Below are 56,740 nucleotides of genomic sequence, written 5' to 3' on the forward strand. Positions count from 1 at the left end.
CCAGGGAACACGAGAGCCATGAGTGAGCGGGAGATCGATCAGGCACTGGTCGAACGAGCGCAAGGCGGAGATCAACACGCCTTCGACCAGTTGGTAAGCAAATACCAGCGCAAGCTGGGCCGTTTGCTGTCCCGCTTTATCCGCGATTCGGCGGAAGTGGAAGATGTTTCACAAGAGGCTTTCATCAAGGCTTATCGCGCCTTGCCGTCCTTTCGAGGCGATAGCGCCTTTTATACTTGGCTATACCGAATCGGAATTAACACTGCCAAGAATTATCTTGTTTCACAAGGCAGGCGTGCGCCGACCACGACGGAATTCGATAACGACGAAGCCGAAACCTTCGAGGATGCCTCCCAGTTGCGGGATATCAACACGCCGGAAAGCCTGCTTCTCAGCAAGCAGATCGGTCAAACGGTCAATTCGGCAATGGAGGCTCTTCCCGAGGAGTTGCGCACGGCGATCGTGTTGCGCGAAATCGAAGGCATGTCCTACGAAGAGATCTCCAAAATCATGGATTGCCCGATTGGTACGGTACGTTCCCGAATTTTTCGGGCGCGTGAAGCGGTGGCTGCAAAACTGCGCCCCTTGCTGGATATTGCTCCGGATCGGCGTTGGTAATCATGAGCGCGGATAAAAGCACAGTCCGCGGCGTGGTTCGCGCTGTCGAAGGCTTGGAGGCGGTGGTTGAGATTGAGCACGGCGGTTGTGGTCGTTGCCATGAAGAGGGAGGTTGTGGCGGGCAGCAACTTACCCAGATGTTTTGCAGCGGCCCTAAAACCTATAGTGTTGATAACCGTCTTGGCGCTCTTCTGGGGGAGCAAGTAACGATTGCCATAGCAGATGGCAGTGTTCGCCGGACGGCAAATTTGGCTTATGGCGTACCGTTGACCGCAGCGATTGCCGGTGCAGCCTTGGGAACTCCCTTGGGGGGGGATGCTGGCGCAATATTAGGGGCTGGCGCAGGGCTGGTTTTGTCTTTTTTCTTCATTCGTTTTCGTGCGCAGGGTGAGGCTGGAAATTACGCCGAACGCCCTCATATCATTTCCCGTTCCTAGCTTAATCAGGAGGCGTATTGCTCATGAGACGCTTTGTTGTGCTATTTGTTTTCAGCTTTTTCTGCGCATTTTCCTTTGCGCAAACTGTGCGCGGACTACCAGATTTTTCCGAGCTGGCTGAAAAACAGGGACCTGCTGTCGTCAATATCAGCACTACGCAGGTGGTGCGTGGTAACAGCCAGGTAATGCCGTTTCCGTTTGACGAGAATGATCCGGCATTTGAATTCTTCAAGCGCTTTATCCCGCGCCACCCTGGGGGGGTAATCCCTCGTGAGTTTGAAAACAAGTCCCTTGGTTCTGGCTTCATCGTTAGTGCTGATGGTTATATTCTAACCAATGCGCATGTGGTCGATGGTGCCGATGAGGTAACGGTCCGGCTAACTGACAAGCGGGAATTCAAGGCAAAAACTATTGGAGCCGACAAGCGTACCGATGTCGCGCTGCTAAAAATTGAGGCAGTCGGCCTGCCGGTGGTCAAGCTTGCCGATACGGCGCAATTGAAAGTCGGTGAGTGGGTGGTTGCCATTGGTTCCCCTTTTGGCTTTGATAACTCGGTGACCGCCGGCATTGTTTCGGCCAAAGGGCGTTCGTTGCCACAGGAAAGTTACGTTCCCTTTATTCAGACGGATGTTGCAATTAATCCTGGTAATTCGGGCGGGCCGCTCTTCAATATGCGCGGTGAAGTCGTTGGTATCAATTCCCAGATTTACAGCCGTAGCGGTGGTTATATGGGGGTGTCGTTTGCCATCCCGATTGATGTGGCCATGGAGGTTCAGCAGCAGTTGAGGGCGACAGGTAAGGTCAGTCGGGGCCGTCTGGGTGTGGTCATTCAGGAGGTCAACAGGGAACTGGCCGACTCTCTGGGGCTGAGCAAGCCAATGGGGGCCGTGGTCAATGCGGTCGAAAAAGGTGGGCCGGCAGAAAAGGCTGGTCTGGAGGCTGGTGATGTCATCTTGAAGTTTGATGGCAAGGCGATTGTCAATTCGGCCGATCTGCCGCGCTTGGTTGGTGCTACCCGGCCCGGAACGCGTTCGCTGGTACAGGTTTGGCGCAAGGGGAGTACCCGGGAAATAGCTGTTGTGGTTGGTGAAGTTTCGGACGAAAAGCAGGTTGTCAGTCGGCCCGCTCGTGGTGCCAAACCGCCAGAGCAGATTGCCAACCGTCTTGGCTTGGTGCTCAGTGAACTCACTGCCGAGCAAAAGCGGGAGCTCAAGATGGGCTCCGGGTTGCTCATCGAGGAGGTGCGTGGCTTGAGTGCGCGCGCCGACCTGCGTCCCGGTGATGTGGTTATTGCGGTAATCAGCAAGGGTGCAACCACCGAACTTCGTTCTGTCGAGCAGTTCAACAAGTTACTGGCCCAGTTCGATAAAGGAAGTAGCGTTACCCTGTTAGTACGGCGGGGTGAAATGCAGACTTTTGTCACAATCAAGGGTTTGAATGGAAATTGAACTGACGCTGATCAGCCGGGGTTATTGCCATCTCTGCCACGACATGGAGAAAGCGCTGCTTCCCTTGGTGTTGGAATATGGTGCTGCCTTGAGTGTTCTGGATGTCGATGCGGACCCTGTGCTTGAGGCCAAGTACGATGAGCTGGTCCCGGTTTTGCTCCACGGTGAAACGGAACTCTGCCATTACTTCCTGGACGAGCCTAAAACCCGTGAATATTTGGTCAAAATCCGCTAAAATTCAGGGTCTTCTGAACAGGGAAGGGCGCCGGATAAGCGCCCTTTTTTACTAGCATCAATGGATCACATCCGTAATTTCTCGATCATCGCCCACATCGACCACGGCAAATCAACGCTGGCCGATCGTATCATCCACCTCTGTGGCGGCCTTTCCGACCGTGAAATGGAGGCGCAGGTGCTTGACTCGATGGATATCGAGCGCGAGCGCGGCATCACCATCAAGGCTCAAACAGCTGCATTGCAATACAAGGCTCGTGACGGGAAGGTTTACAACCTGAACCTGATCGATACGCCGGGGCACGTCGACTTCTCCTACGAAGTTTCTCGTTCCTTGTCGGCATGCGAAGGCGCGCTGCTTGTTGTCGATGCTTCGCAAGGGGTTGAGGCACAAACGGTAGCAAATTGCTACACGGCTATCGAACTTGATGTCGAGGTCGTGCCCGTGCTTAATAAGATCGATTTGCCGTCAGCCGACCCCGATAGTGCGCGTCAGGAAATTGAAGATGTAATTGGCATTGATGCCACGGATGCGGTGCTGGCTTCGGCCAAGACCGGTCTGGGCGTTGCCGATATTCTGGAAGCGGTGATTGCCAAGGTGCCACCACCCAAGGGTGATCCCGATGCGCCTTTGAAGGCGCTGATCATCGACTCATGGTTCGATAATTACGTCGGCGTAGTTATGCTGGTGCGTGTCGTTGATGGTGTCATGCGCCCGAAGGACAAGCTGTTTTTCATGGCGACCGGCGCCCAGCAGCTTTGCGAACAAGTCGGTGTTTTCTCGCCAAAGTCCGTCCAGCGCGAAGCGCTGCGTGCTGGTGAGGTCGGTTTCGTCATTTCCGGCATCAAGGAACTGAAAGCTGCCAAGGTTGGCGACACCATCACCACGGTGGATCGCAAGGCGGCGAGTGCGTTGCCTGGTTTCAAGGAAATCAAACCGCAGGTTTTCGCCGGATTGTATCCGGTCGAGTCCAACCAGTACGACTCTCTGCGTGAAGCGCTGGAGAAGCTCAAGCTGAATGACGCTTCGTTGCAATATGAACCGGAAGTTTCCCAGGCGCTCGGTTTTGGCTTTCGTTGCGGCTTCCTTGGGCTGTTGCACATGGAGATCGTGCAGGAGCGACTGGAGCGCGAGTTCGATCAGGATCTGATCACCACCGCGCCGACGGTGGTGTATGAAGTCGTTCAGCGCGACGGCAGCGTCATCCAGGTTGAAAATCCAGCGAAGTTGCCCGAGCTCAGCAAGGTCGAAGAAGTTCGTGAGCCAATCATTACGGCGACGATTTTTGTCCCGCAGGATTACCTCGGCAACGTCATCACTCTCTGTAACCAGAAGCGTGGCAATCAGGTCGATATGCATTATCACGGCCGCCAGGTAAAGCTGGTTTATGAAATGCCGATGGCTGAAGTGGTGATGGACTTTTTTGACAAGCTGAAATCATGCTCGAAGGGCTACGCTTCGCTCGACTACGATTTCAAGGAGTACCGGACCGCCGATGTGGTCAAGCTCGATATCCTGATCAATAGCGAAAAGGTCGATGCGTTGTCGTTGATCGTGCATCGTTCGAATTCCCAGTATCGCGGGCGCGAGCTTGCTTCCAAGATGCGCGAACTGATTCCGCGCCAGATGTACGACGTCGCCATTCAGGCTGCCATTGGCTCGCACATCATCGCCCGCGAAAACGTCAAGGCCATGCGCAAGGATGTGTTGGCCAAGTGTTACGGCGGTGACATCAGTCGCAAAAAGAAGCTTCTGGAAAAACAGAAAGCCGGCAAAAAACGGATGAAGCAGGTTGGTAGCGTCGAAATTCCGCAGGAAGCCTTCCTGGCCGTGCTGCGCGTCGATAACTGAGAGTAGCGATGAATTTTGCCCTGATTCTTTTTGTGCTTCTGCTCGTGACCGGCGCACTCTATGCGGTCGATGTGCTGAAGTTCCGGAAATTGCGCAGTAAAAATGGACCTGAGCCGCTTTGGGTGGAGTGGGGCGCCAGCTTTTTCCCGGTAATCCTGATCGTCTTTGTGCTGCGCTCCTTCCTTTTCGAGCCTTTCAAGATCCCGTCAGGGTCGATGATTCCAACCTTGCTGGTTGGCGACTTCATTCTGGTCAATAAATTTACCTACGGCATTCGCTTGCCGGTGATCAACAAGAAAATCATCAGCATCAACAATCCGGAACGTGGTGACGTCATGGTCTTTCGCTACCCGGAAGATCCTTCTCTCGATTACATCAAGCGGGTGGTTGGTCTACCAGGCGACACGATTGCCTATCAAAACAAGCGGCTGACAATCAACGGCAAGCCGGTGGAGATGTCGAAGATCGCCGATTATCTGCATCCGGAGCGCCTTTATTATTCCGAGCAATATTCGGCCAAAATGGGCAAGGTGGAGCATCGTCTGCTCAATGATACCGATGCTCCGGCTTTCATTCCCGATGTCGCTCGTTTTCCGTATCGTGAAAACTGCACCTACAATGCTGCTGGCGTAACCTGCAAGGTGCCTGACGGTCACTATTTCATGATGGGTGATAATCGCGACAACAGCCGTGACAGTCGGGCCTGGGGTTTCGTCCCGGAGCAGAATATCGTCGGCAAGGCATTTTTCATCTGGCTGAATTTCAGCGATTTGAGCCGGGTTGGTTCATTCAAGTAATGGGGATGATGATGAAGCATCAACGTGGCGTTGCCTTGTCCGGGCTGTTGTTCTGGAGCATTGTGCTGGTTCTGGTGGCGGTCCTTGGCATGAAGGTCGCACCGACAGTCATCGAGTATTACAAGATCAAAAAAGACTGCAAAGGAGCTGTCGCACAAGTCGGCAAGGATGCGACGGTGGCCGATGTGAAAAGGGCGTTTGATCGTTTTGCCGAAATTGACATGCTCGATTTCAAGGCTGATCAACTGGACATCTCGAAGGAAGGCGGGCAAATCGTTGTTTCCTTCGCCTACGAGAAGCGCATTCCGCTTTTTGCCAACGTCAGCCTGCTGATCGACTATCAGGGTTCAACCCTTGAGCGTTAAGGAATGAGTGCAGAGGTGCTGGCCAAAAAACTTGGCCATGACTTTTCGGACAAAAATCTTCTCCGAACGGCGCTGACGCATCGTAGTTACGGGACGCCCAATAACGAACGCTTGGAATTCCTGGGCGACGGCGTGCTGAATTTCGCCATTGCCGCCGCCTTGTTCAAGCGTTTTCCGGAGTTGCCGGAAGGCGATCTTTCGCGACTGCGGGCCAATCTGGTGCGACAGGATGCCTTGCATCAACTTGCACTGTCGCTCAATATCGGTAATCTTCTTCGCCTTGGCGAAGGCGAGATGAAAAGTGGCGGCAGTCAGCGACCATCGATCCTGGCTGATGCCTTGGAAGCCCTGTTCGGCGCGGTTCATCTCGATGCCGGCTTTGAGGCGGCGCAGCGGGTCATTGTTGATCTTTATGCGCCGCTGTTCGATCAGTTGAAACCCGGGCAGGCCCAGAAAGATGCCAAGACGCGGCTACAGGAATGGCTGCAGGGGCGCAAGAAGCCCTTGCCGCGTTACCAGATGTTAAGCACCAGCGGTGCGGCCCACGAACAACGCTTCGAAGTCTCCTGCGAGATCGACAATCCGCCTTTGCGTACTACCGGTCATGGTGCCAGTCGGCGCATCGCCGAACAGGTTGCCGCCGACAATGCCCTGAAAGCTCTCAACGCATGAAAAAAATTCGCTCCGGTTATATCGCCATTGTCGGTCGTCCCAATGTCGGTAAATCAACGCTGCTCAACCGCCTGATCGGCGAGAAGATCAGTATCGTGTCGCGCAAGGCGCAGACCACGCGGCACCGGATTACCGGCATTTTGACCAAGGATGATGCCCAGTTCGTCTTTGTCGACACGCCGGGCTTCCAGACCAAGTTCTCCAATGCCCTGAACCGCGCGATGAACCGTGGCGTCACCACCACCTTGAATGATGTCGATGTCGTGCTTTTCGTCATTGAAGCAGGGCGTTTCGATGCCAAGGATCGGGCGGTGATGAAGTTGCTGCCACCGGACCGGCCGGCCATTCTGGTGGTCAATAAAACCGACCAGTTGAAAGATCGTTCCGCCTTGCTTCCCTTTCTGGCCAGCGTGGCCGCCGAGCACGACTTTACGGCGGTGGTTCCGGTTAGTGCGGCCAAAGGCAAGCAGACCGACGAATTGTTGGGCGAAGCGCGCAAGCATCTGCCGAACGAAGGCCTGATGTTCCCGGAAGATGAGTTGACCGACAAGAGCGAACGATTTCTTGCCTCCGAATACATCCGCGAAAAGCTTTTCCGGCTATTGGGCGATGAACTGCCCTATGCCACCACCGTAGAAATCGAAAAATTCGAAGTTGAAGGCGATCTACGGCGTATTTTTGCCGCCATCGTCGTCGACCGCGAGGGTCACAAGGCGATTGTCATCGGCAAGGGCGGCGAATTGCTGAAACGTATCGCCAGCGAGGCGCGCCAGGATATGGAGCGGCTCTTCGACGGCAAGGTTTATCTTGAGGTCTGGGTCAAGGTCAAATCAGGCTGGACCGATGATGAGCGGTTGCTGAAGAGCCTCGGTTACGAATGATCCAGCGGAGCAAAGTCGACCGCCAGCCGGCCTACGTCTTGCACACCTACCCGTTCAGGGAAACCAGTCTTATTGTTGAAGTATTCTCCCGTGATTTCGGGAGAGTGTCCTTGCTGGCCAGAGGCGCACGTCGGCCACGTTCAGCCATTCGGGGTTTGCTGATGGCGTTCCAGCCCATTGAGGTGGCGTGGGCCGGCAAGGGCGAGGTGCTGAATCTGATGAAGGCCGAGTGGCAGGGCGGGCAGCCATTGTTGGCCGGCGAAGCCCTCTTTTGCGGTTACTACCTCAATGAGTTGTTGATGCACCTGCTGCCCCGTGAGGATGCCCACGAGCATCTTTTCACCTGTTACGGCCAGATGCTTGCCAGGCTGGCCAGCGATCCGGCCGGTAAAGTTCGTGAAGCCGATCTCCGTGCGTTCGAAAAAGCCCTGCTGCAAGAGCTTGGTTATGGCCTGACCTTGAGTCATGACAGCGCAGGCGAAGCGATTCAGCCTGATGCCTGGTATAGCTATGGCATGGAGCAGGGGCCACAACGCCTCGCTCATGCCGAAGCCGCGGCGCAGGTCGTCTGCGGCAAGACCTTGCTTGATCTTGAGGCAGAAGACTTTTCCGACCCGCGTTCGCGTATTGAAGCCAAGGCCTTGATGCGCGCCCTGATGGCCCATTACCTGGGTGGCACTGAACTTGAAACACGTAAAATATTCAAGGAGTTGCAGGAATTATGATTGAACTAGGCGTAAATATCGACCACGTTGCCACCTTGCGTCAGGCGCGCATGACCTACGAGCCGGACCCGGTCTGGGCCGCGGTCGAGGCGCACCTGGGGGGGGGCGATGGGATTACCGTCCATTTGCGCGAGGATCGCCGGCATATTCAGGATGCCGACGTCCGTCGCCTGCGCGAACTCACCCAGGTCAAGCTCAACCTGGAAATGGCGGCAACCGACGAAATGGTCGCCATTGCCTGTGGCCTGCAGCCGGAGATGGCCATGCTGGTTCCGGAAGGTCGCCATGAAGTGACGACCGAAGGTGGTCTGGATGTTTTGGCTCAGGAAGCGCGGCTGAAGGATGTCATTTCGCGATTGGCCGATGCCGGTATCGTGACCAGCGTATTTATCGATGCCGAACTGCCGCAGATCGAAGCCGCCGCGCGCATCGGAGCCAAAGTCTGCGAAATTCACACCGGCCCCTATGCCCATGCCTTCCACGCCCAAGGGCGTGATGCCGAGGCGCCGGCCGTCTTGGCCGAACTCGAAAAAATCCGTCGCGCCGGGCAGGCCATTCGTCACCTTGGCATGCGCTTCAATGCCGGTCACGCCCTCAATTACTACAATGTTCAGCCGGTTGCCCGATTGGCCGGCGTCCGCGAACTGCATATCGGCCATTCGATTGTCAGCCGTTCGGTGTTTGTCGGCTTGCGCGAGGCTGTGCGCGAGATGAAGCAACTGATGCGGGAAGGGGCCGGGCGCGGCGAATAATGATCTACGGTATTGGCACCGACATCGTTGCCATCAAGCGCCTGCAGGGAATGTGGGAGCGCCATGGTGAAAAGGCCCTGGGCCGGCTGCTGGCGCCCGGTGAGTTGGCTGATTTTGCCGGCGCCACCGACAAGGGGCGCTTTCTTGCCAAGCGTTTTGCCGCCAAGGAAGCCTTCAGCAAGGCGCTCGGCACCGGCGTTCGGCCGCCCGCGGTGTTGACGGCGATTGCGGTCGGACACGACGAATTGGGCAAGCCGGTATTCGAGTGCTGCGGTGAACTGGCTGAAATGCTTGAAAAGCAAAAGCTGAAGGCCCATCTCTCAATCAGCGATGAAGCGGATTACGCCATCGCCTATGTCATTCTGGAGCAAGCATGACGCAACTGCCGCTCGGCCCGTTGATGATCGACATCGCGGGGACTGCACTGACCGAACTCGATCGCCAGCGCCTGCTTCACCCGCTGGTTGGCGGCATCATCCTGTTCAGCCGGAATTTCGAAAGTCCCAGTCAGCTGGCCGCGTTGAATGCTGAAATCCATGCCTTGCGGCAGCCGCCGCTGCTGATCGCTGTCGACCATGAGGGGGGCAGGGTGCAGCGTTTTCGCGAAGGTTTTACCCGCCTGCCGGCCATGGCCACGCTGGGGCGCCTGTGGGATCAAAATCCCGATGCCGCCCAGCGGGCCGCCCACCAGGTCGGTTATGTGCTGGCTGCCGAGTTGCTGGCGCGCGGCGTCGATTACTCTTTCACGCCGGTGCTCGACCTCGATTACGGTCCGTCCCGGGTCATTGGCGATCGCGCCTTTCACCGCCAAGCTGCCGTGGTGACAGCCTTGGCTGCGGCGCTGGGCGATGGTTTGCGCCAAGCCGGCATGGGTTCCTGTGGCAAGCATTTTCCCGGGCACGGTTACGTCATCCCCGATTCGCATGTCGAGTTGCCGGTTGATGATCGAGCGCTTGATGCCATGCAGGAGGACATCATGCCTTACCGTAACCTGGCGCTCGGCGGGGTGATGGCGGCGCATGTGATCTACGAGTGCGTTGACTGCAATACGGCTGTATTTTCAAATAAATGGATAAGTTATTTGAGAAATGACATGAAGTTTGATGGTGCTGTATTTACTGATGATTTGTCGATGGCCGGGGCGGGTGTTGTCGGCGATATGTTGAACCGGGTCGATACCGCTTATCGGGCCGGCTGTGACATGTTGCTGGTCTGCAACTCGCCGGACGCCGTAGGTGCCGTTCTGGAAAACTGGCAGCCGAAGGTCGATCCGGCCAGAGGCAAGCGGATCGAGGCGCTCATCCCGACCGATGTGGCCCCCGATTGGGCAAGCCTGCAATCCGATCCGGCGTATCAGGCCGCCTTGCAAACCATCGCCCAACTCGCTCCCTGAAATGCAATCGGGCAGCCGAAGCTGCCCGATTTGTCGCACTGCGAAAACCGCTGATTACTTGACGCGGTTCTTGTATTCGTCGGTGCGGGTGTCGATTTCGATCTTGTCGCCGATGCTGACAAAGGCCGGAACCGGCAGTTCGAAACCGGTCGCCAGTTTGGCCGGCTTCATAACCTTGCCGGAGGTGTCGCCCTTGACGGCCGGCTCGGTGTAAACCACTTCGCGGACGACGCTGTTCGGCAGTTCGACGGAAATTGCCTTGCCGTTGTAGAACACAACTTCGCAAGCCAGACCGTCTTCCAGATACTTCAGCGCATCGACCATGTTTTCGGCTTCAACTTCGTACTGCTCGTAGTCGGCATCCATGAACACATACATCGGGTCGGCGAAGTAGGAGTAGGTCACTTCTTTCTTGTCGAGCATGACGACTTCGAACTTGTCGTCGGCCTTGTAAACCGCTTCGGAGGCTGCTGCGGTCAACAGGTTTTTGAGCTTCATTTTCACGACAGCAGCGTTGCGGCCGGACTTGTTGTACTCAGTCTTCTGGACAACGAGAGGGTCGGCGCCGACCATGATGACGTTGCCGGAGCGGAGTTCCATTGCGGTTTTCATACTGATATTCCCGAAAGCTGAAAAAAGAAAAACGTTAAATTATACCTTGGACGCACAGAACTTGACGAGTGCTGTCGCCAAGTCATCGCTTTGTGCCAGATATTTTGCCCAGTTGGCGTTATGGGCGGCTATTTGCTGCCGAGCCGCCAGGAATCCCGCCCAGGCTTGCCCTACGCCTTCGCCGGTATTCCAGGCGTGGAACATGGCATGCAGCACCGCTCTGGCATCAGGGGCAAGGTCTGCACAATAGCGCTCCAAAAACGCATCCAGTTTGACGATATGGGCATTCTCGGCCTGCTGGTAGATTTGCCAGACAAAGGGGCGTGCAGCCCATTGCGCCCGAACAAAGGAATCTTCGCCGCGGACGAAGTTGATATCGCAGCGCCAGAGCAGGCGGTCGTAATCCTGCTGTGACAGGAAATCAATCGGTTCGAGGCGGAGATTGCCGTGTTGCCATGGCCCAGTTCCTCCCAAATGATCGCTAACCGCCGCCAATGGTTTGCCGGGCGGCACATAACAGCGCACCGCTTGCTGGCTATTGGCCAGACTCTCCAGCCATTCGCCGAGTGGGGCGCTGTCGTAGCAAAACAAACTGATTTCAAGCGCGCCGCACATTTCTTTCTGCGCTATTTCCTGGTTGCGCCTGGCCAGCAAGCCAGCCTCGCGGAGTAGTCCGCCAGTGGCCGGAGAAAACCCCGGGAAGAAAAAGTATTTGACGAGGGGAAGGGAAGGGTGGGGCGAGGCGAGGCCATGGCAGCTTTCCGCCCAAGGCTCGGCGGTCAGATATTCGAGATTTATCCAGCAGGGCCGGATCTCGGATTCCGCCATGGCCTGGACGTAGGCCGCAGGTAACTCACAGGCAAATGCCTCGACAATTACGTCCGCCACGCCGTCGACCGCAGCACTTTCGTTCCAGAGGACTATTTTGACACCTTCGCGGCACTGGCGGAGGGCACGGAGATCGAGTGCGGGGCAAAGGGGCTGCAACGAGGGCAGTTCGTCTACCCAAAGGCGTACCCGCAGGTGGTGTTCTGAAGCCAGTTGCCGAGCCAGTCGCCAGCAAACGCCGATGTCACCGTAGTTGTCGATAACCCGGCAGAAGATGTCCCAATGAGGCTGCATGACTGCCATGCTACCATCGCGGCCATGCAGAATTTCGAAGACCCCAAAGACTGTACGGCCTGCCCCCGCCTGGCAGAACACCTTGCCAACATTCGCCGGCGCGCCCCGGATTGGCATGCCTTGCCGGTTCCCGCGCTGGGCTCGCTCGATGCCCGCTTGATCGTGGTTGGTCTCGGCCCGGGCGAAAAAGGAGCCAATCGTACCGGTCGCCCGTTCACCGGTGACGTGGCCGGCGAACTGCTCTATCCGGCCTTGCATCGTTTTGGCTTTGCCAGCGTTCCCGAAGCGCTGGGCCCGGACAAGTGGGCGAATCCAGCCATGCGGTTAACCGACTGCCGCATCACCAACGCCGTACGTTGCCTGCCGCCGGCCAACAAGCCGACAACGGCGGAAATCCGGCAATGCAATGGCCACCTGAAGCGCGAATTGGCGGCCATGCCCAATCTGCAGGTCATCGTCGCCCTCGGGGCCATCGCCCATCAGGCCTTGCTGTGGAGCTACGACCTGAAGTTGAAGAATTATCCGTTTGGCCACAACGTCAAACACCAATTGCCGGATGGGCGCCTGCTGGTCGATAGCTATCATTGCAGCGGCTACAACTGGCGAACAGGTCGACTCTCGCGGGAAAGTTTCGAGCAGGTATTCGCCGGTATCAAGGCCCACCTCGGCGAGTAATTCCTCTCCATGAATTTCGATTCAAAGGCATTTCTCGCGACGCTGACCGAGCTGCCCGGGGTTTATCGGATGCTCGATGCGGGCGGTGTCGTCCTGTACGTCGGCAAGGCCAAAAACCTCAAAAAACGCGTTGCATCTTACTTCCGGGACAATCTGGCAAGTCCGCGCATCGCGCACATGGTGAGCCAGATCGCAAGTATCGAAACGACCTCGACGCGTACCGAAGCCGAAGCGCTGCTGCTTGAAAACAATCTGATCAAGTCGCTGTCGCCGCGCTACAACATCCTGTTTCGCGATGACAAGTCGTATCCCTACATCGTTTTGACACGCGGCGACTTTCCCCGGCTTGGCTTCTATCGCGGCAACCCTGACCGGAAGGCTGATTACTTTGGGCCTTACCCGTCCTCTTGGGCGGTGCGCGACAGCATTCATTTGCTACAGAAAATGTTCCGTCTGCGCACCTGCGAAGATACGGTGTTCGCCAATCGCTCGCGTCCCTGCCTGCTCTATCAGATCAAACGCTGCAGCGGGCCGTGCGTCGAATACATCTCGACCGAAGACTACGCCCGCGATGTCCAGCTGGCCTCAATGTTCTTGCTCGGCAAACAACAGGAAGTCACCAAGCGCCTAACGGAATCGATGGAAGCGGCCGCCAGTCGCCTGGCCTTCGAACAAGCGGCGGTTTATCGTGACCAGATTCAATCGTTGCATCAGGTTCAGGAAAAGCAGTTCGTTTCGAGCAGCAAGGGCGAGGATGTGGACATCGTTGTGGCGCTAAAGGAAGCGGGGCAGTTGTGCGTCAATTTGGCTATGGTTCGCGGTGGCCGGCATTTGGGTGATCGTCCATTGTTTCCGAGCAATGCTGGCGACTCGTCGGCTAGCGATGCGGCCGCTGCTTTCATTCGCCAGCATTACGCACTACACCCGGCCCCGGCACGATTATTGGTTGCACCGATGTTGGCGGCCGAAGAAAAAACCGAAGCCGAGAGCGCTCTCGCTGAATTGGCTGGCCGGCCTGTGCCGATCCAGGATGGTCGTTCGCTGCTGTACAAGGCCTGGCTGGACATGGCGCTGCAAAATGCAAGGCTCGCCATCCTGGCGCGCAATCAGGCGACGGCACATCAGGGGCGGCGTCTCGCTGCTCTGCAGGAAGCGCTGCAACTGCCGGAGGCCATTGCTCGCATTGAGTGTTTTGATATCAGCCATACGCAAGGCGAGGCTACGGTCGCATCTTGTGTCGTTTACCAAGACAACGGGATGAAGAAGGCCGACTATCGTCGTTTCAATATTCGCGACATTCAACCGGGCGACGACTATGCCGCGATGCGGCAGGCGGTCACTCGCCGCTACGGCAGTATCGCAGCTGGGGAGGGCAGGGCGCCCGACCTGATCCTTATCGATGGCGGCAAAGGCCAGGTCAGCTCCGCCTACGCAGCCTTGGCTGACCTTGGTCTGGCGCATCTGCCCATGCTCGGGGTGGCCAAAGGCGAGGAGCGCAAGCCCGGTCTGGAAACGCTGATTTTCCCGGAGGGCCGGGAGCCGCTACAATTGCCGCCGGAGCATCCAGCGCTGCATCTGATCCAGGAAGTTCGAGACGAGGCTCACCGTTTTGCCATTACGGGCCACCGTGCGCAACGCGGCAAGGCCAGAAAAACCTCTAAACTCGAAAGCTTGCCAGGTGTAGGGCCAGCCCGGCGCAAGGCGCTGGTCAATCGTTTTGGCGGATTGCCCGGCGTGCTCGTCGCCAGTGTGGAACAATTGGCAGAAGTGCCCGGCATCAGCCGGGATTTGGCGGAAAAAATTTACTCAGCGCTTCATTGACCCATGCCATTCAACCTGCCCATCCTGCTCACCTGGCTACGAATCGTCGCCATACCGCTATTGATAGCGCTCTATTACCTGCCAGCCAACTGGGCAACCCAGCATGAGCGGGATACGCTGGCCACCTTGATTTTTTGTTTCGCGGCTTTAACGGACTGGGCTGATGGCTATCTGGCCAGAAAGCTCAATCAAACATCGGCATTTGGTGCATTTCTTGACCCCGTTGCCGACAAGCTGATGGTTGCTGCCGCATTGATCATCCTGGTTCAGTTAGGGCGGGCAGACGCAATCGTCGCGATGATCATTATCGGCCGCGAAATCACAATTTCGGCACTGCGTGAGTGGATGGCAAAAATCGGGGCCGCGAAAAGCGTCGCTGTTTCCATGCTCGGCAAAGTCAAGACTGCGGCACAGATGCTGGCCATACCGCTCCTGCTTTACCACATGCCCTTGCTTGGCATCGATGTCCGGCTCGTCGGCAACTGGCTGATCTGGGTCGCCGCGCTGCTGACACTGTGGTCAATGGGATATTACTTACGCATGGCCTGGCCGGAGATTGCTAAGCGTAGTGCAGAAAAGTAGCTGGCGCTGGTTGACAACCGTCGTGCATGGCCTATAATGCGCGCTCTGTTTGACGCGGCAGTAGCTCAGTTGGTAGAGCGATACCTTGCCAAGGTATAGGTCGAGAGTTCGAGACTCTTCTGCCGCTCCAGTTTCTCTGGTGCGATCAGCACTTCCCGGAAAGCCCATCCCTGTCGATGGGCTTTTTGCTTTTCGGCGCCGGAAAAATGCAGCCCGGCTGCATCTTTTTTGTCTGTCATGCGTCTCCAGCAGTGAGAGAATTGATTTCGTCGCGGCTGACGGTTCGGTCACGCCGCGCTTCGCGGAGAGCGAGATGGAACTTCTGCTATCGGTCCTGCAAAACGGTGTGGCCAGCCTGGTTTCCTATCTGGCGGCGCATGTGCTGCTCTGTTTGGTGCCTGCCTTTTTCATTGCTGGCGCCTTGTCGGCCCTGGTGCCGCAACAGTCGATCATCCGTTTTCTCGGACCGGCGGCGCCGAAATGGGTCTCCTATTCGGCCGCGGCCGGGGCGGGCAGTTTGCTGGCCGTCTGTTCCTGCACCATCCAGCCGCTGTTCGCCGGCATTTATAAAAAAGGAGCTGGCCTGGGGCCGGCCATCACCTTCCTGTTTTTTGCGCCGGCTGCCAACATCCTGGCGCTGTCCTACACCGGCGTGGCGCTCGGGGCGGACTTTGCGATTGCCCGTATCGTGCTGGCGCTGTCCTTCGGGGTGGGGATCGGCATGATCATGGCGATCGTCTTTCGTGAGGGCGATAGCGCCCGCCTGGCCGATCTGGCCTTTGCCGGCGGCGCGAGCATCTCCCGACAGACGCTGCTCTTCCTCGCTGTTCTCGTCGCCTTGCTGCTGGCCGGAACTTTGAAATTTGATTGGCTGAGCGCCGGCCTGTTCAGCATCGAGTTGCCCTGGGCGAGCGGGCCGGCCCTGCAGGCGCAGCTCGGGCGCTGGGTGCCGGTCGATGTGGCTACCGGGGCGGAGGGCTTGAGCGTCCAAGGCCTGGTCTTGATCGGCCTGCTCGGGCTGATCGGCCTTTCCGCCTGGCGTGGCTTGGGCCTGGTCGATAACGGCTTCAACCGGCAGACCTGGCTAACGCTGGGGTTGACCGCGCTGACCCTGATCTTTGCCGCGCTCGGCATGCGCCTCACGGAAAACGGCTTTTTGCTGACGTTGACCGGCAGAGGTGTCGTCGTCGCACTGTTGTGCGCCGTGCTGCTGCCGCTGGCCCGGCGTTTCGAGGCCTGGGACATGCAGCAGTGGCTATGGGAAACCTGGCGTTTCATCCGCCAGATATTCCCCTTGCTGGTGGTCGGTGTTTTCCTGGTCGGCGTCATCCGCAGTTTCATCCAGCCACAGTGGATTCAGGCGGTGGCCGGCAGCAATAGCCTGCTCGGTAACCTGGCCGGCGTCGTGTTCGGTGTTTTCATGTATTTCCCGACCCTGGTCGAGGTGCCGATTGCCAAGATGTTCCTGTCGCTCGGCATGCATCCCGGACCCTTGATCGCTTACCTGATGGCCGATCCGGAACTGTCTCTGCAAAGCATCCTGATCACCTCGGCGATCATCGGCAAGCTGAAGGCCTGGACCTACGTCGGGCTGGTTGCCCTGTTCTCGACGCTCTCCGGCCTGGCCTATGGCGCCTGGGTCGATGGTACGCCGCTGCTGCACCTGGCCTTGTTGCTGGCCGGCTTCATGCTGCTGCTGACCGGGAGCCTGCATCTGATCGGGCGGGTCAATCGGGCCCCGGCCCACTGACAAGGAGAAAGACGATGTTGATCAAGATACTCGGCAGCGGTTGCGCCAAGTGCAATCGCCTGGAGCAACTGACCCGCGAAGTGGTGGCGGAACTCGGCTTGAGCGCAACTTTCGAGCACGTGACGGAGATGGACAAGATCATGGCCTATCCGATCATGACGACGCCGGCCCTGGTGATCGACGAGGTGGTCCGGGTGTCAGGCCGGATGCCGGGCAAGGACGAAATTGCCGGCTGGTTGCGGGCGTAAAAAAGCCAGCCCGCAGGCTGGCTCCGGGCGTGCCGCGAGTTTAGGCCGAGACGGAGAGCAGGCTGCTCAGGCTGCTGGTCTGGTCATCCTGGCTGGTCGTGCCATAGGCGTGCATTAGTTGCATGATCTTCATCATCAGTGCGTTATCGCTGTTGGCGCTGCTGCTGGCCGTGCTGGTCGAGGTGCTGTCGCTGGTGGTGGTGCTTGAGCTAGTCTTCGACTCGCTGTCGTAGGTTTGCGCTTCGGCAAAGCTGACCTTGCCGTCGCCATCGGTGTCAGCTGCTTCGAAGTTGGCGACGATGTTGGAAATCAGGCTGGCGCGCTCGCTGTCGGTGCTGCCGATTTCCTCCAGCTGGCTGCTCAGTTCGTCCTTGGTGAAGCCGCTGTCGTTTTCCGGCGGCGGGGGCGGTGGCATGCCGGCCATGCCGCCGGCGCCTTGGGCGCCGCTGAATCCTTCCATGCGCATGCTGTCGAATTGGCTGTCGAGTTCTTCCTGCAGCTTGCTGAGCGTGGTCGAGAACTCGCTTTCGGTGACCTTGCCGTCGCTGTCGCTGTCGAGCGCGGCAAAAACGCCTTCGGCTTCGGTGCTGTCGGTGCTGATCTGGCTGAAGGCCGAAACGAGATCGCTTTTCTCGATGTAGCCCTGGCTCTTGCTGTCCAGCTTGGCGAATAGCTGGCTGATCGATGAGGTGCTGCTAATGCTGCTGATCATGATTACCTCCTGATGTTGACGTCGAAAATGGCTTACCCGCGAGCGGGCTGCTGCCTTTGAGCAAGTTATCGGCCAAAACGTGTCGAAAATGGCGGTGGTTTACGTTAAGCGGGGTAAAGCTTTGTTAAGAAAATGGCAAGGTCGGCGTGTTTTGGTGAAAAAGCTGGTTATTTTTGGCGAAAAGCGGCAAATTTTCCGGTCCGGCAATTTGTGCCGGCCACCCAAAATGCACGTCGCCGGCATGAATGGATGGCGCTGCATTTTTGCTGCCGGCGACCGGTCGACCGCCGGACTCGTGAGCGGCAGCCCGCAGCGGGCGCCCGCTTGGCCAGGGCCAGCTTCCTGCCCTGAAGTGCCCGGTAAAAGTCTGTAAATTCCGGTGCTTGCGGCTGGTTGGCCGGGAGCCGCTTGGTTATCATCGGCCCTTCCCTATCCATGAGTCTGCAATGAATCCAAGCCCTCACATCCTGCTGGTCGACGACGATGTCGAACTGGCCGGCATGTTGCGCGACTACCTGATCCAGGAAGGTTTTGCCGCAACCGCCGTGCACGACGGCGAAGCGGGCGTCGCCGAGGCCTTGTCCGGCCACTACGCCATCGTCGTGCTTGATGTGATGATGCCGAGGATCAGCGGCATCGAAGCGCTGCGCCGAATCCGTGCGGCGAGCAGTGTGCCGGTGCTGATGCTGACGGCGAAGGGCGACGACATGGATCGTATCGTCGGCCTCGAATTGGGCGCCGACGACTATGTGCCGAAGCCCTGCCTGCCGCGCGAACTGGCCGCCCGGTTGCGTGCCATCCTGCGCCGGACGCAACAGAGTGGCGAAACGACGGGCGGGGCGCCGCTGGTGATCGGCGCCCTCAATGTCCTGCCCGAGCAGCGGCGGGTCGAGTGGGCCGGCGCCCCGGTCGACCTGACCAGCACCGAATTCAACCTGCTCGAGATCCTGGCCCGCAACGCCGGGCGCCCGGTCAGCAAGAGCGATCTTTCCGAGCTGGCGCTGGGGCGGCCGCTGGCCCGCTTCGACCGGAGCATCGACGTCCATCTGTCGAGCATTCGCCACAAGCTGGGCTGCCTGGCCGATGGCCGCTCGTGCATCCAGACCGTCTACCGGCAGGGTTACCAGTTGATTAGGGAGTAGCGTGGGCCGGCTGTTCTGGAAGTTCTTCCTGTTCATCTGGCTGCTGCAACTGGCCGGTGTCGGCGGGGTCAGCCTGCTGTTCTGGCTGGAGCGCCAGCAGGCCGAGGCCCAGTGGCGCGCGCAACTGGCCGCTTCGGGCCTGCCGCCCGAGGCGCGGCCGCCATTCGACTGGGCGCGCGGCGGCCCGCCCGGACCACCGCCGGGTTTGACCGGTGAACGCCCGCCCGAGCCGGCGCATTTTTCCCGCCCGCCGCCGCCCGAGATGCGGCACGGCCCGCGCCTGCCGCTGATTCCCCTGCTCGCTGCCTTGCTGGTCAGTCTGCTCAGCGCCTTCGGCCTGGCCTGGTACTTTGCCAAGCCGATCCGCCAGTTGCGGCGCGCCTTCGATGCCGCGGCCGACGGTGATCTGGCGGTCCGCATCGGTGATGGCATGGGCGGGCGGCGGGATGAACTGGCCGATCTCGGTCGCGATTTCGACCGGATGACCGAACGCCTGGCGGCGCTGGTCGATGGCCAGAAAAAGCTGCTGCACGATGTGTCGCACGAGATGCGCTCGCCGCTGGCCCGCCTGCAGGCGGCGATCGGCCTGGCCCGGCAGCAGCCGGCGCGGATGGAGGATTCGCTGGGCCGCATCGAGCGCGAGGGGGAGCGGATGAATCTGCTGGTCGGCGAACTGCTCACCCTGTCACGCCTGGAAGCCGGTGTCAGCGGTGTGCTCGAAGAGGTCGAGATGGGCGAACTGCTCGACGACATCGTCGAGGATGCGCGTTTCGAAGGGGCGGCACGCCAGGTCGCGGTCGACTTCGTGGCCGGCGAGATGCCGGAAATTCGCGCCAATGGCGAACTGCTGCATCGCGCCATCGAAAATATCGTGCGCAACGCGCTGCGCTATTCGCCGGACGGCGGCATGGTCCGCCTCGAGGCCGGGTGCCAGGGCAGTTGCTTCCGGCTGGTGGTCAGCGATCACGGACCGGGCGTGGCCGAGGATGAGCTGGCGGCGATTTTTACGCCATTCTTCCGGGGCGGCGGCCAAGGTAGCGGTGGCGGCTATGGTTTGGGGCTGGCGATTGCCAAACGGGTGGTTGCTGCGGTCAACGGCCAAATACAGGCAAAAAATGCGGACACCGGCCATGGCCTGATCGTTGAAATTGAGCTGCCTGTGTAAGGAAATCTTACAAAAACTTACATAAACATCTGTTGTGTTTTCTATAATTGGCGGGCTTCAGATTTGAAGTTGTATCAGTAATTCCTTATCCCGCTAATTTCTGCCCTGTTTTTTGCATTTGGCGGGCTGATTGTCTGGCTGACCGACAGCCGATTTCGATTGACCGCCCATGAAACAGAACGCCATTCTCGTCCTTCTTCTCGCTACCGTTTTCCCCGCCCTTGCCCAGACGTCGCTGCCGGCGACGCTGAAGGAGGTGGCGCAGCAAGCGGTGCTGAACAGCCCGGAAGTGACCTCGAAATGGCACAACTACAAGGCGGCGGAAGAAGAAATCGGGGTGGCTCGCGGCGGCTTCCTGCCGCGCGTTGACCTGACCGCCGGCGGTGGCCGGGAAACCCTGCAACAACCGCCGCTGCGCGACCGTAACGACTACAGTCGGAGCAGCTACCTGCTCAGCCTCAACCAGATGCTCTTCGACGGCTTCGCCACCCACAACGAAGTCCGTCGCCTCGACAAAGCCCGCCTCGTTCGCTACTACGAACTGCTCGACGCCTCCGAAAACGTCGCCCTCGAAGCCGCCCGCGCCTACCTCGACGTCCTCCGTTACCGCTTCCTGGTCAATCTCGCCGAAGACAACTACGTCCAGCACAAAGCCACCCACGAACAACTCATCCGGCGCACCCAAAGCGGCGTCGGTCGTCGCGTCGACCTCGAACAAGCCGGCAGCCGCCTCGCCCTCGCCGAAATCAACCTGACCACCGAAACCGCCAACCTGCACGACGTCACCGCCCGCTACCAGCGCCTGATCAACAGCCAGCCCCCCGGCACCGTGCTCCCCCCCAGCCAGCTCGGCAACCAACTGCCGGCCAGCCAAAAAGCCGCCCTCGACACCCTCTACCAAAAAAACCCGGCCCTCCTCGCCGCCGTTGAAAACATCGAAGCCGCCGAACGCGACATCGACGTCCGCCGTGCCGCCTACAGCCCCAAACTCGACTTCCGGGCCCGCACCGACAACACCAACAACTACCTCGGCGTCGACGGTCAACGCAACTACAACGTCGCCGAACTCGTCGTCAGCTGGAATATCTTCAACGGCGGCAGCGACCGCGCCCGCGAAAAGCAATACATCGAACGCAAGCACCTCGCCGTCGATCTACGCGAAAAAGCCTGCCGCGACACCCGGCAAACCCTCGCCATCGCCTACAACGACGTCCAGCGCCTGAAAGAACAAAGCACCTACCTCGCCACCCAGGTCAGCCTGCTCGAAAAAACCCGCGACGCCTACCGCGACCAATTCAACGTCGGCCAACGCACCCTGCTCGACCTGCTCGACACCGAAAACGAACTGCTCAGCGCCCGCCGCAACGCCGTCAACGCCGACACCGACTTGAGCCTCGCCTACCTGCGCACCTACGCCGGCATGGGCACCCTGCTCGAAGTCCTCGGCCTGCAAAAACTCGACGCCCGCGACCCGGCCGCCAACGAACTCGCCGGCAGCGACGCCCGCCAATTCTGCCCGGCTGAAGCCATCACCCAAGTCGCCAGCAACCGCGAAACCCTCAACGCCCGCGCCATGGCCCAACTCGACAGCAAGCCGGCGCTCCCTGCCGCCGCCGTGCCGCCGGCCAGCCTCGACGGCGAACTGCAAGCCCAGGTCAACGCCTGGGCCGCCGCCTGGGCCGCCAAGAACTACAACGACTACCTCGCCTTCTACGCCCCCAGCTTCACCCCGGACGGCGGCCTGAGCCGCGAAGACTGGGCGCAACTACGGCGCAGCCGGATCGCGACCCGTGACAACATCGGCGTCGAGCTGCACGACATCAAGATCCGGCTGGACGGCCCGGACCGTGCCTTCGCCGAATTCCGCCAGGTCTATCAGTCGAATCAGTACAAGGACACGACGCAGAAGAGCCTGGAGCTGATCAAGGTCGGCGGCAAGTGGCTGATCAACCGGGAAAGCTCGGTGCCTTGTACTGGGAATACCGTCGGCGGGTGTAAGGTCAGCCGCTAGTCGCCAAGCAATGAAAAACCGCCCTTCGGGGCTAATACCGTTCAGTTAAGCGTCATTCCCGCGAAAGCGGGAATCCAGGAGCCGAGCGTTATTAGCCCTTCGGGGCGGTTTTTGCTTGTTTTGGCCGGTCGACCGCCGGACTCGGCGGCGGGCGAACTACTGGGCGTTCTGGACGTCGGCGATGAAGACGTAGCCCTGCGAGCGCAAGGTCTTGATGAAAGCGTTGCCGTCGGCCTGCTTGCCGAGAATGCGGCGGATCTGGCTGACGTGGACATCGATGATGCGATCGTAGGCGACATATTCGCGCTTCAGGACGCGCGACAGTTGTTCGCGGGAAAGCGGCGCGAACGGGTTTTCCAGGAAGGCGCTGAGCAGCGCAAAGGCAGAAACGCCGAGCGGGCTGGACAGGCCTTCGTTGTGGGTCAGTTCGCGCGAGGCGGTGTTGAGCGTCCATGGGCCGAACTGGATGTTGCGTGCTTCGCCGCGCAGGACCGGCGGGTTGCGCCCTTGGCTGCGGCGCAGCAGGCCGCGGGTGCGGGCGAGCAGTTCGCGCAGGTTGCACGGTTTGGGCAGGAAATCGTCGGCGCCGATTTCGATGCCGATGATGCGCTCGATTTCATCGGAGCGGGTGGAGTGGATGAGCACCGGCACTTCGGATTGCTGGCGCAATTGGCGCAGCAACTCGAGGCCGTCGGCATCGGGCAGGCTGAGATCAAGAATGATGACGTCGGGGTTTTCGCCAAGCTGGCGCCACATGGCGGCGCCATTTTCGGCGTAGATCGCGCCGATGCCTGCAGTGGCCAGGGTGGTGCCAAGGATATGGCGGGTGGCGGGATCGTCTTCAACGATAAGTGCAGTCTGGCGCATGGGGCTGAATGCTTGAAAAGCCTGAAGGAACGAATTGTAATCCAAGGTAAAAAAACCGGGCTTGATTTACCATGCTGGCATGTTCAAATTCCCGTTTGCTGCAACAATTAGCCGATGAACCAATTGCTACGACTGCTTCGCTGTTTTTCCGCAAGGTCGGCCTGAAATGGCGGTTCCGACTTCACTGAACGGTTTCGATGTCGCGCCGGCGGTCGACCGCATGCTCGGACAGCCTGAACTCTGGTGGCAGGCAGTCGGCCTGTTTGTCGACCACTTTGCCGGCTGGGAACCAGTCTGGTTGGCGACGCGCGGCGACGATGCGGCCGAATGCCGGCAGGTACATGCCTTGCGCAGCGCGGCCGCCAATGTCGGGGCCAGCCACCTGTCCTGCGTCGCCACCGTGCTCGAAGAGTTGCTGAGCATTCGCCTGGCGGGGCGGCCGGTGCCGGTGCCGGCCAGCCTGCGCTGGTATTTGCAGGATTGTTTTCGCGAGGTCTGGCAGGCGGCCGCCGAGGCCCGCTGGAGTGACGGACTGCCGGCCGCGAGGGCGGCGTGATCGGCGATCCCCGGGCATCTTTGCGGGCCCGGCTGGCTCGCCTCAACCGCTGCGTCTTGCTGATGACCCTTGGCTTGTTCAGCGTACTTGTTCTGTGTCTGGCGGTCGGGTTGCGCATTCGGGGCCAACTCGACCCGGCGGAGTTCGATCAACAACTGCTCTGGCTGGTCGGGCTGCTTCTGCTGGCGGGCGGGCTGGCATTGCGGCTAGTGCTGCGCTGGCAGCAGCGGCAAATCGAGCTATTGCTGGCGCCGATGCAGGACGTTGCCCGGCAGATGGCCGAGGTGTCGGCCGGGCAGTTCGACCGCCGGGTCACGCCGAGCGGCGTCGCCGAACTCGATCAACTGGGCGATGGGTTCAACGCGATGATCGATCAGGTGCGCGAACGCGACCGCTGGCTGGCCTCGCATCTCGGCAGCCTGGAGCAGATGGTCGAGCAGCGGACCCGCGAGTTGCGCCAGGCGAAGGATGCGGCCGAAGCCGGCAGCCGGGCGAAAAGCGAGTTTCTGGCGACGATGAGCCACGAGATCCGGACGCCGATGAACGGTGTGCTCGGCATGACCGAATTGTTGCTCGACACCCGGCTCGAACCCAGCCAGCGGCAATTCGTCGAGGCCGTCGAGCGTTCCGGGCGGCATCTGCTGGGCATCATCAACGACATCCTTGATTTTTCGAAGATCGAGTCCGGCAAGCTGGTGCTGGAAGATGAAGATTTCGATTTACGGACGCTGCTCGAGGAATCGCTCGAGCTGTTCGCCCAGCCGGCCCACAAGAAAGGGCTTGAGCTGCTGGCCGACCTGCCGACCGGTCAATCGCTGGTGGTGCGCAGCGACGCCTTGCGGCTGCGCCAGATCATTACCAATTTGCTGGGCAACGCCGTCAAATTCACCGAACACGGTGAAATCGTGCTCGCTCTCGCCGTGCACCGCGCCGATGAAAACGGCCTGGCCTTCACGCTGACCGTCCGCGATAGCGGGATCGGCATTGCCGCCGAGGCGCAGCAGAAAGTGTTCGAGCACTTCGCCCAGGCCGACGGTTCGACGACCCGCAAATATGGCGGGACCGGCCTTGGCTTGGCCATCTGCCACAGCCTGGTCGGCATGCTGGGCGGTAGCATGCGGCTGGACAGCCGCCCCGGGGCCGGCTCCAGTTTCCATGTCGAGCTGTGCCTGCCGCACGGCCAGGCGGCAAACTGCACTCCGCCCGCCAGCCCGCTGACGACCGGGGCTCGCCTGTTGATCGTCGATGACAGCCAGACCAACCGCGACATCCTGCTCGCCCAGGTCGAGAGCCGGGGCTTCGAAGCAGAAACCGCGGCCTCCGGTCGGGAGGGCCTGGATCGGCTGCGGGCCGCAGCCGAAGCCGGTGAGCCCTTCGCCTTGCTGCTGCTCGACATGCAGATGCCGGGCTTGAGCGGCCTGCAGGTGGCGACCGAGATTCGCAACGATCCGCGTCTGGCGGCTCTGCGCTTGCTCGTGCTCTCTTCGGCGATCGAGTCGATCGAGGCCACGGAGCGGGCCCGGCTCGGCATTGCCGACTGCCTGACCAAGCCGGTGCTGCAGGCCGAATTGTTCGCGGCCATCGCCCAGGCCCTGGCGCGGCATCCGCAGCCGGCGGGGCGGCCTGCCGTCGTCGCCCGCCCGCGCTTGCGCGGCCGGGTGCTGGTGGCGGAAGACAATGAAAGCAACCTGATTGTCGCCCAGGCCCATTTGGAGCGGCTCGGCCTGGCCGCCGGCATTGCAGCTAACGGCCGCCAGGCGCTGGAGATGTTGGCTGCCGAGCCTTTCGATCTGGTGCTGATGGATTGCCAGATGCCGGTGCTCGACGGTTTCGCGGCGACCCGCCTGCTGCGCGAGCGGGAGGCGGACAGCGGCCGGCATCTGCCGGTGGTCGCCTTGACTGCCAATGCCATGCAGGGCGACCGCGAGCGCTGCCTGGCCGCCGGCATGGACGATTACCTGGCCAAGCCGTTTTCCGGCGATGAAATGTTCGCCGTGCTGCAGCGCTGGCTGCCGGCCGAACGGCGGGAAGCGGTCGCCAGTGTCGCCAGCCCGGCCTTGCCGCCGGCCCCAGCGGCGCTCGATCCGGCCGCGCTCGACAAGATCCGGGCCCTGTCGCCGGACAAGGCCGATGAACTGGTCGGCCAGTTGCTGACCGCCTACCTGAAAGCGGCCAGCCGCGAAATGCAGAATATCGAAGCGGCCTGGCAGGTTGGCGATCTGAAACAAATGGCCCAGGCGGCGCATGCCCTGAAGTCGAGTTCGTTCAATGTCGGCGCCAATGTCTTCGGCGAAGGCCTGCGCGAACTCGAAAGCCTGAGCCTGGCCGGCGACCAGTCGGCGGTTCGGCGGCGCCTGTTCGCCATCCACGAAGAGTGGCAGCGGGTCAGGGACGGCCTGGCTGCCCTGGAGGAGGAAAAGAAACGTGACTCAGCCTGAATACCGGGTCCTCGTCGCTGACGATGATCCCACCGTCGGCCTGCTGATGCCGGCCGCCCTCGCCGGCCAGGGCTTTGCCGTGACCGTGGTCGACAACGGCAAGGCCGCCCTCAATGAATTCGAACGGACGCCGTTCGACATCATCCTGCTCGATGTCGAAATGCCGGAAATGGACGGTTTTGCGGTGTGCTCGGCGATTCGCCAGCGCCGCGGCGGCGAGATTCCGGTGGTGCTGGTTACCGGTCACACCGAGCCGGCCTTCATCCAGCGTGCCTACGATCTGGGGGCGGATTACATCGCCAAGCCGCTCGACTGGAGCCTGCTCGGCGGCTTGCTGCGCAATTTGCTGCAGACGGTCTGAAGTGTCGAATCGGCCGGCAGGCGCCGCGGGCGGCGCGGAGCAGGTATGATTTCCCTCTGTCCGGACCGGCGCTGACGTCGCATCGGTGGCAACAGGGGGAATCATGAAACAAATGAAAAATATGCGCACCGGCTTGTTCGCTCTGGTTTTTTGCCTTTGCGGCCTGTCCACCGCCGGCATCGCCCAGGAGGCGCGGCCGCTGAGCAAGGGGCAGAGCGTCTATCTGCCGATCTATTCGCACATGCTCTACGGCAACCTGGGGCGGAGTGGCAAGGCTTCGTTCGTCCAGCTCTCGGCGTTGGTCAGCATCCGCAATACGGATAGCAAGCGGCCGTTGCGCATCCTCTCCGCCAAGTATTTCGATACCCAGGGCAAGCTGCTCGGCGAACGGGTCAGTGGCCCGGCCGTACTGCCGCCGCTCGGTACGCTTGAACTGTTCGTCGAACTGAACGACGCCTCCGGCGGCTCCGGCGCCAACTTCGTCGTCAAGTGGGAAGCCGATGCCGCGATCAACCCGCCGCTGGTCGAAGCCCTGCATGCCAACATGGATGGCGGCAAGGCGGTGATCTTCACGACCCAGTCCGTGCCCGTGGCCGACTAAGCGGGCCTGGCCGTGTCATCAACCGTCAAGGCCGCGCAGGTCAGCTACATCTTTCGCCTGCTCTACATCGCGCTGGCCGGCCTGGTCGTCGTCCATGTGTTGGGCACGGCTGGCTACTATTACCTGACCGAGGGCAAGTATTCGTGGTTTGACTGCTTTTACATGACCTTCATCACCGTCGCTACCATCGGCTACGGTGAAATCATCGACATGTCGAGCAACCAGCCGGCCCGAGTGCTGACCGTCGTCATCGGCATCCTCGGCGCCGGCAACCTGTCGATGTTGTTTTCGGTGGTGACGGTGGCGCTGCTCGAAACCGACCTCAATGGAACCCTGCAGAGAAAACGCATGGAAAAGACAATCAAGAAACTCAAAGGTCATTACATCCTGTGCGGCTTCGGCCGGGTCGGCCGGAACATCGCCCACGAACTGGAGGCGACCAATCGCCATTACGTTGCTATCGACGAGGAGATGGCGAACCTGCAGGAGTACAAGGAAAAGAACCCCGGCCTGCTTTACCTGCATGGCGATGCCAGCGACGACGATGTCCTGAATGCCGCCGACCTGGCCGATGCCAAGGGTGTCTTCGCGGTGACCGGCGACGATTCGCGCAACCTGATGATCGTCATCACCGCCAAGCAGTTGAAGCCGGAAGTGCGCATCGTCGCCCGCTGCCAGGAAACCCGCAATATCGAGAAAATGCGCAAAGCCGGCGCCGATGCCATCGTGTCGCCCGATTTCACCGGCGGCATGCGCATCGCCTCGGCGATGATCCGGCCGCATGTCGTCTCCTTCCTCGATGAAATGCTCAAGTCGGAGAAAAATCTGCGGGTCGAGGAAGTCACCGTGCCGGCCGGCTTCATTCCCAAGGCTCTGGGGGCGCTCAAGCTGCGCAGCGCCAACTATGTGCTGCTCGCCGTGCGCGAGCGCAATGGCGAATGGCAATTCAATCCCGATCACGAATTCCTGCTCAAGCCCGGCTTTACGCTGATCGCCATGGCCGGCCCGGTCGGCCGCCTGGAAATCGAAACCCTGTTGATCGAAATGGCGGCCTGAGGCAGGCTTGCTTCCGCCTGCCGGCGGCGTAGTATTCAGCTTGAGTAGTGAGATGGCTTGGGCTGGAAAAACAATAGATTGCCGGTCGGGAGGCTTGCATGAAAATCGATTGCCTGAAAGCGGATGACGGCACCCCCGTCATGCATCTGGCGGGTCGCCTCGATTTCACCAAACGGGAAGCATTTGTCGAGGCGCTCGATCATTTCCTGGGCCGGGTGACGGTCCCCGAGGTCCGGGTCAATTGCGCCTGCCTCGATTACCTCGACAGTTCGGGGCTGGGCATGCTGCTCATCCTGCGCGACCGGGCCAGTCAGCTCGGTTGCACGGTTGCCCTCGTCGAGTGCCCGCCGGCAGTCCGCGATGTTCTGACCACGGTCCAGTTCGGTCGCCTGTTCCGCGTCGCCTGAGCCGGTTTGCAGCGTGGCCCTGGGGCTAGGCTGCATTTTCGGCGCGGGTTAGACTGCACCTGAAAACCGGCATCCTGACCGGTTCGTCACGACTCGGAGGAAAAAAATGAAGAAAAACTTCGCCCTGCTGCTGGTCGCCGGTCTCGTCGCCGGCTCCGCCCTGGCTTCGGAAGATCTGGCCAAGGCCAAGAACTGCATGACCTGCCATGCGTTCGACAAGAAGATCGTCGGCCCCAGCTACAAGGATGTGATCGCCAAGCGGGCCAGCGAAAAGGGGGCCGAGGCGGCGCTGGCGGCCAAGATCAAGAACGGCAGCAAGAACGAGTGGGGCGCCGTGCCGATGCCGCCGAACAATGTCACCGAGGCCGAAGCGGCAACGCTGGCCAAGTGGGTGCTGAGCCACAAGTAAGACCTGGTTTGACCCGGAGCGCCCTGCACAGGGCGCCAAAATAAAATAAATCCCCAGAGAGAGTCGGTATGGACACCCTTGGTCCGGAGCAGCGGCGCCGCCGCTGGCTCATCCTGGCCGTCGTTGCGGCGGCCTATGTCCTGTCATTTTTCCAGCGCTTCGCGCCGGCCGGCATCGCCCAGGATCTGGCGGCCGCCTTCCAGACATCGGCCGCCTCGCTCGGCGTGCTGGCCGCGACCTATTTCTACGTCTATACGATCATGCAGGTGCCGACCGGCATCCTGGCCGACACCCTCGGGCCGCGACGGATTCTGGCTCTCGGTGGCATCGTCGGCGGGCTCGGCAGTTTCCTGTTCGGCTTCGCGCCGAGCCTCGATGTGGCGCTGGTCGGGCGGACGCTGATCGGCCTCGGCGTCTCTGTCACCTTCATCGCCATGCTCAAGCTGATTGCCGTCTGGTTCGAGGAGCGGCGCTTTGCCACCATCGTCGGGATCTGCATGCTGGTCGGCAATCTCGGCTCGGTGCTGGCCGGCGCACCGCTTTCGGCGCTCGCCCAGGCCACCGGCTGGCGGGGCGTCTTCCTCGGCGTCGGCGGCTTGTCGATGACGCTCGGCGTGCTGTGCTGGCTGCTCGTCCGTGATCGCCCGGCCAGCTTGGTGGCGGGCGGCATCGAGGCGCCGCGCGTCGACCGGACGGTGGTGCTCAACGGTTTGCGGACGGTCCTGAAAAACCGGGCGACCTGGCCGGCCGCGCTGCTCAATACCGGCATGTGCGGTGCCTTTTTTACTTTTGCCGGCCTGTGGGCGACGCCGTATCTGATGCAGGTGCATGGTTTGAGCCGCAACGTGGCGGCCTCCCATCTGTCGCTGTGGTTCGGCGGCTTTGCCGTCGGCTGCTTTTTCGTCGGCACGCTGTCCGACCGCCTCGGCCGGCGCAAGCCGGTGTTGCTGGTGACTTCGCATCTGCTGGTGCTGATCTTCCTGGTCTTCCTGTCCTGCATCAAGATGCCGCTGGCCGTTTCCTATGCGCTGTTTGCGTTGACCGGGCTGACCACTGCCGGCATGAGCCTGAGTTGGGCCTGCGCCAAGGAGGTGAATCCGCCGCTGTTGTCGGGGATGTCGACCAGCGTCACCAATATGGGCAGTTTTCTCGCTGCCGCGCTGCTGCAGCCGACGGTGGGCTGGGTGATGGATTTGAGCTGGCAGGGCGAAATGCTGGGCGGCACCCGTTTTTACGATGTCGCCTCATGGCGGGCCGGCCTGCTGGTGGTCACGCTGTGCGCGGCGCTGGGCGCGTTGTGCAGCTGGTGGATTCATGAAACGCGATGCAGGAACATCTGGCAAGCCAGTTGAAGTTGTGGTGACATAGGGGTCAGAGGAGGGCGAATATGTCCTTGCAAGCGGGTGGTTTCGATGACCGGGCGCATCAGGAGCGACGCTGGGCCTTGCTCGGCGCCTTACTCGCTTTCATCGTCGCCGGCCTGCTCGCTGCCCTCGGCGCCTACAGCATCGAGCACGCCCGGCGCCAGCAGAGCGAGATCCAGGCTCGCCAGCTGGCCTCGGCCGTCGCCCATGACCTCGGCGAGCGCCTCGATCGTTCGCTGTCCGCTTCCAATGCACTGATTGCCGTATTGCGCCAGGGCGGCGGACAAATCGACGACTTTTCGACGCTGGCCAAGGAGTTGATCAATCTGTTCGGCGGCATTACTGCCTTGCAACTGGCACCGGGCGGCACCATCAGCCGCATCGAGCCGTTGCCCGGCAATGAACGGGTGATCGGTTTCAGCCCGCTGAAAGACCCGATTCAGGGGCCGGAAACCCGGCTGGTGATCGAGAATCGCCGGCTCGGGCTGACCGGACCCTTCGAATTGCGCCAGGGCGGCGTTGGCGTCATCGGCCGGAATCCGGTCTTCCTCAAGGGCAAGGATGGCGAGGAAACGTTCTGGGGGCTGGTTCAGGTCCTGATCCGGGTGCCTGACTTGCTGGTGGCGACGCCCTTGAACGGCCTTGAGGAAGCGGGCTTCCACTACGAGTTGTGGCGCATTCCACCGGGTGCCAAGCAGCGCCAGGTCTTTGCCCGCTCGTCGGATCTGCCCTTGCACGACCCGGTCGAGGTCAGCATCCCGGTGCCGAATGGCGAGTGGGTGCTCAGCGTCGGGCCGGAGCGCGGCTGGTATGGGCGCGGCAATCTGCTGCTCGATGCGGCGGGAAGTTTGCTCATCGCTTCGCTGGTGGCGTTGGCTGCCTACCTCAGCCTGCGCCAGCCGCAATTGTTGCGCCGCGAGGTGGCGCTGCGCACCCGTGAATTGCAGGCCAGCGAGGAGAAATACCGCGAACTGGTCGATTCGGCAGCGAGCATCCTGCTCAAGTGGGATAACCACGGCACGGTGCTTTTCCTCAATGAGTACGGGCAGAACTTCTTCGGTTTTCACGGCGATGAAATCATCGGCCGGTCGGTCGTCGGCACCATCGTGCCGCCGCTCGAATCGGACGGTCGCGATCTGGCCGATCTGATGGCGGAAATCTTCCGGCATCCGGAGGCCTACGAGATCAACCTCAACGAGAACATCAAGAAGAATGGCGAGCGGGTCTGGGTCTCCTGGCACAACCGGGTGGTGCGCAATGCGGCGGGGCAGCCGGTCGGCATGTTCAGCGTCGGCGTCGATGTCACCGAACGGCGGCGGGTCGAGGTTGCCTTGCAGGCGGCCAACCAGCGCTACGAGCAGTTGAATGCCGAGCTGGAAGCACGGGTCTTCGAGCGGACGCGGCAGCTGGAAAGCGAGATTCAGGAACGGCGGGCGACCGAGAGAGTGCTGGCCCGCAACGAGCGGATGGCGGCACTCGGCAGCCTGGTGGCCGGGGTGGCGCATGAGATCAATACGCCGATCGGCAATGCGCTGATGGTGGCGACGACGGCTCGCCAGCACATCAAGGATTTTGAAGCGGCGCTGGCCGCCGGACCGCTCAGTCGTTCGCGGCTCGACGCCTTCGTCGTCGCGATGCGCGATTCTGGTGCGATGCTGGAGCGCAATCTGCACCGGGCCGCCGACCTGATCCACAATTTCAAGCAGGTGGCGGTCGATCAGACCAGTGATCGCCGGCGCAGCTTCGATCTGGCGACCACCCTCGAAGAAATCCGGATGACGCTGGAGCCGCTGTTCAAACATGTGCCTTACCGGCTGGAACTGGCGGCCGAGGCGGGGCTGACGATGGACAGCTACCCCGGCGGGCTCGGCCAGATTGTCGTCAATCTGGTCGAAAACGCACTGCAGCATGCCTTCGTCGGCCAGGCCGCCGGCTGCATCCGGATCGGCGCGCGCAGCCTGGCCGATGGTCAGATCGAGATCCGTTTTGTCGATGACGGTGTCGGTATCCCTGCCGAGATTTTGCCGCGCATTTTTGATCCCTTCTTTACGACCCGTCTGGGTCAGGGCGGCAGCGGCCTCGGCCTCTCCATCGTCCTCAACCTGGCGCAGCGGCTGCTTGGCGGCGAGTTGACGGTGGATAGCGAAGCGGGGCGTGGCACCGCATTTACCTTGACCCTGCCCAGGCAGGCACCGATCCAGGAAAACTGAAGGAAATCAAGGCCCCGGCCGGGCTTGCCTTGCTTTACTGATCTAAATCAGAGTATTCTTATATATATGAATACAAAACTGTTTTCCCGGCTGGTTTTTGCCCTTTTCATGGTGTCGACCGCAGCCCTTGCCGCCGACGGGCTGCCGCTGGTCGTCGTCAAGCCGCACGCGGTCGATTTGACCTTTCCCGCCGAATCGCTGGTCGAGGCGGTGCAGCAGGCGACGGTCGGCGCTCAGGTGGCCGGCCGGGTCCTCGAAGTGAAGGCCGATGCCGGGCAGAGCGTCAAAAAAGGCGAGTTGCTGATGCGCATCGACGCGCGTGAAGCCGAAGAAGCGGCTCGGGCCGCCGAGGCGCAATACGCCAACGCCAAGGTCAGTTACGAGCGGACGAAAAACCTGGTTGCCCAGAAATTCATGAGTTCGGCCGCGCTCGACAAGGCCCGCGCCGACTTCGATGCGGCCGGTGCCAATCGCGCCGCGGCCGGGGCCAGCCAGAGCCACGCCAATATCGTTTCGCCGATGAACGGCATCGTCGCCCGGCGGCATGCCGAAATGGGCGACATGGCGACGCCGGGCAAGCCGCTGTTCACCATTTATGAACCGGGCGGCCTGCGCGTCACGGCCAGCGTGCCGCAATACCGGTTGCAGGAAATGCGCCGGGTGACGACGGCGCGCGTCGAATTTCCGGAACTCGGCAAGTGGGTGGCGGCGACGGCGGTCAAACTGTTGCCGACGGCCGATGCGACGACCCATGTCTCGCAGGTGCGGGTCAGCTTGCCGGAAGTGCCGGAAGCGACGCCGGGCATGTTCGCCCGCGTCCATTTCGTCATCGGCCAGGCCGAGAAGCTGACCGTGCCGGCCGCTGCCGTGCTGCGCCGCGGCGAAGTCGCCGCCGTCTATGTGCAAACCGCCGACGGCCGCCTGAGTCTGCGCCAGCTGCGTCTGGGCGATGCCGTCGGGCAGGGCGAGATCGAAGTGCTGGCCGGGCTGGCCGCCGGCGACCAGGTGGTGACCGACCCGATCAAGGCAGGTATTTCGCTCAAGGACCTGTCAGGAAAAAAATAAACCGGCACACCCGGCGAGCGCAGTCAGGCGTTGCCCCGAACGGGGTCGAAACTTGGAGGAGGTTGTATGGCTCATATCGTGATTGTCGGTGCTGGGCTGGGTGGAATGCCAATGGCTTACGAGATGCGTGAGGCAGCACACCCGGGCGATCGGATTACCGTGATCGCCAATACGGCGAAATTCCATTTCGTTCCTTCGAACCCCTGGGTGGCGGTCAACTGGCGCCAGCGCGAGGAAATCGAGCTGGAGATCGAGCCGCTGCTCAAAAAGCACAATATCGATTTCATCCCGGTCGGGGCCAAGCGCCTGCACCCGGATGAGAATTCGCTGGAACTGGAAGACGGCCGCCGTATCGCCTATGACTTCCTGGTCATGGCGACCGGCCCCAAGCTCGCTTTCGACGAAATCGAAGGGCTGGGGCCGCAGGGGCATACCCAGTCGATCTGCCACGTCGAGCATGCGACCCATGCCGCCGAGGCCTGGGCGAAGTTCGTTGCCGAGCCGGGGCCGATTGTCGTCGGTGCGGTGCAGGGCTCTTCGTGCTTCGGGCCAGCCTACGAGTTCGCGATGATCATGGAGACCGACCTGCGGCGGCGCAAGATTCGCGACCAGGTGCCGATGACCTTCGTCACGGCCGAACCCTACATCGGCCATCTCGGCCTGGGCGGGGTCGGCGATTCCAAGGGCCTGATGGAGTCGATCTTCCGCGACAAGCACGTCAAGTGGATCTGCAATGCCAAGGTCAGCCGCGTCGAGGCCGGCAAGATGTTCGTCACCGAACACGATGAGGATGGCAAGCCGAAGAAGGAGCACGAATTGCCCTTCAAGTATTCGATGATGCTGCCGGCCTTCAAGGGGGTCGATGCGGTGTTCGGCATCGAGGGGCTGACCAATCCGCGCGGCTTCGTGCTGATCGATCCCTACCAGCGCAACCCGAAGTACCCGAACATCTACGCCATCGGCGTCTGTGTCGCGATCCCGCCGGTCGAGGCGACACCGATCCCGACCGGGACGCCGAAGACCGGCTACATGATCGAATCGATGGTGACGGCCACCGCCAGGAATATCCGGGCCGTGCTCGATGGCCGGGAACCGACCGAAAAGGCGACCTGGAATGCGGTCTGTCTGGCCGATTTCGGCGACAACGGGGCGGCCTTCGTCGCCCTGCCGCAAATTCCGCCGCGCAACGTCAACTGGTTCTCGCATGGCAAGTGGGTGCATCTGGCCAAGGTCGGCTTCGAGAAATATTTCATGCACAAGATGAAGAAAGGCACGACCGAGACGGTCTATGAAAAGATCGTCATGGAAGCGCTCGGCATCATGAAACTGAAAGGCAAGTAAGCCGTTTATGAGCAGTAGTAAGGATCTCGGTATTTCCGGACGCATCGCGCGGGCTTTCCAGGCCTCGCGCATGACGCCCTTGCTGGCGCTGGTCGCCTTTCTGCTCGGCCTGTTCGCGACGCTGGTGACGCCGCGCGAGGAAGAGCCGCAGATCGACGTGACGATGGCCGATGTGCTGGTGGCCTTCCCCGGCGCCTCGGCCAAGGATGTCGAAAACCTCGTCGCCCGCCCGGCCGAGCAGGTGCTGTCGCGCATGCACGGGGTCGAGCACGTGTACTCGATGGCGCGCCCCGGTATGGCGGTGATTACCGTGCAGTTCGACGTCGGCGTCAAATACAACGATGCGGTGCTCCGCCTGTACGACACCGTGCATTCGCACCGCGACTGGCTGCCGCCCAATCTCGGTGTCCAGGAGCCGGTCGTCAAGCCGCGCGGCATCGACGATGTGCCGATCGTTTCGCTGACTTTCTGGACGCGTGATCCGGCCCGCTCGGCCTTCGACCTGCAGCAGGTGGCGCGCGCCGTCGAGATCGAACTGAAGCGGATCAAGGGGACGCGCGACGTGTCCACCATCGGCGGGCCGGCGCACGCCATCCGCGTGCTGATGGATGCCGAGCGGATGAATGCTTACGCGGTGACGCCGCAGGACATCGCCGGCGCGCTGAAAGTGTCGAATGCGCTGCAGTCGTCCGGCAGCCTGACCGCCGGCAATCGCGAGGTACTGGTCCAGACCGGCAGCTATCTCGAATCGGCCAGCGACGTCAAGCAACTGGTCGTCGCCGTGCGCGGCGAGGCCGGCAACCGCAAGCCGGTTTTCCTCAGCGACCTGGCGACGGTGCAGGACGGCCCGGACCAGCCCAAGGCCTATGCCTGGTTCGGCAGCAAGGACGGCGAATTCCCGGCGGTGACCATGCAGCTGTCGAAGCAGCCGGGCGTCAATGCGGCCGATGTGGCGAGTGCTGCGGTGGACCGCATCGAAAGCCTGAAAAACACCGTGATCCCGGACGGCATCGAAGTCACGGTGACCCGCAACTACGGCGAGACGGCGACTGAAAAGGCGCAGAAGCTGATCGGCAAGCTGATCTTCGCCACCGCTTTCGTCGTGCTGCTCGTCTTCTTCGCGCTTGGCAAGCGCGAGGCGGTGATCGTCGGCGTCGCCGTGACCCTGACCCTGGCGGCGACGCTGTTCGCCTCCTGGGCCTGGGGCTTCACGCTGAACCGGGTGTCGCTGTTCGCACTGATCTTCTCGATCGGTATCCTGGTCGATGACGCCATCGTCGTCGTCGAGAACATTCATCGCTGGCAGGGCTTGTATCCGGACAAGACGTTGCTTGAAATCATTCCCGGTGCCGTCGATGAAGTCGGCGGCCCGACTATCCTGGCGACACTGACGGTGATCGCCGCGCTGTTGCCGATGGCCTTCGTCAGCGGCCTGATGGGGCCGTACATGAGCCCGATCCCGATCAATTCGTCGATGGGCATGGCCATTTCGTTGGCCGTCGCCTTCATCGTTACGCCGTGGCTGGCTGCGAAGCTGATGAAATCCCATGGCCAGGCCAGTGGCGAGCCGAAGGTGTCGAAGCTCGACACCCGCCTCGACTCAACCTTTCGCAAGCTGCTGACGCCCTTCCTCGACCCGCTCAGGGGCGGCGCCATGCGTTTTCGGCTGGCCATCGCCGTCGTCCTGTTGATCCTCGGTTCGGTGTCGCTGGCTTACTTCCAGTTGGTCGTGCTGAAGATGCTGCCCTTCGACAACAAGAGCGAATTCCAGATCATCGTCGACATGCCGGTCGGCACGCCGCTCGAGGAAACGGCGCGGGTGCTGCATGAAATCGGCAGCGAGCTGGCCGGCGAGGCCGATGTTGTTAACTACCAGGCCTATGCCGGCACGGCCAGCCCGATCAATTTCAACGGCCTGGTCCGCCAGTACTATTTGCGCGCCGCGCCGGAAAAGGGCGACATCCAGGTCAATCTGGCCGACAAGCATCACCGTTCGCGGCAGAGCCACCAGATCGCTGTCTCGCTGCGCCAGCGGATCGAGGCCATCGGCCAGCGCAACGGCGGCGTCGCCAAGGTCGTCGAAGTACCGCCGGGTCCGCCGGTGATTTCGCCGATCGTCGCCGAAATCTATGGTCCGGACATGAAGGGCCAGATGGCAGTCGGCAAGCAGGTGCGGGCCGCCTTCGCGAAAACGGCCGACATCGTGGCGGTCGACGACTATATCGAGGCCGATTCGCGCAAGGCCGTGCTGCACGTGCTGCAAAGCAAGGCGGCGTTGCTCGGCGTGGCGCAGAGCGACATCGTCGAAGTGGTCAGCATGGGCCTGGCCGGCCAGGATGTGACGCCGGCCCGCAATACCGAAGCGAAGTTCGAAATCCCGGTCCGTATCACGCTGCCGGCCGAGAAGCAGTCGTCGCTCGACGCCTTGCTGAAATTACGGGTCCGGGCCCGTGACGGCCAGTTGATCCCGGTGTCGGAAGTGGTCGAAGTGCGCGATCTGGCCCGCGAGAAAGCGATCTACCACAAGGATCTGCTGCCGGTCGTCTATGTCGTCGGCGACATGGGCGGCCAGCTCGATTCGCCGCTCTACGGCATGTTCGACATCCGCCGCCAGATCAACGGCATGGCGCTGCCGGAGGGCGGCAGGCTCGGCGAATGGTTCATCCGCCAGCCGCCAGATCCCTATGCCGGCTACAGCGTCAAATGGGATGGCGAGTGGCAGGTCACCTACGAAACCTTCCGCGACATGGGTATCGCCTACGCGGTCGGCCTGATCCTGATTTACCTGCTGGTCGTCGCCCACTTCGGCAGCTATCTGGTACCGCTGATCATCATGGCGCCGATCCCGCTGACCATCATCGGCGTCATGCCCGGCCATGCGCTGTTCGGTTCGCAATTCACCGCCACCTCGATGATCGGCATGATCGCGCTGGCCGGCATCATCGTCCGCAACTCGATTCTGCTGGTCGATTTCATCAAGCAACAGGTCGCCGCCGGCATGGACTTTCACGATGCGGTGATCCAGTCGGCCGCCGTCCGCGCCAAGCCGATCGCGCTGACCGCGTTGGCCGCCATGCTCGGCGCGCTGTTCATTCTCGACGACCCGATCTTCAACGGGCTGGCCCTCAGCCTGATCTTCGGCATCCTGGTGTCGACCCTGCTGACGTTGGTCGTCATCCCCGTGCTCTATTTCTCAGCTTTCCGGAAGGAACATCAATCATGACCACCGAACGCATCATCCGCATCATGGCCGGCACTTTTGTCCTGATCTCACTGGCACTGGGCATCGAGGAGAGTCCGATATTCATTTCGAAGTGGTTTCTCGCGTTTACCGCTTTTGTCGGTTTCAATTTACTGCAAAGCGGCTTCACCGGGTTTTGCCCGCCGGAAAAACTGTTGGCCAAAATGGGCGTCAAGAAGAGCGATGGCGGTGGGTGTTGCAGCTAGGCAATTGGTGAAAAATTGCTTTTTATCAGTCGCTTGTGATGATTGCTTGTGCCTGTTGCATATGACCAGAGGTTATTCCATGCAACTGTGAATTTTTACACTGAAACATTGTTGTGCCTCAGTTACACTCCCGGCCCACAAATTCGAATTTAGCAGTTTTTGGGGTCGTTTCAATCTTGATGCACAACCCGGCTGTCGCTGGCCGAAAACTCGTTATGGTGGCGCTGGGCGCAATTGCGCTGGTCTGGTCGGTGGTCGCCTATGGCCTGCTGACCGCCGTTCCGCCGGCCGCTCAGTCGGGCCTCGATACCGGGGCAGCGATGCCGGCCATCTCCTGGTTGCCGCTGCTCACCGCCGGCCTGTTTTCCTGCCTCGTCCTGTTCGGCCTGCAGACCTTGCGGCGCAGCCTGCGCCTGGCCGGCGAGCAGATCGAACTGCATCGCAAAATCATTCATCATGCCTCCGAAGCGGTGCTGGTGATCGATGCCGATCAGCGCATCCTGGCGGTCAACCCGGCGTTCGAGCAGGTTTCCGGTTACACCACGGCCGAAATCATCGGCCAGTCTTCCGAACTGCTGTGCTCCGAGCGCAATGGCCCGGATTTCTATCAGAAGCTATGGTCCGGCCTGCGCGATACCGGCCAATGGGAAGGCGAAATCTGGGGGCGCAGCAAGAGCGGCGAGCTGTTTCCCCGCCTGCTCAGGCTGAACGCGGTCTGCGAAGGCGATGTACCGACCCATTACGTCGCCGTCTTCTCCGACATCAGTGCCCAGAAGGCACAGGAAGCGCGCATTGAATATCTGGCCCATCACGACCCACTGACCGGCCTGCCCAACCGCGTTGCGCTCGGCAACTACTTCGAGCGGGCGCTGAGTGCGGCACGCGACAACGGCAGCCAACTGGCCGTGCTGATCATCGACCTCGACAACTTCAAGATGGTCAACGATTCGCTCGGCCATCATGCCGGCGACCGCCTGCTGTGCGAAGTGGCCCGCCGCCTGCTGCAGGTGGCCGGCGAATTCGACCAGGTGATCCGGCTGGGCGGCGACGAGTTCGTGCTGCTGCTGGAAAACGTTCCCAATACCGATGTCGTGCTGACCAATGTCCAGGCGCTGATGAAGGCGGTCAGCGAGACCTGCGAGATCGACGGCCACCCGCTGCATACCAGCCTGTCGATCGGCATCAGCCTGTTCCCGGGCGACGGTGATACGCCGGAAGCGCTGATGCGCAATGCCGATACCGCGATGTATTACGCCAAGGCCAACGGCCGCAACAAATACCAGTTCTTCGCGGCGCCGATGAACGCGGCTGCCAACAAGCGGCTGCATCTGGAAAGCGAGTTGTGGGAGGCGCTGGCCAATAACGAACTGCTGCTGCATTACCAGCCGCAGCTCGATCTGCCGAGCGGCCGCATCGTCGGCGTCGAGGCGCTGGTCCGCTGGCAGCATCCCAAGCTGGGCATGATTCCGCCGGCCGACTTCATCCCGGTCGCCGAAGACAGCGGCCTGATCCTGCCGCTTGGCCACTGGGTGCTGCTCACCGCCTGCCGGCAGGCCAAGGCCTGGCTCGACGCCGGCATCGACATGGGCGAAATTGCCGTCAATATTTCTGCCTACCAGTTTCGCCAGCCTGAGTTCGCCCAGTCGGTGCGCGCCGTGCTGGCCGAGTCCGGTTTGCCGGCCGAGCGCCTGGAACTGGAAATTACCGAAAGCACCATCATGCACAGCGCCGATTCGTCGGTGACGACGCTGGAAGAATTGAAGGCGATGGGCGTCAAGCTGGCGGTGGACGATTTCGGTACCGGTTATTCCTCGCTGTCCTATCTGCGCCGTTTCCCGATCGATCGCCTGAAAATCGACCGCAGCTTCGTCGCCGACATGGAATCCGATGCCGATGCCGCGTCGCTGGTCGCCTCGATCATCGCCCTCGGCGGCTCGCTCGGCCTGCGCCTGGTCGCCGAAGGCGTCGAGAACTCGGCGCAAGTCAGTTCGCTGCGCGAGATGGCATGCGAGCGTGTCCAGGGCTTCCATTTCTGCCGGCCGATGCCGGCCGAAGGGGTGGTCGACATGCTCAATTCACTGCGCCCGGGAATTGCGCCGGACTGATCCGGTCGGCCGGACTTGACCGCCGCTCGGGGCAGCCCGAGAATTTCAAGCTCATCGACTTGGAGTCCAGCATGAAAATCGCTTTTCTCGGCCTCGGCATCATGGGGCGCCCGATGGCGCTCAATCTTCTCAAGGGTGGCCATGATGTCACCGTCTGGGCGCGCCGCGCCGAATCCATGCTGCCCTTGCAGGAAGCCGGCGCCGACACGGCGACCAGCCCGGCCGAAGCCGTGCGCGGCGCTGAACTGGTCATCTCGATGGTGGCGGATGCCCCCGACGTGCTCGACGTGCTGCGCCAGGCCGCGCCGGGAGCATCAGCCGGGCTGGTTGCGGTCGATATGAGCACCATCGCGCCGGCCGCCGCCCGCAATATCCACGACGAACTGGCCTCGGTCGGGATCGACTTCATGGACGCCCCGGTTTCCGGCGGCGAGGTCGGGGCGATTGCCGGCACGCTGTCGATCATGGCCGGCGGCAGCGAGGCAGCCTTTGCCCGCGCCAAGCCGGCCTTCGAGTGCATGGGCAAGAACATCGTCCATGTCGGCGGCAGCGGCGCCGGCCAGGTCACCAAGGCGGCCAACCAGATCGTCACCGGCATGGGCGTGCTGGCGGTGGCCGAAGCCTTTGCTTTTGCCGCCAAAAACGGGGTCGACCGCAGCAAGGTGCGCGAGGCACTGCTCGGCGGCTTCGCCTACTCGAAAATTCTCGAAAACCACGGCCAGCGCATGCTCGACCGTAATTTCAAGCCGGGCTTCAAGAGCTGGATGCACGAGAAGGACCTGAATATCGTGATGCAGACGGCGCACGAACTCGGCCTCTGCCTGCCCGGTTCGGCGGCGACGGCGCAGATGTTCAACGCCATGGTCGGCTCCGGGATGGGCGAGGAAGACTCGATCGCCGTCCTCAAGCTGCTCGAACGGCTGTCGGGACAGGCATGAAAGTCGGCTTCATCGGTCTGGGCGTGATGGGGCGGCCGATGGCGCTGCACCTGCAGCGGGCCGGCCACCAACTGCACGTCTGGGCCCGCCGTCCGGCCAGCCTGGAAGGTCTGGCCGCCACGATCTGTGCAACGCCGGCTGAACTCGGCCGGCAATGTGAGGTGGTGTTCACGGTCATTACTTCGAGCGCCGATGTCGAGGCCGTCGCCTTGGGACCGGATGGCCTGTGCGAGGGCATGGCGGCGGGCAGCGTGCTGGTCGACTGTTCGACCATCGCGCCGGACGTGGCGCGGCGGATCGCCGCCCGCCTGGGCGAGCAGGGGATTCACATGCTCGATGCGCCGGTCTCCGGCGGCGCCCAGGGCGCCATCGAGGCGACGCTGGCGATCATGGCTGGTGGCGAGGCGGCGGTGCTGGAGCGGGTGCGGCCCTTGCTCGATTGCCTGGGCCAGCGCATCGTCCACATCGGCCCGAACGGGGCTGGCCAGGTCGCCAAGGCCTGCAACCAGATGATCATGGTCGCTGCCATCCAGGCCACGGCCGAGGCCATGCGCCTGGCCGCCGCGGCCGGCGTCGACTGCGCCAAGGTCAAGCAGGCCCTGGCTGGCGGCTCGGCCGCCTCCCGCGTGCTCGACGTGATGGGTGAGCGCATGGTAAAACGCGATTTTGCGGCGGGCATCGAAGCCCGCCTGCATCACAAGGATTTCGGCCTGGTGCGCGAAGCGGCGCGCCAAAGCGGGGTGCCGATGCCGTTGACCGCCGCGGTCGACCAACAGTTGAATTCATTGATGGCGCAGGGCTGGGGGCGGGATGATACGGCCTCCTTGCTGCGCGTGCTGGAACTTGCATGAGCCAGATTGCCCAGCTCTCCGAAGCTGAAATCGAAGAACGTTTTCACATTGCCGGCCGGATTCCGATCCAGTTCATGCTGCTTAGTTTTGCCAAGGAGCGCGATTCGTTCGCGCTGCAGTTCAACGCCGGCAAAGAGTCTTTCCTGACCACGCTGCTCGCCGTCGAACCGGCCAGCGGGCGGCTCGTCTTCGACTGCAGCGGCAGCAGCGAAACCAACCGGCGCCTGCTGACCAGCGAGCGCACGGTCTTTGTCGGTCGGCCGGGTGGCATCCAGGTGCAGTTCTCGAGCGGCCCGGCCCGCGAGATCAATTACGAGGGCGGCAAGGCCTTTGCCGTCGATTTGCCGAAGACTCTGGTCCGTTTGCAGCGGCGCGAGTATTTCCGCATCGAGACGCCGCGCGTCAAGCCGCTGCAATGTATCGCCAGCCGGCCGGGCAGTGCGGCGCTCAATCTGTCGGCGCACGACATTTCGGTATCCGGCATCGGCCTCAGCGTCGCCAGCCTGCCCGAGGGCCTGCAACTCGGCGACGAATTGCCCAGTTGCCGTTGCAAGCTGCCGGATGACACCAACGAGCTTTCCTTCGCGGCCAGCGTGCACCACATGACCGAACTGGAAGCGCGCAGCGGCAGCCGCCACTGGCGCATCGGCCTGGCCTTCAAGAACCTGCCGGCCGGCGCCGAAAACCGCATCCAGCGCTATATCGCCCGCATCGAGCGCGAACGGCACGAATTGAGCTGAGGCGCCGGCTCAGCCGGCCCGGGCGATACGCTTGAGCGGCTTTTCCCGCAGTGTTGTCCCGTCTGCTGCCGTAGCGCGGGCCCGCAACTGGCCGCAGCCGCCATCGACATCCTGCCCGGCCGAGTTGCGCAGGCGGGCGAGGATGCCGCTCTGGTGCAGGCGGCCGGCCAGCTGGCTGGCGCGCTCCCAGGACGGGCGCTCGAATCCCAGGCCTTCGTTGCTGTTGTAGGGAATGAAATTCATCATCGCGTACTTGCCCTTGAGCAGCCGGATGATGCCTTCGATTTCCTCGTCGCTGTCGTTGATGCCGGCGAGCAGCGTCCATTGGTACTGGATCGGGTAGCCGGTAGTGCGCGCGTAGTGCTCGCCTAGGTCGACCAGTTCGTCGGGGTCGATGCGCGGCGCTTTCGGCAACAACTTGGTGCGCAGCTCGGCCTTGGTCGTGTGCAGCGACAGCGCCAGCGCCGGCTTGACCGGACCTTGCGGCAGCCGTTCGAAGGCGCGGCGGTCGCCGACCGTCGAGAAGACCAGGTTCTTGTGGCCGATGCCGGCCACCGTGCCGAGCGTTTCGATCGCTTCCATCACGTTGTCGAGATTGTGCGAGGGTTCGCCCATGCCCATGAAGACAACGCGCGTCACCTTGCGCCGACGGCGGGCCAGCACCACCTGGGCGACGATTTCGGCGCTGCCGACCTGGCGCAGCAGGCCTTCCTGGCCGGTCATGCAGAACAGGCAGCCGACCGCGCAGCCGACCTGGGTCGAGACGCAGAGGCCGTCGCGTGGCAGCAGCACGCTTTCGACCGTCTGGCCGTCGGCCAGTTCGACGAGCAGGCGGGCCGAACCGTCTTCGCCTGGGTGTTCCGAGCGCAGGCGGGCCAGGCCGTCGAGCTGGCCGGTCAGCGCCGGCAGTAGCTGGCGCACGGCGCGTGGCAGGAAGTCTTCGGCCTTGCGGTGGCGGGTGTCGAGGCCGACGTTCTGGGTCCAGGCGCGCAGCACGCGCTCTTCATGGCAGGTCTTGGCGCCGGCGGCGCGTAGCTGCTGGCGGATTTCTTCGAGGCGCATCAGGCTTCTGGCGGTATGTCGCTGCAGGTGTCGCAGCGGTGGATCTCGATCGTCGCATGGACGATCTCTTCGTGAATGGCGAGTTGCTGGCGGATGTCGAGCGGCTGCAGGCCCTCGTCGTGGGTCAGCACGCTGAGGGCGCAGGCATAGGCGCCGCCGCCGACGCGCCAGACGTGCAGGTCGGTCAGTTCGGTCTGGCCGGCGGCCGGCAACTGGGCGATGACCTCGCGGATTTCCTCGACCACCGGGTGGTCCATCTCGCGGTCGAGCAGCACGCGGCCGGATTGCAGCAGCAGGTTCTTCGCCCACAGCGCGACCAGTACGGCGCCGACCAGGCCCATCGCCGGATCGAGCCAGGCCCAGCCATAGAACCAGCCGCCGAGCAGGGCGACGATGGCGAGCACCGAGGTCGCGGCATCGGTGATGACGTGGATGTAGGCCGCCTTCAGGTTGAGGTCTTCGTGGGCGTGCGCATGCTCGTGGTCGTGGTCGTGATGGTGGTGGGCATGACCATGGTCGTGCCCGTGGCCTTCATGCGAATGGCCAAGAATCAGGGCGCAGGCCAGGTTGACCGCCAGACCGAGCACCGCCACCGCAATCGCTTCCGGGTAGTGGATGGTTTGCGGCGACCACAGGCGTTCGAGCGAGCCGACGACCATCATGCCGGCGACGCCGAGCAAGGCGATGGCGCTGGTGTAGCTGGCCAGGATCTCGATTTTCCAGGTGCCGAAGGCGAAGCTCGGGTCGGCCGCGTACTTGCGCGCCGCGCCGTAGGCGAAGGCGGCGAGGCCGATGGCCAGCGCGTGCGAGCTCATGTGCCAGCCATCGGCGAGCAGGGCCATCGAGTTGTACCACCAACCGGCAACGATCTCGACCAGCATGGTGGCGACGGTGATCCACATGACCAGGCGGGTGCCGCGCTCGGCGGCCGGATTGCCGGCACTGAATTGATGGTTGTGCAGCCAGCGGGAAAGGTCGTGTTTCATTGTTGGCCGTAGCTGGCGAATTTTTGCAGTACGGCCGCCATCTCATCGGCCGACAACAGTACCGGCTGGCCGAGCTGGCAGGCGCGCCAGTATTGCTCGCACAGTTCTTCGAGTTCGACGGCCAGGGCCAGCGCCTCGTCGAGGTCGCGACCGGCGACGAGCAGGCCGTGGTTGGCGAGCAGGCAGGCCTTGCGTTGTTGCATGGCGCTCATTGCTGCGGTGGACAGTTCCGCGGAGCCAAAAATGGCGTAGTCGGCGCAGCGGATGCTGTCGCCGCCGAAGCGGGCGATCATGTAGTGGAAGGCCGGAATATCGCGGCGCAGGCAGGCTAGGCTGACGGCAAACGGCGAATGGGCGTGCAGCACGGCGCCGACTTCCGGCCGGGCGGCGTACAGATCGCGATGGAAGCGCCATTCCGAGGAGGGCTTGCGCCGGCCCTGGTGCGAACCGTCGAGTGCCATCAGCGGGATGTCGTCGGCGACCAGTTGTTCATAGCGCATGCCGGTCGGCGTGATGTAGAAGCCGTCGCCGCTGCGCACGCTGACATTGCCCGAGGTGCCGCGATTGAGGCCGGCCGGACCCATCGCGCAGGCGGTGGCGATCAGTTGCTGGCGGGGCTCAGACACCGGCTTCTTCCGGGTAGAGGCCGAGCAGGCCGTCGCGGCTGGCCGGGCAGACGCCACGTTCGGTGATCAGCGCGGTAATGAGGCGGGCCGGGGTGACGTCGAAGGCCGGATTGACCACGGCCTCCTTGGCTGGCAACTGGTGCAGCGCCGACGGCACGCCGCGCGAGTCGAGGCCATGGACGAGGCGGAATTCGTCGCCGTCGCGTTCCTCGATCGGGATGTGCTGGCCGCCGGGTAGGTCGAAATCGACGGTCGAGCGCGGTGCGGCGACGTAGAAAGGGACGCCGTTATCGGCACAGGCCAGACCCTTGAGGTAAGTGCCCACTTTGTTGGCGGCATCGCCATTGCTGGCGATGCGGTCGGCGCCGACGATCACGGCATCGACCTTGCCTTGCTGGAGGAGGATGCCGGCCGCGTTGTCGGCAATCAGCGTGTGCGGCACGCCGTGCTGGGCCAGTTCCCAGGCGGTGAGCAGGCCCTGGTTGCGCGGCCGGGTTTCCGAGACCCAGACATGGACCGGCAGGCCGGCGTCGTAGGCGGCATAGACCGGGGCGAGCGCGGTGCCGCCATCGACGGTGGCCAGCCAGCCGGCGTTGCAGTGGGTCATGATGTTCAGCGTCGTACCGTGGCGGCGCGTCACCTGGCGGAGCAGGCCCAGGCCGTGCTGGCCGATGGCGGCGTTCTGCGCGACATCCTCCTCGGCAATCGCCGCAGCTTCGGCCCAGGCCGCAGCGCAACGCTGCTCGGCGGGGAGTTCGCTCAACAAGCGGGACATCCGGGTCAGCGCCCAGTGCAGGTTGACGGCAGTCGGCCGGGTTTTCCACAGCAGGTCGACCGCGGCATTCAGCCGGGCGTCGTCGGCCTGCTCGTTCAAGGCGATGGCCAGTCCGTAGGCGGCGGTGGCGCCGATCAGCGGCGCACCACGGACCTGCATGGCGCGAATGGCGTGCGCCGCTTCGTCGAGCGTGCTGACGCGCGCCCAGTGCAGCACGTGCGGCAGGCGGGCCTGGTCGATGATGTCGATACAGCGCTGCGCCGGGTGGGCGCGCAGGCTGCGGGTGGGAATGCCGTCAATGTTCATGTCTGGTGGGGCGAGGAAGCCATCAATGGAAGGGGCGCGGCGGCGCCATGCCCGACATTTTACCGCCCGGCGCAGCCAAGGAAGCACGAACTCGATGATTGGGGCTGCCGCCTGGTACGGGATTTGCACCGCAGGGCCGGGGTAAGACGCCCGCTAGTCAAAAATCAATAATGTCTGCGGCGCTGGCCGCCGGCAGCCAATCAGGAGGCAGCAGCATGTTTTCATTCTTTCGTTCGCCGGCACAGGCAGCGACGCACCAGTCGCTCCCGGCCGCCGTACGCGGCCGTTTCAATGCCGAGCGTTTGCCGGCCGGTGCCGCCCAACTGGGCCTGCCGGCCGGCGCCGGCGGCCTGTTCATCGGCTTCGTGCCGCCTTACGCCAATTTTCAGGGGGTTGCCGAAGGCCTCCAGCGGGTGCTGGGCAGTGGGCCGACCTTTGCTGCGCTTTCGTCCACCGGCGCCCTGTGCAGCGGCGGCGCCTCGACCTATTGCGGCGCCGGGGCGCATGACCGCGAAGGCAGTTTTCTGTGGCTTTCCGATGAAATCGTCGAGCGCAGCGAAGTGTTCACTATCGATTTAAAGGTCGGGCAGGGGACAACCGTCGGCGAGCGGGTGAGCAGAATTGCGCAGGAATTGAACAGTGTTCAACCGTCCTTCCCGATCAGTGCACAGGACTGCTTCGCGCTGGTCTTCTGTGATGGGTTGTCGGCCTCGGAAGGTTTCCTGATGCGCGCCTGGTACGAGAGCCAGCGCTTTCCCTGTCTGGCGGTCGGCGGCTCGGCCGGCGGCAAGCTTGATTTTTCGGCGACCTACATGCACGACGGCCAACGCGTGCTGAGCGGGCGGGCGATGCTGGTCTTCTGCAAGGTGCGCAAGGGCATTCGCTTTTCACCGTTCAAGACCCAGAATTTCGTGCCGGCCGGCAAGAGCTGGCTGGTCGCCGAGGCCGACCCGGTGGCCCGTACCGTGAGCAGCGTGTTCACGGCGGACGGCCGGACGCAAAGGTTCATGCCGGCGCTGGCGGCGCATTTCCGTTGCACCGAAGGCGAGGTCGAGAAACACCTGGCCGGCCACACCTTCGCCGTTTCGGTCAATGACGAGATGTTCATCCGCTCGGTCGCCGCGCTCGGTGCCGACAAGACCAGCTTCTTCTGCGATATCGAGTTCGGCGACTGCCTGCATCTGCTCAAAGTGACCGACTTCATCGCCACCACGCAGCGCGACTGGCAGCAATTCCTGGTCGGCAAGGGGGCGCCACTGGCGATGCTGCTCAACGACTGCGTGCTGCGCCGGCTGGGCAATCCGGAACTGCTCGGGCGGGCCGATTTCTTCGCCGAAACGCCGGCCGCCGGCTTTTCGACCTTTGGCGAAATTCTCGGCATCCCGATCAACCAGACGCTGTCGGCGCTGGTCTTCTTTCGCGAAAGCGATGGCTACGGCGATCCCTTCATGAGCGCCTTCCCGGTGCACTACGCCGGTTTTGCGACCCATTACGCGCAACGCGCGCTGCAACGCTGGGTCACGCTGAACGGCATGCAGCGCGGCATGGTCGAGCAGGTGCTGGTCTATGAGCGCACCGTGCAGCCGGTGGTCGATACGCTGCCCTCGCTTGCCGCCGGCTTCCGCCAGCAGGCCGAGACGCTGAGCCGGGCGCTGGCGCTGATGGCCGATGTCGGTGCCGCGGCGAAAGATTCGCAGCATTCGCAGGCCAGCCTGGGCAGCGGGCTCGACGATCTGGAACGGCTGTCGAAGGCGATCGGCTCGATTACCGGCGGCATCAGCGCCATTGCCGACCAGACCAACCTGCTCGCCCTCAATGCGGCGATCGAGGCGGCGCGGGCCGGCGAGGCCGGGCGTGGCTTCGCGGTGGTCGCCGACGAAGTGCGCAAGCTGGCGCAGTCGGCCAAGCATCAGGCCGACGCAACGGCGTCGAGCATTCAGGAAGCGGTGCGCACGATCAGCGGCATCCGCCAGATCGCCCATGCCACGCTGGCTTCGATCGACGGCCTGATCGCCAAGAGCGAGCAGGCTGCCGGTCAGATCGAGCAGATGACCAGCGATGCGGCGCGCGAGCATCGCCAGGTGACGAACAGCCTGAGCAATGTCGATGAACTGAGCCGCGGCATGGCAACGCTGAACGAACTGCTCGGCCGGCTGGAGCATTTGCAGGGGATGGCGGCCAAGCTCTGAGCGGGGTTTCGCGGGGGCTTGTCCGGCGGCCGGCGATGCCGCAAGATTTGCCTCTTTTGACAGGTCGACCGCCGCCATGGACAGCTCAATCCGCATCGCTTCCCGTTTTCCCGAGATGGGGACGACCATCTTCACCGTCATGTCGCGGCTGGCCGCCGAGTGCGGTGCGGTGAACCTGTCGCAGGGCTTCCCCGATTTTCAGGCCGAGCCGGTGCTGTTCGAAGCCATGCACCGCCAGATGCTGGCCGGGCGCAACCAGTACGCGCCGATGGCCGGTCTGCCGGAACTGCGCCAGGCCATCGTCGACAAGGTGGCGGCGCTCTACGGTCCGCGTTTCGATGTCGAGTCCGAAGTGACGGTGACGGCCGGCGCGACGCAGGCCATCTTCACGGCGATTGCCGCCTTCGTCCGGCCGGGCGACGAAGTCATCGTCTTCGAGCCGGTCTATGACTCCTATGTGCCGGCCATCGAGACGGTTGGTGGCAAGGCGGTACATGCCCAGTTGCAGTTCCCCGACTACGCACCGGACTGGGCGCGGGTCAAGGCGCTGATTTCGCCGCAGACGCGGATGATCATCGTCAATTCGCCGCACAACCCGACCGGCAGCCTGCTGAGCGCGGCCGATCTCGACCAGCTGGCCGAACTGGTCCGTGGCACCGATATCGTGATTCTGTCCGACGAGGTCTACGAGCACATCCTGTTCGATGGCGAACAGCACGCCAGCCTGTGCGGCCACCCCGAACTGGCGCAGCGCAGCATCGTCGTTTCCAGCTTCGGCAAGACCTACCACATCACCGGCTGGAAGATCGGTTACGTCGTCGGCCCGGCGGCGCTGATGGCCGAGTTCCGCAAGGTGCACCAGTTCAACGTCTTCACGGTGCATGCACCGTCGCAACTGGCGCTGGCCGAATACATGCAGGATGCTTCGCGCCATCTCGGCCTGGCCGCCTTCTATCAGGAAAAGCGTGACTTCTTCCGTCGCCTGCTGGCCGACACGCCGTTCGAACTGCTGCCCTGTCGCGGCACCTATTTCCAGCTGGCCAGCTATGCCGGGCTGTCCGACCTGCCGGATCGCCAGTTCGCCGAATGGATGACGCGCGAAGTCGGCGTCGCGGTGATCCCGGTCTCGGTGTTCTATGCCGATGGGCGCGACGACCGCGTCGTCCGTTTCTGCTTCGCCAAGCAGGAGGCGACCTTGCGCGCCGCCGCCGAGCGCTTGTGTAAAGCTTTTGTGAAGCCGCGATAAAAAATGAATGCCAGCTTGACGCTGGCGTATGCCGGCGCGAATAATTCCCCCACTTAATAACAGTCAACAGAGGAACCATCATGAGCATGCTGCAGGAATTCAAGGAATTTGCCGTCAAGGGCAACGCAATGGATCTGGCGGTCGGCGTCATCATCGGCGGCGCCTTCGGCAAGATCGTCGATTCCATCGTCGGCGACCTGATCATGCCGCTGGTCAGCCGCATCGTCGGCAAGCTCGATTTCTCCAACCTCTTCGTCATCCTCGGCGACAACCCGGGCAACCTGACGGCGCTGGCCGAACTGAAGAAGGCCGGCATCCCGGTCTTCGCCTACGGCTCCTTCCTGACCATCCTGGTCAATTTCGTCATTCTCGCCTTCATCATCTTCATGATCATCAAGCAGATGAACCGCCTGCGCACGCCGGCCCCGGCCGCCGCCCCGGAAGTCCCGCCGACGCCGGAAGACATCACGCTGCTGCGCGAGATCCGCGATTCGCTGAAGAAGTAAGTTTTCTGCCAACCACCCACAAAGCCGCTGTTCAGCGGCTTTTTTTACGCTCGGTACGCTATCGGCAGTGGTTGAGCCAGGCCACAAAAAATCACCAACAAAAGCCAATGCCCGAGGCTCCTTGGGGGCTCTTTGGATTCGTGGCCGAGTTCGCAAGAAGCTTGCTACCCGACTCGATCGATCCTGGCCGGTTCAGTGACCGTAGTTCGGCCCGAGTTCGGCGCGCAGCCATTGCCGAAAAGCAAGAACCACGGGTTGTGCGGCTACCGCTTTCGACATGACCAGGAAATAGGCATAGGCCGAAGGCATGCTGATCGGAAAGGGGGTGACGAGACGGCCGGCGGCCACATCGCTTTCGATCTGCTGCTTCAGGGCCAGCGCGACGCCCTGGCCTTCGAGGACGGCCTCCAGCGCCAGGATGGAGTTGGAAAAGCGCGGGCCACGCTCGCTGTCGATGCCGGTAACGCCCGCCAGCCTCAGCCATTCGCCCCAGTTGGGGCGCTTGTCGATGGCGGGGACCGATTCGTCGTGAATCAATACGTGGCGAGCCAGATCCTGCGGTGCGTGCAGCGGCGGCTCGCCATCGATCAGGCGTGGGCTGCAAACCAGCACGTAGTCGGGGATCAACATCATTTCGACCTGATAGCCGGGGTACAGTCCGCTGCCGTAACGGATTTCGACCTCGCTGGTCTCGCTGCGCGGGTCGATCAACGACTTCGGCGGGTTGGGCTGGCTCGACGGACCATCGATGTTGTCGGGATTGCTGGATATCCTGATCGCCACTTCCGGGTGGGCGGCGGCAAAGCGGGCCAGACGCGGCACCAGCCAGCGCGTCGCAAACGCGGGCGGCGCGACGACGTTCAGCGCCTGGGCCCGTTTGTGCCGGGTTGCCTCGACGCCAGCTGCGAACGAGTCCAGACCGTCGCGGATTTTTGGGTACATCGCCAAGCCGTCTTCCGACAGGCGCAGCACGTTCGGGCGACGCACGAACAACGGCAGACCAAGATAGGTTTCCAGGGCCTTGATCTGCTGGCTGACGGCGGCCGGCGTGACATGCAGTTCCTCTGCTGCCATCTTGAAACTGAGATGGCGGGCCGCGGCCTCGAAGGTGCGAAAGGTGGAAAGCGGAGGAAGACGATAGCCCACGATGAACTCCCGCCGTATTGGCTGCCAGTTAAGTATTTCTAATGTCGGACATAACAAACCATTGTTTGCTGCACTGCAGCATCATCACTATATTGACTCCAGCAGTTCAAATCAATAGGCCATAAAAGGAGTCCAGCAATGTCTCTCAAATCCTTTCTCTCCCGTGTTACCAGGGTTCATAACGGCAAGTCTGCTGAAACCGTTAGCTACGATGCCATCTTCAAGGGCGAGTCGATTGTTCCGGCAGCGAATGCCGGTGATTCGGGCAATTACCTGCCTGGTCTTCGCCACCTGGAAAACGATGTCGATGTCTATTTCAAGGAGGTTTTCGTCGGCCCGGTGTTCTGAACCGAAGTTCTGATTGCCGGGGTTCTCGACATGAATGTTCCCAAGTTGCTGCCCTGGATTGCCCGCAAGGCCGGTATCGACGACGAGCTGGCCCGATCTTTGTGGCAAGCCGCAGCGGGTGAGTCGGAGCGCATGTACGGTGGTCGTGACAGTGCCGCTTTCTGCGCGACTGCCATGAACCGCTTTATCGAATTGATCAAGAACGAAGCGCCGCACCTGGCAGCATAGCGCTGCTCTATGCGGCACCTCATGCTGCCGGTAGAAATCGCCAGCTCGCCGGTCGGCTGGCTCAGCCGGGGAAAACTGCCTCCCACAGGCGGTTGACCGCAGCAATGTGCTGTTCGACGCCTTCCCGCGGGATCGGCGCCTTGGGCGTTGCGCTCAGGCGCTTGGCGTGTTGCAGGCGGCGGTATTCGCGGTAGGCGTTGCCGGCGGCGGCCGCCTGTTGCGGGTCGATCAGCCCGAGTTCGCCGGCCATGCGGAGCAGGGCGATGTTGCCGAGGTTGCCGGTCAGGCTGGGGTGCTGGTGGGCGTAGCCGAGGACTAGGTACTGGACGATGAACTCGACGTCGACGATGCCGCCCTGGTCGTGCTTGAGAGCGAACTCGGTGGCGCTGTTCAGGGCATGCGCGTCGTACATCTTCTGGCGCATGGCGACGACTTCGGCCTTCAGCTTGGCGAGATCGCGCGGCTGGCAGAGGATTTCGCAGCGGATCGCTTCGAAGCGGGCGCCGACCGCCGGATCGCCGGCGCAGAAGCGGGCCCGGGTCAGCGCCTGGTGTTCCCAGACCCAGGCATTCTTCAGTTCGTAGTCGCGGAAGGCGTCGACCGAAACGGCGAGCAGGCCGGCGTCGCCGTTCGGGCGCAGGCGGAGGTCGGTTTCGAACAGCATGCCGGCCGAAGTCTGGCTCGACAGCCAGGTGTTCAGGCGCTGACCGAGGCGGGTGTAGTTTTCCGCGGCATCCTGATCGTCATCGTCGTAGAGGTAAACGAGGTCGAGGTCGGAGGCGTAGCCGAGTTCCTTGCCGCCCATCTTGCCGTAGCCGATGACGGCGAATTTCGGTATTGGGCAATGCCGGTTCTTGATCTTGCTCCAGGCCAGCGGCAGCGTTTCCTGAACGATGATGTCGGCCAGTTCGGTCAGGTGGTCGGAGAGGTGTTCGATGGTCTGCAGGCCGGCGATGTCCTGGGCGAGCAGGCGGAAAACCTGGGCGTGGTGCGTTTCGCGCAGGATGTCCATCTCGCGCTCGGTGTCGCCGGCGTGGTCGGTCAGATTGCGCCGCAGGCTGTCGCGGAAGCCGGCCCAGTCGGTGGCGCTGTCGTAGAGTCGGGGGTCGAGCAGTTCGTCGAGCAGCAGCGGGTGGCGGTTCAGGTATTCGGTCGCCCAGTTCGAGGCGCAGACCATGTCGGCGACGCGGCGCAGCGCCATCGGGTACTGCTGCAGCAGGGCCAGGTAGGAACCGCGGCGGGCGATGCCTTCGAGGAACTGCAGGCCGCGGACCAGCGTCGTGTCCGGGTCGTGGGTGGCGCCAGCCGCTTCGATCAGGCGCGGGCCGACCGCGTCGAGGCGGGCCCGGTTGGTTGCCGGCAATTGCTGGTAGCGGCTGGAGGCGCGCAGGTCGGCGAGACGGGCGATGGCGTCCTTCGGGTGGCGGAAGCCGAGATTGCCGAGGCCTTCGATGGCGGTATCTTCGTCGAGCTGGCTGAGCCAGAGGCCGGTCAGCGGGTGTTCGCCGGCTTCGGGGTCGGAGAAGACTTCGCCGAAGTGGCGGCTGACTTTTTCGCGGTGGCCGTTGAGGACGGCGAGCATCGCCGCCCAGTCCGGGAAATCCATGCTCTGCGCGATTTTTGCCTGTTCTGAGGCGTCGACCGGCAGCATGTGGGTCTGCTTGTCCTCGACGTACTGCAGCCGGTGTTCGAGGCGGCGCAGGAAGACGTAGGCTTCGCGCAGCTCCTGTTCGGTTTCGGCCGGGATCAGCTTGCGTTCGACGAGCAGCTTGAGCACCGACAGCGTCGGCCGGATCTGTAGTGCCGGGTCGCGGCCGCCGCGAATCAGCTGGAAGACCTGGGCGATGAATTCGACTTCGCGGATACCGCCCGGGCCGAGCTTGACGTGGTCGGCCATGTCCTTGCGCGCCACTTCGCGGCGGATCTGGGCGTGCAGGTCGCGCATGGCGTTGATGGCACCAAAATCGAGATACTTGCGGAAGACGAAGGGCCGGGAGATCCGGCGCAGCGCCGTCATCCAGTCGCCGAGCGCGGCGCCGTCGGCATTCGGGCCGGCATTCATGACGCGCGACTTGATCCAGGCGTAGCGTTCCCACTCGCGGCCCTGGGTGATGAAATAGTTTTCCAGCGAATCGAGCGAGCAGACCAGTGGCCCGGAGTCGCCGTTCGGGCGCAGCCGCATGTCGACGCGGAAGACCTGGCCGTCGGCGGTCAGGTCGCCCAAGGCGCCGATCACCCGCTTGCCGAGACGGGTGAAAAAATCGTAGTTCTCGATGCTCTTCTTGCCGTCGGTGTCGCCTTCTTCCGGGTAAACGAAGATGTAGTCGACATCGGAGGAGACGTTCAGCTCGCGGCCGCCCAGTTTGCCCATGCCGATGATCAGCAGGCGCTGCGGCTGGCCGGCCTTGTCGAGCGGCTCGCCATAGGTCGCGGCGAGCTGGCGGTGATAATAGTCGAGCGCGAAATTGGTCGTCACGTCGGCCAGCATGGTCATGCTTTCGACGACCTCGGCGAGCGGTGCCAGACCGCACAGGTCGCGCAGCGCAATATGCGCCATCGCCCGGTGACGCAGGCGGCGCAGTGCCGAGCGGACTGCTTCGTCGTCGGTGAACTCCTGGTGCAACGGTGTCAGCAGCAGGTCTTCGCTGAGCGGCTGCAGCCAGGTCGCGGCCAGTTCCGGGATCAGCGCCGGGCGCGCCTGCAGCAGGTTGGCCAGGTAGCGGCTGTGGCCGAGCGCGGTCTGCCAGCGGGGGTCGAGAGTGTTGTCCATGATTGCTCAATCGGCAGCTTTGCCGAAAAGGATAGAATGCCGGTTTTGGCGAGCATTTGATTGTAGTGACCTATCACCCCTTCTGGCAAAACGGTTTGACGCGTGAATAGCCCGGTCTCCCGGCAGGAAATCCGTTCGGCTGTCTATTACCGCTTGCACTGGCTGTGGCCGATCCTGGCCCGGCCGGCCGTCCAGCGCGGCCTGCGCCTGCTCGGCTGGGGGATGTTCGCCACCTGGCTGCTCTTCGCCATGCTGGTGCTGGTCCTGCGTTACGCGGTGCTGCCCAAGGTCGGCGACTACCAGGCCGAGATCGAGCAGGCCGCCTCGCGCGCCGTCGGTCAACCGGTCAAGATCGGCAACATCGAGGCCCGCTGGCAGGGGCTGAATCCCGATCTGGTCCTTGATAATGTGCAGGTCTTCGATCGTCAGGGACAACCGGCCTTTTCGCTGCAGCGGGTGGAGAGCGTGCTCTCCTGGCAGACCCTGTGGCGCCTGCGTCCGATGCTGTCGCTGCTTGCCTTCGATGGCACGGTGCTGCACGTGCGGCGCGAAGCCAGCGGCAAGATCACCGTCGCCGGCATGGATACCGAGGGCGAGAGCGACCCCGCCTTCGCCGAATGGGTGCTGGCGCAAAGCCATATCCGCATCCGCGATGCGACCATCGTCTGGGAAGACCGCCTTCGCCAGGCGCCGCCGCTGGTCCTCGAAGACCTCCAGTTCGGCCTCGACAACAGCGGCCGCCGGCATCGTTTCGGCCTGTCGGCGGTGCCGCCGGCCGAACTGGCGGCGCGCATCGACATCCGTGGCGAAGTGAAGGGCGATATCGGCGAGGCGCTCGAGCATCTCTCCGGCAAGATTTTTGTCGAACTGGACTACGCCGACCTCGCCGGCTGGCGTAGCTGGGTCGATTACCCGCTGCAGTTGCCGCAGGGCCGCGGCGCCTTGCGCCTGTGGGGCGACTTCGAGGAGGGTGGTGGCAAGCTGACGGCCGACGTCGCGCTGGAAGAGGTCCGCCTGCGTCTGGGCCGCAAGCTGCCCGAACTCGCTCTGGCCAGCATGCGCGGCCGGCTGGAAGGGCGCTACAAACCGAATGAATGGGCCGTGATCGGCCGCAAGGTGGAATTGCTGAGCGAAGACGGGACGCGCGTCGCACCGACCGATTTCCAGGCCGACTGGCGGCAGAATCCGCAGAGCGGTGCGATCAGCGGCAGCGCCAGCGCCAGCTTCCTCGATCTCGGCATTCTCGCCCGGCTGGCCGCTTACATGCCGCTCGATGCGCGCAGCCGCGAACTGTTGCAGACGCACCAGCCGCAGGGTCGGATCAGCGAATTGCGGGCCAGTTGGGGGCTGGAGGGCGACGCCTTGAAGCGTTACGCCCTGAAAGCCTCGTTCGCCGAACTGGGGATCGAGGCCGGCGGTTACTTTCCTGGCGCCAACGGCCTGTCCGGCCTGATCGACCTCAGTGAAAAGGGCGGCGACCTGATCCTCGACTCAGCCACTTCCAGCCTGTCGCTGCCGGCCGTTTTTCCCGAGCCGGAGATTGCGCTCGATACGCTGAAGGCGCGGGCGAGCTGGAAAAATTCGCCGACGGCGACCGACGTCAAGCTGGACAAGCTCGAATTCGCCGGCCCGGAGGCGGCTGGCTCGGCGCGCGGCACCTATCGTTACACTGGCGAGGGGCCGGGTGAAATCGACCTCACGGCGGCGGTCGACCGCGCCGATGGCCGAGCTGTCTGGCGTTACATGCCGCACGCGGTCAATGCCGATGCCCGTGCCTGGCTG

General features: G+C 62.3%; 53 protein-coding genes, 1 tRNA gene and 1 pseudogene (1 of these 55 cut by a window edge). 45 read left to right on the plus strand and 10 right to left on the minus strand.

Annotation, left to right across the window (positions count from 1 at the left end; all coding sequences use genetic code 11):
* Positions 1–18 precede the first annotated feature (18 nt).
* The 13 genes from rpoE to nagZ are packed head-to-tail and all read left to right on the plus strand — an operon-like array spanning position 19 to position 10,174.
* Positions 19–618 (plus strand): RNA polymerase sigma factor RpoE, encoded by a 600-nt coding sequence (gene rpoE / locus AT959_RS21085; protein WP_157651275.1) that lies wholly within the window; start codon positions 19–21, stop codon positions 616–618.
* A gap of 2 nt (positions 619–620) precedes the next feature.
* On the plus strand, positions 621–1,055 hold the full coding sequence (locus AT959_RS20475) for a SoxR reducing system RseC family protein (RefSeq protein WP_083518297.1): 435 nt from the start codon (positions 621–623) through the stop codon (positions 1,053–1,055).
* Positions 1,056–1,078: 23 nt separating this feature from the next.
* Positions 1,079–2,503: a DegQ family serine endoprotease gene (locus AT959_RS08245; RefSeq protein WP_066882521.1), complete on the plus strand. Its 1,425-nt coding sequence runs from the start codon at positions 1,079–1,081 to the stop codon at positions 2,501–2,503.
* Positions 2,493–2,738, plus strand: a complete 246-nt coding sequence (locus tag AT959_RS08250) for a glutaredoxin family protein (protein ID WP_205629869.1) — start codon at positions 2,493–2,495, stop codon at positions 2,736–2,738. The genes AT959_RS08245 and AT959_RS08250 overlap by 11 nt, the downstream gene beginning before the upstream one ends.
* Before the next feature lie 60 nt (positions 2,739–2,798).
* Positions 2,799–4,589, plus strand: coding sequence for a translation elongation factor 4 (lepA, locus tag AT959_RS08255; protein WP_066882522.1), 1,791 nt, complete (start codon positions 2,799–2,801; stop codon positions 4,587–4,589).
* An 8-nt stretch (positions 4,590–4,597) separates the two neighbouring features.
* Positions 4,598–5,386: a signal peptidase I gene (lepB, locus tag AT959_RS08260; protein ID WP_066882523.1), complete on the plus strand. Its 789-nt coding sequence runs from the start codon at positions 4,598–4,600 to the stop codon at positions 5,384–5,386.
* A 5-nt stretch (positions 5,387–5,391) separates the two neighbouring features.
* On the plus strand, positions 5,392–5,751 hold the full coding sequence (locus AT959_RS08265; protein WP_240481786.1) for a DUF4845 domain-containing protein: 360 nt from the start codon (positions 5,392–5,394) through the stop codon (positions 5,749–5,751).
* 3 nt (positions 5,752–5,754) lie between these two features.
* Positions 5,755–6,423: a ribonuclease III gene (rnc, locus tag AT959_RS08270; RefSeq protein ID WP_066882524.1), complete on the plus strand. Its 669-nt coding sequence runs from the start codon at positions 5,755–5,757 to the stop codon at positions 6,421–6,423.
* Complete coding sequence (era, locus tag AT959_RS08275) at positions 6,420–7,304, plus strand: GTPase Era (RefSeq protein WP_066882525.1); 885 nt, start codon at positions 6,420–6,422, stop codon at positions 7,302–7,304. The genes rnc and era overlap by 4 nt, the downstream gene beginning before the upstream one ends.
* Complete coding sequence (recO, locus tag AT959_RS08280) at positions 7,301–8,029, plus strand: DNA repair protein RecO (RefSeq protein WP_066882526.1); 729 nt, start codon at positions 7,301–7,303, stop codon at positions 8,027–8,029. Before era ends, recO begins: the two co-directional genes overlap by 4 nt.
* Complete coding sequence (locus AT959_RS08285) at positions 8,026–8,781, plus strand: pyridoxine 5'-phosphate synthase (protein ID WP_066882527.1); 756 nt, start codon at positions 8,026–8,028, stop codon at positions 8,779–8,781. Before recO ends, AT959_RS08285 begins: the two co-directional genes overlap by 4 nt.
* Positions 8,781–9,158, plus strand: a complete 378-nt coding sequence (gene acpS, locus AT959_RS08290; RefSeq protein WP_066882528.1) for a holo-ACP synthase — start codon at positions 8,781–8,783, stop codon at positions 9,156–9,158. The genes AT959_RS08285 and acpS overlap by 1 nt, the downstream gene beginning before the upstream one ends.
* Complete coding sequence (gene nagZ, locus AT959_RS08295; RefSeq protein WP_066882529.1) at positions 9,155–10,174, plus strand: beta-N-acetylhexosaminidase; 1,020 nt, start codon at positions 9,155–9,157, stop codon at positions 10,172–10,174. Before acpS ends, nagZ begins: the two co-directional genes overlap by 4 nt.
* 54 nt (positions 10,175–10,228) lie before the next feature.
* On the opposite strand, the gene efp is transcribed toward nagZ, so the two are convergent.
* Both efp and earP read right to left on the minus strand, forming a co-directional pair.
* Complete coding sequence (gene efp / locus AT959_RS08300; RefSeq protein ID WP_066882530.1) at positions 10,229–10,786, minus strand: elongation factor P; 558 nt, start codon at positions 10,784–10,786, stop codon at positions 10,229–10,231.
* Between the two features lie 39 nt (positions 10,787–10,825).
* Positions 10,826–11,917: an elongation factor P maturation arginine rhamnosyltransferase EarP gene (earP, locus tag AT959_RS08305; RefSeq protein ID WP_205629870.1), complete on the minus strand. Its 1,092-nt coding sequence runs from the start codon at positions 11,915–11,917 to the stop codon at positions 10,826–10,828.
* On the opposite strand from earP, the gene AT959_RS08310 reads away from it, so the two are divergent.
* The 6 genes from AT959_RS08310 (at position 11,897) to AT959_RS08335 (ending at position 16,984) form a co-directional block, all read left to right on the plus strand.
* Positions 11,897–12,583 (plus strand): uracil-DNA glycosylase, encoded by a 687-nt coding sequence (locus tag AT959_RS08310; protein ID WP_240481787.1) that lies wholly within the window; start codon positions 11,897–11,899, stop codon positions 12,581–12,583. The two genes, earP and AT959_RS08310, sit on opposite strands and share 21 nt — an antisense overlap.
* A 9-nt stretch (positions 12,584–12,592) precedes the next feature.
* Positions 12,593–14,404 (plus strand): excinuclease ABC subunit UvrC, encoded by a 1,812-nt coding sequence (gene uvrC / locus AT959_RS08315; protein ID WP_066882532.1) that lies wholly within the window; start codon positions 12,593–12,595, stop codon positions 14,402–14,404.
* A gap of 3 nt (positions 14,405–14,407) precedes the next feature.
* Entirely contained in the window at positions 14,408–14,986 is a 579-nt protein-coding gene (gene pgsA / locus AT959_RS08320) for a CDP-diacylglycerol--glycerol-3-phosphate 3-phosphatidyltransferase (protein ID WP_066882533.1), read from the plus strand.
* 54 nt (positions 14,987–15,040) lie between these two features.
* Positions 15,041–15,116 (plus strand) — tRNA-Gly (locus AT959_RS08325).
* A 183-nt stretch (positions 15,117–15,299) separates the two neighbouring features.
* The gene (locus AT959_RS08330; RefSeq protein WP_066882534.1) at positions 15,300–16,736 is read left to right on the plus strand and encodes a permease; all 1,437 of its coding nucleotides are present in this window, start codon (positions 15,300–15,302) and stop codon (positions 16,734–16,736) included.
* A gap of 14 nt (positions 16,737–16,750) precedes the next feature.
* The gene (locus AT959_RS08335; RefSeq protein ID WP_066882535.1) at positions 16,751–16,984 is read left to right on the plus strand and encodes a thioredoxin family protein; all 234 of its coding nucleotides are present in this window, start codon (positions 16,751–16,753) and stop codon (positions 16,982–16,984) included.
* 40 nt (positions 16,985–17,024) lie between these two features.
* Here AT959_RS08335 and AT959_RS08340 read toward each other — a convergent pair whose 3' ends face one another.
* Complete coding sequence (locus AT959_RS08340) at positions 17,025–17,696, minus strand: EF-hand domain-containing protein (RefSeq protein WP_066882536.1); 672 nt, start codon at positions 17,694–17,696, stop codon at positions 17,025–17,027.
* A gap of 446 nt (positions 17,697–18,142) precedes the next feature.
* On the opposite strand from AT959_RS08340, the gene AT959_RS08345 reads away from it, so the two are divergent.
* The 3 genes from AT959_RS08345 (at position 18,143) to AT959_RS08355 (ending at position 22,014) form a co-directional block, all read left to right on the plus strand.
* Positions 18,143–18,838, plus strand: a complete 696-nt coding sequence (locus AT959_RS08345; protein ID WP_066882537.1) for a response regulator transcription factor — start codon at positions 18,143–18,145, stop codon at positions 18,836–18,838.
* Position 18,839: 1 nt separating this feature from the next.
* Positions 18,840–20,003 (plus strand): HAMP domain-containing sensor histidine kinase, encoded by a 1,164-nt coding sequence (locus AT959_RS08350; RefSeq protein WP_066882538.1) that lies wholly within the window; start codon positions 18,840–18,842, stop codon positions 20,001–20,003.
* 169 nt (positions 20,004–20,172) lie between these two features.
* Positions 20,173–22,014: a TolC family outer membrane protein gene (locus AT959_RS08355; protein WP_083518298.1), complete on the plus strand. Its 1,842-nt coding sequence runs from the start codon at positions 20,173–20,175 to the stop codon at positions 22,012–22,014.
* A 156-nt stretch (positions 22,015–22,170) separates the two neighbouring features.
* Here the strand turns inward: AT959_RS08355 and AT959_RS08360 are convergent, their stop codons facing one another.
* Positions 22,171–22,881, minus strand: a complete 711-nt coding sequence (locus AT959_RS08360; protein ID WP_066882539.1) for a response regulator — start codon at positions 22,879–22,881, stop codon at positions 22,171–22,173.
* 166 nt (positions 22,882–23,047) lie between these two features.
* On the opposite strand from AT959_RS08360, the gene AT959_RS08365 reads away from it, so the two are divergent.
* From AT959_RS08365 to AT959_RS08445, 17 genes are all read left to right on the plus strand, one after another.
* Positions 23,048–23,437, plus strand: coding sequence for an Hpt domain-containing protein (locus tag AT959_RS08365; protein ID WP_066882540.1), 390 nt, complete (start codon positions 23,048–23,050; stop codon positions 23,435–23,437).
* The gene (locus tag AT959_RS08370; protein ID WP_157651256.1) at positions 23,434–25,875 is read left to right on the plus strand and encodes a hybrid sensor histidine kinase/response regulator; all 2,442 of its coding nucleotides are present in this window, start codon (positions 23,434–23,436) and stop codon (positions 25,873–25,875) included. Before AT959_RS08365 ends, AT959_RS08370 begins: the two co-directional genes overlap by 4 nt.
* Positions 25,862–26,236, plus strand: coding sequence for a response regulator (locus tag AT959_RS08375; protein WP_066882542.1), 375 nt, complete (start codon positions 25,862–25,864; stop codon positions 26,234–26,236). The genes AT959_RS08370 and AT959_RS08375 overlap by 14 nt, the downstream gene beginning before the upstream one ends.
* 103 nt (positions 26,237–26,339) lie before the next feature.
* On the plus strand, positions 26,340–26,837 hold the full coding sequence (locus AT959_RS08380; RefSeq protein WP_066882543.1) for a DUF3124 domain-containing protein: 498 nt from the start codon (positions 26,340–26,342) through the stop codon (positions 26,835–26,837).
* Between the two features lie 12 nt (positions 26,838–26,849).
* Positions 26,850–27,893 carry a potassium channel family protein gene (locus AT959_RS08385; protein ID WP_240481789.1) on the plus strand — a complete coding sequence of 348 codons (1,044 nt, stop codon included), beginning with the start codon at positions 26,850–26,852 and terminating at the stop codon, positions 27,891–27,893.
* A gap of 98 nt (positions 27,894–27,991) precedes the next feature.
* Complete coding sequence (locus AT959_RS08390) at positions 27,992–28,300, plus strand: STAS domain-containing protein (protein ID WP_066882545.1); 309 nt, start codon at positions 27,992–27,994, stop codon at positions 28,298–28,300.
* Positions 28,301–28,406: 106 nt separating this feature from the next.
* On the plus strand, positions 28,407–28,709 hold the full coding sequence (locus AT959_RS08395; protein WP_066882546.1) for a c-type cytochrome: 303 nt from the start codon (positions 28,407–28,409) through the stop codon (positions 28,707–28,709).
* Between the two features lie 68 nt (positions 28,710–28,777).
* Positions 28,778–30,061 (plus strand): MFS transporter, encoded by a 1,284-nt coding sequence (locus AT959_RS08400; protein WP_066882547.1) that lies wholly within the window; start codon positions 28,778–28,780, stop codon positions 30,059–30,061.
* Between the two features lie 35 nt (positions 30,062–30,096).
* On the plus strand, positions 30,097–32,283 hold the full coding sequence (locus tag AT959_RS08405; RefSeq protein ID WP_066882548.1) for a sensor histidine kinase: 2,187 nt from the start codon (positions 30,097–30,099) through the stop codon (positions 32,281–32,283).
* A gap of 66 nt (positions 32,284–32,349) precedes the next feature.
* Positions 32,350–33,348 carry an efflux RND transporter periplasmic adaptor subunit gene (locus AT959_RS08410; protein ID WP_066882549.1) on the plus strand — a complete coding sequence of 333 codons (999 nt, stop codon included), beginning with the start codon at positions 32,350–32,352 and terminating at the stop codon, positions 33,346–33,348.
* A 66-nt stretch (positions 33,349–33,414) separates the two neighbouring features.
* Complete coding sequence (locus AT959_RS08415; protein ID WP_066882550.1) at positions 33,415–34,689, plus strand: NAD(P)/FAD-dependent oxidoreductase; 1,275 nt, start codon at positions 33,415–33,417, stop codon at positions 34,687–34,689.
* A 7-nt stretch (positions 34,690–34,696) separates the two neighbouring features.
* Positions 34,697–37,912, plus strand: a complete 3,216-nt coding sequence (locus AT959_RS08420; protein ID WP_066882551.1) for an efflux RND transporter permease subunit — start codon at positions 34,697–34,699, stop codon at positions 37,910–37,912.
* Positions 37,909–38,136 carry a YgaP family membrane protein gene (locus AT959_RS08425; protein WP_066882552.1) on the plus strand — a complete coding sequence of 76 codons (228 nt, stop codon included), beginning with the start codon at positions 37,909–37,911 and terminating at the stop codon, positions 38,134–38,136. Before AT959_RS08420 ends, AT959_RS08425 begins: the two co-directional genes overlap by 4 nt.
* 215 nt (positions 38,137–38,351) lie before the next feature.
* The gene (locus tag AT959_RS08430; RefSeq protein ID WP_066882553.1) at positions 38,352–40,241 is read left to right on the plus strand and encodes a putative bifunctional diguanylate cyclase/phosphodiesterase; all 1,890 of its coding nucleotides are present in this window, start codon (positions 38,352–38,354) and stop codon (positions 40,239–40,241) included.
* Positions 40,242–40,312: 71 nt separating this feature from the next.
* The gene (locus tag AT959_RS08435; RefSeq protein ID WP_066882554.1) at positions 40,313–41,179 is read left to right on the plus strand and encodes an NAD(P)-dependent oxidoreductase; all 867 of its coding nucleotides are present in this window, start codon (positions 40,313–40,315) and stop codon (positions 41,177–41,179) included.
* Positions 41,176–42,030 (plus strand): NAD(P)-dependent oxidoreductase, encoded by an 855-nt coding sequence (locus AT959_RS08440; protein ID WP_066882555.1) that lies wholly within the window; start codon positions 41,176–41,178, stop codon positions 42,028–42,030. The genes AT959_RS08435 and AT959_RS08440 overlap by 4 nt, the downstream gene beginning before the upstream one ends.
* Positions 42,027–42,770: a flagellar brake protein gene (locus tag AT959_RS08445; protein WP_066882556.1), complete on the plus strand. Its 744-nt coding sequence runs from the start codon at positions 42,027–42,029 to the stop codon at positions 42,768–42,770. The genes AT959_RS08440 and AT959_RS08445 overlap by 4 nt, the downstream gene beginning before the upstream one ends.
* A gap of 9 nt (positions 42,771–42,779) precedes the next feature.
* Here AT959_RS08445 and AT959_RS08450 read toward each other — a convergent pair whose 3' ends face one another.
* Genes AT959_RS08450 through mtnA form a run of 4 tightly spaced genes read right to left on the minus strand, consistent with a single transcriptional unit; the run spans position 42,780 to position 46,525 of the window.
* Complete coding sequence (locus tag AT959_RS08450) at positions 42,780–43,832, minus strand: RNA methyltransferase (protein ID WP_066882557.1); 1,053 nt, start codon at positions 43,830–43,832, stop codon at positions 42,780–42,782.
* Positions 43,832–44,818 (minus strand): CDF family Co(II)/Ni(II) efflux transporter DmeF, encoded by a 987-nt coding sequence (gene dmeF, locus AT959_RS08455; RefSeq protein ID WP_066882558.1) that lies wholly within the window; start codon positions 44,816–44,818, stop codon positions 43,832–43,834. Before dmeF ends, AT959_RS08450 begins: the two co-directional genes overlap by 1 nt.
* Positions 44,815–45,402: a class II aldolase/adducin family protein gene (locus AT959_RS08460; RefSeq protein ID WP_066883025.1), complete on the minus strand. Its 588-nt coding sequence runs from the start codon at positions 45,400–45,402 to the stop codon at positions 44,815–44,817. The genes dmeF and AT959_RS08460 overlap by 4 nt, the downstream gene beginning before the upstream one ends.
* Positions 45,403–45,436: 34 nt before the next feature.
* A complete protein-coding gene (gene mtnA / locus AT959_RS08465) occupies positions 45,437–46,525 on the minus strand; it encodes an S-methyl-5-thioribose-1-phosphate isomerase (RefSeq protein WP_066882559.1) in 1,089 nt (362 codons plus the stop codon).
* A 215-nt stretch (positions 46,526–46,740) separates the two neighbouring features.
* On the opposite strand from mtnA, the pseudogene AT959_RS22105 reads away from it, so the two are divergent.
* The 3 genes and pseudogenes from AT959_RS22105 to mscL all read left to right on the plus strand — a co-directional run.
* Positions 46,741–48,612 (plus strand): annotated as a pseudogene (locus AT959_RS22105) (methyl-accepting chemotaxis protein); the annotation flags it as partial.
* Positions 48,613–48,790: 178 nt separating this feature from the next.
* Complete coding sequence (locus tag AT959_RS08475; RefSeq protein ID WP_066882560.1) at positions 48,791–49,960, plus strand: pyridoxal phosphate-dependent aminotransferase; 1,170 nt, start codon at positions 48,791–48,793, stop codon at positions 49,958–49,960.
* A gap of 80 nt (positions 49,961–50,040) precedes the next feature.
* Positions 50,041–50,466, plus strand: coding sequence for a large conductance mechanosensitive channel protein MscL (gene mscL, locus AT959_RS08480; RefSeq protein ID WP_066882561.1), 426 nt, complete (start codon positions 50,041–50,043; stop codon positions 50,464–50,466).
* 192 nt (positions 50,467–50,658) lie between these two features.
* Here mscL and AT959_RS08485 read toward each other — a convergent pair whose 3' ends face one another.
* Positions 50,659–51,612, minus strand: a complete 954-nt coding sequence (locus AT959_RS08485; protein ID WP_066882562.1) for a LysR substrate-binding domain-containing protein — start codon at positions 51,610–51,612, stop codon at positions 50,659–50,661.
* A 138-nt stretch (positions 51,613–51,750) separates the two neighbouring features.
* Between AT959_RS08485 and AT959_RS08490 the strand changes: the two genes are divergently transcribed.
* Positions 51,751–51,960 (plus strand): hypothetical protein, encoded by a 210-nt coding sequence (locus tag AT959_RS08490; protein WP_066882563.1) that lies wholly within the window; start codon positions 51,751–51,753, stop codon positions 51,958–51,960.
* A gap of 30 nt (positions 51,961–51,990) precedes the next feature.
* A complete protein-coding gene (locus AT959_RS08495) occupies positions 51,991–52,188 on the plus strand; it encodes a hypothetical protein (protein ID WP_066882564.1) in 198 nt (65 codons plus the stop codon).
* Positions 52,189–52,249: 61 nt separating this feature from the next.
* Here AT959_RS08495 and glnE read toward each other — a convergent pair whose 3' ends face one another.
* On the minus strand, positions 52,250–54,958 hold the full coding sequence (gene glnE, locus AT959_RS08500) for a bifunctional [glutamate--ammonia ligase]-adenylyl-L-tyrosine phosphorylase/[glutamate--ammonia-ligase] adenylyltransferase (RefSeq protein ID WP_066882565.1): 2,709 nt from the start codon (positions 54,956–54,958) through the stop codon (positions 52,250–52,252).
* Between the two features lie 102 nt (positions 54,959–55,060).
* Between glnE and AT959_RS08505 the strand changes: the two genes are divergently transcribed.
* Positions 55,061–56,740 carry the beginning of a YhdP family protein gene (locus AT959_RS08505; protein ID WP_066882566.1) on the plus strand. The gene runs 2,223 nt beyond the window's last position, so the window shows 1,680 of its 3,903 coding nt (coding positions 1–1,680); its start codon is at positions 55,061–55,063; the stop codon falls past the right edge of the window.

Source organism: Dechloromonas denitrificans (assembly GCF_001551835.1).
GTDB lineage: Bacteria > Pseudomonadota > Gammaproteobacteria > Burkholderiales > Rhodocyclaceae > Azonexus > Azonexus denitrificans.

Coding starts and splice junctions, on each gene's coding strand:
- rpoE (WP_157651275.1), top strand. CDS start 19: ATGAGTGAGCGGGAGATCGATCAGGCACTGGTCGAACGAGCGCAAGGC.
- AT959_RS20475 (WP_083518297.1), top strand. CDS start 621: ATGAGCGCGGATAAAAGCACAGTCCGCGGCGTGGTTCGCGCTGTCGAA.
- AT959_RS08245 (WP_066882521.1), top strand. CDS start 1,079: ATGAGACGCTTTGTTGTGCTATTTGTTTTCAGCTTTTTCTGCGCATTT.
- AT959_RS08250 (WP_205629869.1), top strand. CDS start 2,493: ATGGAAATTGAACTGACGCTGATCAGCCGGGGTTATTGCCATCTCTGC.
- lepA (WP_066882522.1), top strand. CDS start 2,799: ATGGATCACATCCGTAATTTCTCGATCATCGCCCACATCGACCACGGC.
- lepB (WP_066882523.1), top strand. CDS start 4,598: ATGAATTTTGCCCTGATTCTTTTTGTGCTTCTGCTCGTGACCGGCGCA.
- AT959_RS08265 (WP_240481786.1), top strand. CDS start 5,392: ATGATGATGAAGCATCAACGTGGCGTTGCCTTGTCCGGGCTGTTGTTC.
- rnc (WP_066882524.1), top strand. CDS start 5,755: ATGAGTGCAGAGGTGCTGGCCAAAAAACTTGGCCATGACTTTTCGGAC.
- era (WP_066882525.1), top strand. CDS start 6,420: ATGAAAAAAATTCGCTCCGGTTATATCGCCATTGTCGGTCGTCCCAAT.
- recO (WP_066882526.1), top strand. CDS start 7,301: ATGATCCAGCGGAGCAAAGTCGACCGCCAGCCGGCCTACGTCTTGCAC.
- AT959_RS08285 (WP_066882527.1), top strand. CDS start 8,026: ATGATTGAACTAGGCGTAAATATCGACCACGTTGCCACCTTGCGTCAG.
- acpS (WP_066882528.1), top strand. CDS start 8,781: ATGATCTACGGTATTGGCACCGACATCGTTGCCATCAAGCGCCTGCAG.
- nagZ (WP_066882529.1), top strand. CDS start 9,155: ATGACGCAACTGCCGCTCGGCCCGTTGATGATCGACATCGCGGGGACT.
- efp (WP_066882530.1), bottom strand. CDS start 10,786: ATGAAAACCGCAATGGAACTCCGCTCCGGCAACGTCATCATGGTCGGC.
- AT959_RS08310 (WP_240481787.1), top strand. CDS start 11,897: ATGAGGCTGCATGACTGCCATGCTACCATCGCGGCCATGCAGAATTTC.
- earP (WP_205629870.1), bottom strand. CDS start 11,917: ATGGCAGTCATGCAGCCTCATTGGGACATCTTCTGCCGGGTTATCGAC.
- uvrC (WP_066882532.1), top strand. CDS start 12,593: ATGAATTTCGATTCAAAGGCATTTCTCGCGACGCTGACCGAGCTGCCC.
- pgsA (WP_066882533.1), top strand. CDS start 14,408: ATGCCATTCAACCTGCCCATCCTGCTCACCTGGCTACGAATCGTCGCC.
- AT959_RS08330 (WP_066882534.1), top strand. CDS start 15,300: ATGGAACTTCTGCTATCGGTCCTGCAAAACGGTGTGGCCAGCCTGGTT.
- AT959_RS08335 (WP_066882535.1), top strand. CDS start 16,751: ATGTTGATCAAGATACTCGGCAGCGGTTGCGCCAAGTGCAATCGCCTG.
- AT959_RS08340 (WP_066882536.1), bottom strand. CDS start 17,696: ATGATCAGCAGCATTAGCAGCACCTCATCGATCAGCCAGCTATTCGCC.
- AT959_RS08345 (WP_066882537.1), top strand. CDS start 18,143: ATGAATCCAAGCCCTCACATCCTGCTGGTCGACGACGATGTCGAACTG.
- AT959_RS08355 (WP_083518298.1), top strand. CDS start 20,173: ATGAAACAGAACGCCATTCTCGTCCTTCTTCTCGCTACCGTTTTCCCC.
- AT959_RS08360 (WP_066882539.1), bottom strand. CDS start 22,881: ATGCGCCAGACTGCACTTATCGTTGAAGACGATCCCGCCACCCGCCAT.
- AT959_RS08365 (WP_066882540.1), top strand. CDS start 23,048: ATGGCGGTTCCGACTTCACTGAACGGTTTCGATGTCGCGCCGGCGGTC.
- AT959_RS08380 (WP_066882543.1), top strand. CDS start 26,340: ATGAAACAAATGAAAAATATGCGCACCGGCTTGTTCGCTCTGGTTTTT.
- AT959_RS08390 (WP_066882545.1), top strand. CDS start 27,992: ATGAAAATCGATTGCCTGAAAGCGGATGACGGCACCCCCGTCATGCAT.
- AT959_RS08395 (WP_066882546.1), top strand. CDS start 28,407: ATGAAGAAAAACTTCGCCCTGCTGCTGGTCGCCGGTCTCGTCGCCGGC.
- AT959_RS08400 (WP_066882547.1), top strand. CDS start 28,778: ATGGACACCCTTGGTCCGGAGCAGCGGCGCCGCCGCTGGCTCATCCTG.
- AT959_RS08405 (WP_066882548.1), top strand. CDS start 30,097: ATGTCCTTGCAAGCGGGTGGTTTCGATGACCGGGCGCATCAGGAGCGA.
- AT959_RS08410 (WP_066882549.1), top strand. CDS start 32,350: ATGAATACAAAACTGTTTTCCCGGCTGGTTTTTGCCCTTTTCATGGTG.
- AT959_RS08415 (WP_066882550.1), top strand. CDS start 33,415: ATGGCTCATATCGTGATTGTCGGTGCTGGGCTGGGTGGAATGCCAATG.
- AT959_RS08420 (WP_066882551.1), top strand. CDS start 34,697: ATGAGCAGTAGTAAGGATCTCGGTATTTCCGGACGCATCGCGCGGGCT.
- AT959_RS08425 (WP_066882552.1), top strand. CDS start 37,909: ATGACCACCGAACGCATCATCCGCATCATGGCCGGCACTTTTGTCCTG.
- AT959_RS08430 (WP_066882553.1), top strand. CDS start 38,352: ATGGTGGCGCTGGGCGCAATTGCGCTGGTCTGGTCGGTGGTCGCCTAT.
- AT959_RS08435 (WP_066882554.1), top strand. CDS start 40,313: ATGAAAATCGCTTTTCTCGGCCTCGGCATCATGGGGCGCCCGATGGCG.
- AT959_RS08440 (WP_066882555.1), top strand. CDS start 41,176: ATGAAAGTCGGCTTCATCGGTCTGGGCGTGATGGGGCGGCCGATGGCG.
- AT959_RS08445 (WP_066882556.1), top strand. CDS start 42,027: ATGAGCCAGATTGCCCAGCTCTCCGAAGCTGAAATCGAAGAACGTTTT.
- AT959_RS08450 (WP_066882557.1), bottom strand. CDS start 43,832: ATGCGCCTCGAAGAAATCCGCCAGCAGCTACGCGCCGCCGGCGCCAAG.
- dmeF (WP_066882558.1), bottom strand. CDS start 44,818: ATGAAACACGACCTTTCCCGCTGGCTGCACAACCATCAATTCAGTGCC.
- AT959_RS08460 (WP_066883025.1), bottom strand. CDS start 45,402: ATGGGTCCGGCCGGCCTCAATCGCGGCACCTCGGGCAATGTCAGCGTG.
- mtnA (WP_066882559.1), bottom strand. CDS start 46,525: ATGAACATTGACGGCATTCCCACCCGCAGCCTGCGCGCCCACCCGGCG.
- AT959_RS08475 (WP_066882560.1), top strand. CDS start 48,791: ATGGACAGCTCAATCCGCATCGCTTCCCGTTTTCCCGAGATGGGGACG.
- mscL (WP_066882561.1), top strand. CDS start 50,041: ATGAGCATGCTGCAGGAATTCAAGGAATTTGCCGTCAAGGGCAACGCA.
- AT959_RS08490 (WP_066882563.1), top strand. CDS start 51,751: ATGTCTCTCAAATCCTTTCTCTCCCGTGTTACCAGGGTTCATAACGGC.
- AT959_RS08495 (WP_066882564.1), top strand. CDS start 51,991: ATGAATGTTCCCAAGTTGCTGCCCTGGATTGCCCGCAAGGCCGGTATC.
- glnE (WP_066882565.1), bottom strand. CDS start 54,958: ATGGACAACACTCTCGACCCCCGCTGGCAGACCGCGCTCGGCCACAGC.